At 62.6% G+C, this 56,273-nt stretch carries 53 protein-coding genes and 1 riboswitch (1 of these 54 running past the window's edge); of the genes, 27 read left to right on the top strand and 26 right to left on the bottom strand.

What is annotated here, in order from left to right; translation table 11 throughout:
- From tssI to G3N59_RS24890, 6 genes are all read left to right on the top strand, one after another.
- Nucleotides 1-1,209, top strand: the 3' end of a protein-coding gene (tssI, locus tag G3N59_RS24915; RefSeq protein ID WP_205985476.1) for a type VI secretion system Vgr family protein. The gene continues 1,554 nt to the left of window position 1, outside the view; only the last 1,209 of its 2,763 coding nucleotides appear in the window; its start codon lies beyond the left edge, outside the window; it ends in the stop codon at nt 1,207-1,209.
- A gap of 5 nt (nt 1,210-1,214) precedes the next feature.
- Complete coding sequence (locus G3N59_RS24910; protein ID WP_205985475.1) at nt 1,215-2,132, top strand: DUF4123 domain-containing protein; 918 nt, start codon at nt 1,215-1,217, stop codon at nt 2,130-2,132.
- Nucleotides 2,129-2,494, top strand: coding sequence for a DUF805 domain-containing protein (locus tag G3N59_RS24905; protein WP_205985474.1), 366 nt, complete (start codon nt 2,129-2,131; stop codon nt 2,492-2,494). The genes G3N59_RS24910 and G3N59_RS24905 overlap by 4 nt, the downstream gene beginning before the upstream one ends.
- The gene (locus G3N59_RS24900) at nt 2,448-2,984 is read left to right on the top strand and encodes a hypothetical protein (RefSeq protein WP_241024027.1); all 537 of its coding nucleotides are present in this window, start codon (nt 2,448-2,450) and stop codon (nt 2,982-2,984) included. Before G3N59_RS24905 ends, G3N59_RS24900 begins: the two co-directional genes overlap by 47 nt.
- Nucleotides 2,985-2,989: 5 nt before the next feature.
- Nucleotides 2,990-5,101 (top strand): DUF2235 domain-containing protein, encoded by a 2,112-nt coding sequence (locus G3N59_RS24895; protein WP_205985473.1) that lies wholly within the window; start codon nt 2,990-2,992, stop codon nt 5,099-5,101.
- Between the two features lie 297 nt (nt 5,102-5,398).
- Nucleotides 5,399-6,238 carry a hypothetical protein gene (locus tag G3N59_RS24890; protein ID WP_205985472.1) on the top strand — a complete coding sequence of 280 codons (840 nt, stop codon included), beginning with the start codon at nt 5,399-5,401 and terminating at the stop codon, nt 6,236-6,238.
- 86 nt (nt 6,239-6,324) lie between these two features.
- On the opposite strand, the gene G3N59_RS24885 is transcribed toward G3N59_RS24890, so the two are convergent.
- From G3N59_RS24885 to G3N59_RS24870, 4 genes are all read right to left on the bottom strand, one after another.
- Entirely contained in the window at nt 6,325-6,591 is a 267-nt protein-coding gene (locus G3N59_RS24885) for a DUF4148 domain-containing protein (protein ID WP_205985471.1), read from the bottom strand.
- A gap of 282 nt (nt 6,592-6,873) precedes the next feature.
- Nucleotides 6,874-7,392, bottom strand: coding sequence for a hypothetical protein (locus tag G3N59_RS24880; RefSeq protein WP_205985470.1), 519 nt, complete (start codon nt 7,390-7,392; stop codon nt 6,874-6,876).
- A 42-nt stretch (nt 7,393-7,434) separates the two neighbouring features.
- The gene (locus G3N59_RS24875) at nt 7,435-8,496 is read right to left on the bottom strand and encodes a poly(3-hydroxybutyrate) depolymerase (protein WP_205985469.1); all 1,062 of its coding nucleotides are present in this window, start codon (nt 8,494-8,496) and stop codon (nt 7,435-7,437) included.
- A gap of 301 nt (nt 8,497-8,797) precedes the next feature.
- A complete protein-coding gene (locus G3N59_RS24870; protein WP_241024019.1) occupies nt 8,798-9,673 on the bottom strand; it encodes a LysR family transcriptional regulator in 876 nt (291 codons plus the stop codon).
- Nucleotides 9,674-9,805: 132 nt separating this feature from the next.
- Between G3N59_RS24870 and G3N59_RS24865 the strand changes: the two genes are divergently transcribed.
- From G3N59_RS24865 to G3N59_RS24830, 8 genes are all read left to right on the top strand, one after another.
- A complete protein-coding gene (locus G3N59_RS24865; protein WP_205985467.1) occupies nt 9,806-9,991 on the top strand; it encodes a 4-oxalocrotonate tautomerase in 186 nt (61 codons plus the stop codon).
- A gap of 453 nt (nt 9,992-10,444) precedes the next feature.
- Nucleotides 10,445-10,597, top strand: a riboswitch (guanidine-I (ykkC/yxkD leader).
- A 56-nt stretch (nt 10,598-10,653) separates the two neighbouring features.
- Nucleotides 10,654-11,421 (top strand): urea amidolyase associated protein UAAP1, encoded by a 768-nt coding sequence (locus G3N59_RS24860; RefSeq protein ID WP_205985466.1) that lies wholly within the window; start codon nt 10,654-10,656, stop codon nt 11,419-11,421.
- Nucleotides 11,422-11,430: 9 nt separating this feature from the next.
- The gene (locus tag G3N59_RS24855; protein WP_205985465.1) at nt 11,431-12,084 is read left to right on the top strand and encodes an urea amidolyase associated protein UAAP2; all 654 of its coding nucleotides are present in this window, start codon (nt 11,431-11,433) and stop codon (nt 12,082-12,084) included.
- A complete protein-coding gene (locus tag G3N59_RS24850; RefSeq protein WP_205985464.1) occupies nt 12,084-15,686 on the top strand; it encodes a 5-oxoprolinase/urea amidolyase family protein in 3,603 nt (1,200 codons plus the stop codon). The genes G3N59_RS24855 and G3N59_RS24850 overlap by 1 nt, the downstream gene beginning before the upstream one ends.
- Entirely contained in the window at nt 15,683-17,497 is a 1,815-nt protein-coding gene (gene atzF / locus G3N59_RS24845; protein WP_205985463.1) for an allophanate hydrolase, read from the top strand. Before G3N59_RS24850 ends, atzF begins: the two co-directional genes overlap by 4 nt.
- A 101-nt stretch (nt 17,498-17,598) precedes the next feature.
- Nucleotides 17,599-18,594, top strand: a complete 996-nt coding sequence (locus tag G3N59_RS24840) for an ABC transporter substrate-binding protein (protein WP_205985528.1) — start codon at nt 17,599-17,601, stop codon at nt 18,592-18,594.
- Between the two features lie 48 nt (nt 18,595-18,642).
- A complete protein-coding gene (locus G3N59_RS24835; RefSeq protein WP_205985462.1) occupies nt 18,643-19,620 on the top strand; it encodes an ABC transporter permease in 978 nt (325 codons plus the stop codon).
- Between the two features lie 61 nt (nt 19,621-19,681).
- Complete coding sequence (locus tag G3N59_RS24830) at nt 19,682-20,596, top strand: ABC transporter ATP-binding protein (RefSeq protein ID WP_205985461.1); 915 nt, start codon at nt 19,682-19,684, stop codon at nt 20,594-20,596.
- A gap of 25 nt (nt 20,597-20,621) precedes the next feature.
- Here the strand turns inward: G3N59_RS24830 and G3N59_RS24825 are convergent, their stop codons facing one another.
- The gene (locus G3N59_RS24825; RefSeq protein WP_205985460.1) at nt 20,622-21,122 is read right to left on the bottom strand and encodes a hypothetical protein; all 501 of its coding nucleotides are present in this window, start codon (nt 21,120-21,122) and stop codon (nt 20,622-20,624) included.
- Nucleotides 21,123-21,336: 214 nt separating this feature from the next.
- On the opposite strand from G3N59_RS24825, the gene G3N59_RS24820 reads away from it, so the two are divergent.
- Complete coding sequence (locus G3N59_RS24820) at nt 21,337-21,636, top strand: hypothetical protein (RefSeq protein ID WP_205985459.1); 300 nt, start codon at nt 21,337-21,339, stop codon at nt 21,634-21,636.
- 15 nt (nt 21,637-21,651) lie between these two features.
- Here the strand turns inward: G3N59_RS24820 and flhC are convergent, their stop codons facing one another.
- Nucleotides 21,652-22,251, bottom strand: a complete 600-nt coding sequence (gene flhC / locus G3N59_RS24815; RefSeq protein WP_205985458.1) for a flagellar transcriptional regulator FlhC — start codon at nt 22,249-22,251, stop codon at nt 21,652-21,654.
- Between the two features lie 454 nt (nt 22,252-22,705).
- Between flhC and G3N59_RS24810 the strand changes: the two genes are divergently transcribed.
- On the top strand, nt 22,706-23,647 hold the full coding sequence (locus G3N59_RS24810) for a tyrosine-protein phosphatase (protein ID WP_205985457.1): 942 nt from the start codon (nt 22,706-22,708) through the stop codon (nt 23,645-23,647).
- A 50-nt stretch (nt 23,648-23,697) separates the two neighbouring features.
- Here G3N59_RS24810 and G3N59_RS24805 read toward each other — a convergent pair whose 3' ends face one another.
- From G3N59_RS24805 to G3N59_RS24795, 3 genes are all read right to left on the bottom strand, one after another.
- Nucleotides 23,698-24,963, bottom strand: coding sequence for an ATP-binding protein (locus G3N59_RS24805; protein WP_205985456.1), 1,266 nt, complete (start codon nt 24,961-24,963; stop codon nt 23,698-23,700).
- Nucleotides 24,960-25,709, bottom strand: a complete 750-nt coding sequence (locus tag G3N59_RS24800) for a response regulator (RefSeq protein ID WP_205985455.1) — start codon at nt 25,707-25,709, stop codon at nt 24,960-24,962. Before G3N59_RS24800 ends, G3N59_RS24805 begins: the two co-directional genes overlap by 4 nt.
- Before the next feature lie 89 nt (nt 25,710-25,798).
- Entirely contained in the window at nt 25,799-26,608 is an 810-nt protein-coding gene (locus G3N59_RS24795) for a hypothetical protein (protein ID WP_205985454.1), read from the bottom strand.
- A gap of 436 nt (nt 26,609-27,044) precedes the next feature.
- On the opposite strand from G3N59_RS24795, the gene G3N59_RS24790 reads away from it, so the two are divergent.
- Together G3N59_RS24790 and G3N59_RS24785 are read left to right on the top strand one after the other, a co-directional pair.
- Entirely contained in the window at nt 27,045-27,617 is a 573-nt protein-coding gene (locus tag G3N59_RS24790; RefSeq protein ID WP_205985453.1) for a hypothetical protein, read from the top strand.
- A 116-nt stretch (nt 27,618-27,733) separates the two neighbouring features.
- Nucleotides 27,734-28,525 carry a response regulator gene (locus G3N59_RS24785; protein WP_205985452.1) on the top strand — a complete coding sequence of 264 codons (792 nt, stop codon included), beginning with the start codon at nt 27,734-27,736 and terminating at the stop codon, nt 28,523-28,525.
- 85 nt (nt 28,526-28,610) lie between these two features.
- On the opposite strand, the gene G3N59_RS24780 is transcribed toward G3N59_RS24785, so the two are convergent.
- The 4 genes from G3N59_RS24780 to G3N59_RS24765 are packed head-to-tail and all read right to left on the bottom strand — an operon-like array spanning nt 28,611 to nt 30,717.
- Nucleotides 28,611-29,387 carry a flagellar basal body L-ring protein FlgH gene (locus tag G3N59_RS24780; protein WP_241024017.1) on the bottom strand — a complete coding sequence of 259 codons (777 nt, stop codon included), beginning with the start codon at nt 29,385-29,387 and terminating at the stop codon, nt 28,611-28,613.
- Nucleotides 29,388-29,442: 55 nt separating this feature from the next.
- Nucleotides 29,443-30,279 (bottom strand): hypothetical protein, encoded by an 837-nt coding sequence (locus G3N59_RS24775; RefSeq protein WP_205985451.1) that lies wholly within the window; start codon nt 30,277-30,279, stop codon nt 29,443-29,445.
- A 13-nt stretch (nt 30,280-30,292) separates the two neighbouring features.
- Complete coding sequence (locus G3N59_RS24770) at nt 30,293-30,481, bottom strand: DUF6726 family protein (RefSeq protein ID WP_205985450.1); 189 nt, start codon at nt 30,479-30,481, stop codon at nt 30,293-30,295.
- A 53-nt stretch (nt 30,482-30,534) separates the two neighbouring features.
- On the bottom strand, nt 30,535-30,717 hold the full coding sequence (locus G3N59_RS24765) for a hypothetical protein (protein ID WP_205985449.1): 183 nt from the start codon (nt 30,715-30,717) through the stop codon (nt 30,535-30,537).
- Nucleotides 30,718-31,106: 389 nt separating this feature from the next.
- Between G3N59_RS24765 and aldA the strand changes: the two genes are divergently transcribed.
- The 4 genes from aldA to G3N59_RS24745 all read left to right on the top strand — a co-directional run bounded on the left by aldA (nt 31,107) and on the right by G3N59_RS24745 (nt 36,937).
- On the top strand, nt 31,107-32,528 hold the full coding sequence (aldA, locus tag G3N59_RS24760; protein WP_205985448.1) for an aldehyde dehydrogenase: 1,422 nt from the start codon (nt 31,107-31,109) through the stop codon (nt 32,526-32,528).
- A gap of 220 nt (nt 32,529-32,748) precedes the next feature.
- On the top strand, nt 32,749-34,005 hold the full coding sequence (locus tag G3N59_RS24755; RefSeq protein ID WP_241024054.1) for an MFS transporter: 1,257 nt from the start codon (nt 32,749-32,751) through the stop codon (nt 34,003-34,005).
- A gap of 13 nt (nt 34,006-34,018) precedes the next feature.
- Nucleotides 34,019-35,236: a mandelate racemase/muconate lactonizing enzyme family protein gene (locus G3N59_RS24750; protein ID WP_205985446.1), complete on the top strand. Its 1,218-nt coding sequence runs from the start codon at nt 34,019-34,021 to the stop codon at nt 35,234-35,236.
- Between the two features lie 18 nt (nt 35,237-35,254).
- Entirely contained in the window at nt 35,255-36,937 is a 1,683-nt protein-coding gene (locus G3N59_RS24745) for a GMC family oxidoreductase N-terminal domain-containing protein (protein WP_205985445.1), read from the top strand.
- On the opposite strand, the gene G3N59_RS24740 is transcribed toward G3N59_RS24745, so the two are convergent.
- The 5 genes from G3N59_RS24740 to G3N59_RS24720 all read right to left on the bottom strand — a co-directional run bounded on the left by G3N59_RS24740 (nt 36,910) and on the right by G3N59_RS24720 (nt 42,037).
- Nucleotides 36,910-37,788, bottom strand: coding sequence for a LysR substrate-binding domain-containing protein (locus tag G3N59_RS24740; protein ID WP_205985526.1), 879 nt, complete (start codon nt 37,786-37,788; stop codon nt 36,910-36,912). The two genes, G3N59_RS24745 and G3N59_RS24740, sit on opposite strands and share 28 nt — an antisense overlap.
- Nucleotides 37,789-37,932: 144 nt before the next feature.
- Entirely contained in the window at nt 37,933-39,099 is a 1,167-nt protein-coding gene (locus G3N59_RS24735; protein ID WP_205985444.1) for an MFS transporter, read from the bottom strand.
- A gap of 7 nt (nt 39,100-39,106) precedes the next feature.
- Nucleotides 39,107-39,931 carry a betaine/proline/choline family ABC transporter ATP-binding protein gene (locus G3N59_RS24730; protein WP_205985443.1) on the bottom strand — a complete coding sequence of 275 codons (825 nt, stop codon included), beginning with the start codon at nt 39,929-39,931 and terminating at the stop codon, nt 39,107-39,109.
- Nucleotides 39,932-39,976: 45 nt separating this feature from the next.
- Nucleotides 39,977-40,942, bottom strand: coding sequence for a proline/glycine betaine ABC transporter permease (locus G3N59_RS24725; protein ID WP_205985442.1), 966 nt, complete (start codon nt 40,940-40,942; stop codon nt 39,977-39,979).
- Nucleotides 40,943-40,987: 45 nt separating this feature from the next.
- Nucleotides 40,988-42,037 carry an ABC transporter substrate-binding protein gene (locus G3N59_RS24720; protein ID WP_205985441.1) on the bottom strand — a complete coding sequence of 350 codons (1,050 nt, stop codon included), beginning with the start codon at nt 42,035-42,037 and terminating at the stop codon, nt 40,988-40,990.
- A gap of 302 nt (nt 42,038-42,339) precedes the next feature.
- On the opposite strand from G3N59_RS24720, the gene fae reads away from it, so the two are divergent.
- Genes fae through G3N59_RS24705 form a run of 3 tightly spaced genes read left to right on the top strand, consistent with a single transcriptional unit; the run spans nt 42,340 to nt 45,360 of the window.
- Complete coding sequence (fae, locus tag G3N59_RS24715) at nt 42,340-42,861, top strand: formaldehyde-activating enzyme (protein WP_205985440.1); 522 nt, start codon at nt 42,340-42,342, stop codon at nt 42,859-42,861.
- Nucleotides 42,862-42,889: 28 nt separating this feature from the next.
- Complete coding sequence (locus G3N59_RS24710) at nt 42,890-43,909, top strand: aldo/keto reductase (protein WP_205985439.1); 1,020 nt, start codon at nt 42,890-42,892, stop codon at nt 43,907-43,909.
- On the top strand, nt 43,906-45,360 hold the full coding sequence (locus tag G3N59_RS24705) for an NAD-dependent succinate-semialdehyde dehydrogenase (RefSeq protein ID WP_205985438.1): 1,455 nt from the start codon (nt 43,906-43,908) through the stop codon (nt 45,358-45,360). Before G3N59_RS24710 ends, G3N59_RS24705 begins: the two co-directional genes overlap by 4 nt.
- A gap of 153 nt (nt 45,361-45,513) precedes the next feature.
- Here the strand turns inward: G3N59_RS24705 and G3N59_RS24700 are convergent, their stop codons facing one another.
- From G3N59_RS24700 to G3N59_RS24675, 6 genes are all read right to left on the bottom strand, one after another.
- The gene (locus G3N59_RS24700) at nt 45,514-45,873 is read right to left on the bottom strand and encodes a hypothetical protein (protein WP_205985437.1); all 360 of its coding nucleotides are present in this window, start codon (nt 45,871-45,873) and stop codon (nt 45,514-45,516) included.
- On the bottom strand, nt 45,870-46,799 hold the full coding sequence (locus G3N59_RS24695; RefSeq protein WP_205985436.1) for a DUF6402 family protein: 930 nt from the start codon (nt 46,797-46,799) through the stop codon (nt 45,870-45,872). The genes G3N59_RS24700 and G3N59_RS24695 overlap by 4 nt, the downstream gene beginning before the upstream one ends.
- Nucleotides 46,800-46,908: 109 nt before the next feature.
- Nucleotides 46,909-47,817: a LysR substrate-binding domain-containing protein gene (locus G3N59_RS24690; protein ID WP_205985435.1), complete on the bottom strand. Its 909-nt coding sequence runs from the start codon at nt 47,815-47,817 to the stop codon at nt 46,909-46,911.
- Between the two features lie 80 nt (nt 47,818-47,897).
- Nucleotides 47,898-49,034, bottom strand: coding sequence for a porin (locus G3N59_RS24685; protein ID WP_205985434.1), 1,137 nt, complete (start codon nt 49,032-49,034; stop codon nt 47,898-47,900).
- Between the two features lie 87 nt (nt 49,035-49,121).
- Nucleotides 49,122-50,174: an ABC transporter substrate-binding protein gene (locus tag G3N59_RS24680; RefSeq protein WP_205985433.1), complete on the bottom strand. Its 1,053-nt coding sequence runs from the start codon at nt 50,172-50,174 to the stop codon at nt 49,122-49,124.
- A gap of 130 nt (nt 50,175-50,304) precedes the next feature.
- Entirely contained in the window at nt 50,305-51,435 is a 1,131-nt protein-coding gene (locus tag G3N59_RS24675; RefSeq protein ID WP_205985432.1) for a mandelate racemase/muconate lactonizing enzyme family protein, read from the bottom strand.
- 217 nt (nt 51,436-51,652) lie between these two features.
- Here G3N59_RS24675 and G3N59_RS24670 point away from each other — a divergent pair, with 217 nt between their 5' ends.
- Together G3N59_RS24670 and G3N59_RS24665 are read left to right on the top strand one after the other, a co-directional pair.
- Entirely contained in the window at nt 51,653-53,110 is a 1,458-nt protein-coding gene (locus G3N59_RS24670) for a PLP-dependent aminotransferase family protein (RefSeq protein ID WP_205985431.1), read from the top strand.
- Between the two features lie 211 nt (nt 53,111-53,321).
- Complete coding sequence (locus G3N59_RS24665) at nt 53,322-53,663, top strand: carboxymuconolactone decarboxylase family protein (RefSeq protein ID WP_241024052.1); 342 nt, start codon at nt 53,322-53,324, stop codon at nt 53,661-53,663.
- A 58-nt stretch (nt 53,664-53,721) separates the two neighbouring features.
- On the opposite strand, the gene alr is transcribed toward G3N59_RS24665, so the two are convergent.
- The gene (alr, locus tag G3N59_RS24660; protein ID WP_205985429.1) at nt 53,722-54,834 is read right to left on the bottom strand and encodes an alanine racemase; all 1,113 of its coding nucleotides are present in this window, start codon (nt 54,832-54,834) and stop codon (nt 53,722-53,724) included.
- Nucleotides 54,835-54,980: 146 nt separating this feature from the next.
- The gene (locus tag G3N59_RS24655) at nt 54,981-55,994 is read right to left on the bottom strand and encodes a LysR family transcriptional regulator (protein ID WP_205985428.1); all 1,014 of its coding nucleotides are present in this window, start codon (nt 55,992-55,994) and stop codon (nt 54,981-54,983) included.
- Nucleotides 55,995-56,273: the final 279 nt, after the last annotated feature.

Raw genomic sequence — 56,273 nt, 5'->3', positions numbered from 1 at the left:
GCGGTGGCTGCGCTCTACAACGGCGCAGGCAACGCCCACGCCCAGCACAATGCGCAGGCGGGCGGTCCGGGCAGCAGCACGGGCAATGCATCCGCATGGTTCGCGGGCAACGATCACGCAGCGGTGCTCAGCGGCTTCAAGACACAGGATATGAGCGTGAGCCAGAACGGCACCGGCGGTTATCGTCAATTCATGCTCGACGATACGGCGGCCCAGTCCAGCGCGCGCCTTTACACCACGGATCACGCGAGCGGCCTCACGCTCGGTCATATCAAGCAGGTCGAGGACAACCAGCGTCGCGCCGATCGCGGCTACGGCGTGGAGCTTTCGACCCAGGCTGCGGGCGCTCTGCGCGGCGGAGCGGGCTTGCTGATCAGCACGGCGGCCGGCGCAAACCAGATGGACGCCAGCGCTGCGCGCGAGGTGCTGGCACAGCATCAGCAGATGCTGCAGAGTCTCGCCGATGCCGCGCGCAAGCAGGGCGCGGAGCCCGGGGCCGCTGTGAGCGATGCCGCCGCAAGCGCGGCGAGCGCGTCGCTGCTCCCGGCGATCGAGAGTTTGCGTGACAGCCAGACATCGATCGGTGCAGACAAGGAGCGTAGCGATTCGAGCAATGCATCAGGAGGCGGCGCGGGACGCGCATGTGCGTGGCAAGAGCCGCATCTGGTCGCGCACGCAGCCGCCGGCATGGCAGCGATGAGCGCGCAAAGCCATATCTGGGCGTCCGGCACGGCGACCGTATTGAGCGCCGGACAGGACGTTCAACTGACGGCGCAGGGCAAGGCGAGCATCGTCGCGAAAGAGGGCATCGCGCTTCATACGCTCGGCGCCTCGGGCGCGCAACGGCCGGTTGGCGCGCAGGGAATTGCATTGCATGCGGCCACGGGTGCGCTCACGCTGCAGGCGCAGAATGCCGGCACACTCGAAGCCAGCGCACGCAAGACGCTTACCGTGTCGAGCGCCCAGGCGAGCGTGGCCGTGCAGACGCCCAAACGCGTGCTGTTGAGCGCTGCCGGTGCCTATCTGAAGATGGAGGGCAAAGACATCGTGATCGGTGCGCCGGGCAAGGCGACTTTCCACGCCGCGCAGCACACGCTCACGGGGCCGCGTTCAGCGAACGTGCAGTTGCCCTCGCTGAACAAACCAGCATGCGTTGGCTGCATGCGCGATCTCGCACTGCGTCACGAAGCCATTGCTACGCGCGGGTGACGACGATGACTTCTTTGTTGCAGTCCTGGGAGCGCGCGGCGGCGCACGAGCATGCGAGTTTTGCGGGCACGTATCGTTATTTGCTGAGCGACGCTTCGCAATTGCCGATCAATGCCGCGCCGTGGCAGCGGCTCGTGCAGGGCGGCGGTGTCGTGAATCTGCTTGCTGGGCAGCCGGAATCGACCAACCCGGAAGTGTGCGCGCTGCTTTGCGAGTATCACGCGCCGCATGTCGGGGCATTGCTCGAGCGGCATCTGGAACGCCGGCCGTTTGCGTTTATCGCGCTGGTGAGCGCGTATCCGCTTGCAGATCTGGCGCCACGGCTGGGTGTGCGAACGCGTGTGGCCTTGCCGGACCATCGCGATGGTCTGCTGCGCTTTTACGACGCGGCGGTGTTTCAGACGCTGGCGAGCGCATTGTCTGCGGCGCGCTGGCAAGCCCTGCTTTCGCCATGCGTGTCGTGGACCTACGTGCGCCGCGATGGCGCGATTGGCGTCGAACAGCATCCGCGACGGCGCGAGCGCATTTTTTATCCGCGGGTCGAGCGGTGCGAACTCAGAGCCTTGCAGCGTGGCAATCGTGTCGATGCGGTGCTCGGCGAATTGCGGCGTCATGGCCGCATCGCGGTCGATGCCGATCCGTTCGTGATTTATCGTGAGATGGTCGCGCTGTTTGCGCTGCTCGATGAGCAGATGCAGAGCGACCACACAACGCACGAGCAACTGGCTTATCGGCTGGGCGCGCTGATGTCGATGTATCCGGGCACGTCGCTGGAAGACCCTGCAATCGCCGGTTTCATCGTCGACGCGATCGGCTGTTATCGCAACGATTTCGACGCGCTATGCGAGCTTGTACACGATGGCATTGCCGGTCGCCACGCGCAGCCAGCCGTTCACGCTGCTGAAGCGGAGATTCGGAGATGAACCCACGCGTGCTGTTTTCGTTCAATGGACGCTCGGGACGCCTGCAATGGTGGGGCGTGACAGTATCGCTACTGATCGTTGCGACGATGATCGATGCGCTGATGGATCTGCCGGCCACCGAGGTTTTCGCGGCAATCGTCGGCATTCCGTTTATCGTCCTGATGTTCTGGCTGTTGACGGCGGTGTCGGTGCGGCGCTGGCATGACCTGGGCAAGTCGGGATGGTGGGTCTGCATTCATGCGGTTCCGGTTGTCGGGCCATTCATTGCGATCGGCGCGAATGGTTTTGTCGGCGGCGAGCCGGAACAGAATCGGTATGGGCCGCCATTGCAGAAAGCGCCAGGCGATGCGCAACAGGTTTGAGAGGGTATTGATGAAATTCAGTAAGTCGATGGTCGTAGTGGCGCTGTTCGCCACGACCCCGCTGGCCGCATGTGGCAAGCACAGCGATGAATTGCTGTCGCACAAGCATACGGTGTGCGTGACGGGCTACAACGAGTACGAACGCAAATTGAACCGGTTCTGGCTGGACGAAGCGCATCAGTCCGGTTGTTTCGGCAATCCTTCGGGGCGCAGCGATGGGCAGGATTTTGGCGGCGGAGGCGGTTTTGCGTGCGGCTGCACCGTGACACCTGGGCAGACGGTCAAGCTGTACTGGAAGTTCGCGCAAAGCAAGACGGAAAGGGATAACGGCGTGCCGCAGGAAAGCAGGACCCTCGACGTCACGATCCCGCAGCCTCCGTCGGAAAATGCGCAGTATCTGCGTGTCTATTTTAGAAAGAATGGCACGGCCGATCTTCAATGGGTCGACGATATGGGCGCGCCGACTTTGCCACCTACGCCGGGTAAATAGACCTCATGGCCGAGATCAATCTGAAGAAAGACGCCGCCTCCGCCGAGATTTACCGCACGAAGGCCGAAGCCGAGCAGATCTGCCCGGCGTGCGAACACGTCTTGTGGGCCAGCTTCTTTTTTGACGGCTTCGGCTTCAGCGATCGATACGGACCTCGAACGAATATCAGCAAATTGTTCGACGCGCTGAATGACGATTCGGGCAAGAACATGCGCAAGTTCTACTATCCCGGTCTGGGAGCGGATTACGACCCGGAAGACAGTCCGCTGAAGGCGGTGCTGCTGGACAGGGCAACGGACACGCTGGAAGACAAGGCCGAGGAAAAGCGCGACGCGCTAACGACCGACAAGCTGAAAGATGCACTCAAGGAAGAGTGGAGCAAGAGCGGTAAGGTCAAGGATGCGTCGCTGGGCGGCCGTGTCAGTTCGACGATCGACGGCGTGTACGACCGGCTGAAGGGCGGCGCGAGCAAGGCCGCGAAAGAGATCGAGCGTACGACGACCAAGCCAGCTTCGCAGGGCCGGCGTGCAATGCGGTACGTGCGCAAGGAGTGGAAACAGTTTTACCGCGATGCGCTGCGATATCCCTATCGTTTGCCGAAGCAACTGGCCAAGGAACTCGGCAAGGAGACGGCTGGCGCATTTGCGGAATCGTTCCAGCTCTTGCGCGACACGAAGCTGGGCGCCGCGCTTTTCAACACCGGTGTCGACACGCGATTGAAATCCGCCGAGGCGCAATTCAAGGCCGCAGTCGCGGCGGCGAAAAAGACTTCGACGCTCAACTCGATTCACGTTGCGCTGTTTGGCTACGACATGGGCGGCGGTCTCGCATTGGCCTTTGCAAAGCAATTGCTCGAAGAGGTCTGCAAGGGCGGGAAATACGACGGCGTATCGGTCAAGATCAAGTTCGTCGGCTTATTCGACTGCGTTACCAATCGTTTCGACGACAACCTGCTGACCGGCTATATACCGATGAGCAATGAGGTCTCGTCGGATCTGATTGTTTCGCCGGAGATCGAAAAGTGCGTGCATTACGCGGCGGCGCATGAACTGCGCTTTTACAAGCCGCTTACCATGCTGGGTGTCGACCCTGCGGACATGCGCGGGCCGCGCCAGGAGCGCCTGTTTCCAGGGGCGCAAGTGGATGTGGGCGGCGGCGCGGTCGAAGGCGAGGAGGGCCTGTCCGACAAGCTGGCGCGTGTGCCGCTGGAGATGATGTACTACCGCGCCTATGGCGCGGGGATTCCCATGCCGAAACTGGAGGATCTCGCGGCTATCGATATCGACCTTCAGGAAGAAATTCTCGCGCCGCGCGAAATCGAGGATTTCCAGTTGACGTACCGCCAGACCGTGAAAAAACTCGTGGCGGTCACCCGCGAGATTCCCAATCTTTCGAGCCTGGGTCCTGGCGGTCCAATGGGTTTGCCGTTCGCAGCGAAACCCGCTACGGGAGCGCTCGATTTCCTGAATCCGAAGACGCCCGCGCCCAATATGCTGGACGGCTGCCATCCATCCGATACTGCTGCGCCACCACGTCCTGTCGTGATCACCGATCTGCCCAAAAGCATTCAGGGCGAGCTCAAGGGGCATATGGTCGTGTATATCCAGTGGTTGCGCATGTGGTACGACCAGCCGCAGAACCGTGCGGCCGCCGAACAGCGTAATAGCGGCGTGTTTGGCGGCGTCGCGAATCCGCTGGCCCACGGTCGCTACGAGAAACTCACGCGCGAAATTGCTTATCTCAAGCAGCATGGTACGAAGACGCTGCCGTCGTTCGATCAGGCGCAGGCCATGAAGCAGATCGACGGGAAGGTCCCTGCCTCGATGTTCAACACGGACCCGGAGGCGCAGGCATTATTCTGGCTCTGGAACACTCCTGGTGAGCGCCAGCCCGCAGTCGAAACGATGTATCCGATGTTCGCAAAGCACGTGCACGACAGTATGGCGGAAAGCGAAATCGAAGATGCATGGAGCCGATTTGTCGCTATCAAAAACTATATGAATACGCGGTGGATGCAGAAGATCGGCTCTGAACCGGATAAATCCTATCTGGAACGTGTCACCGACTTTTATAAATCGTTGCTCTTTCCGGAAAAGCCGGAGTCGCCAGCCAAATAGTATGCCGTTTCAATCCCTGCGTTCCGCACGTTTTTCACCACCATGCTGCGGTAAGAATCGGTAAAACGGCACATGAAGCACCGAATCGACGGTGCCGTAAAATCGGTCAGCTTCATTGACCTTTTTCCGAAGATGCTCCGTCTGATCGAATCGTATGCATGCCGCGGTGCGCGCGGGTTGACGCTTGCAATGGCATTGCTTGCGAGTTGTTGCGGCTCGACCTTGGCGCACGCCGATTGCCGTCCAACCGCCGAGCCGGCTGCCGTCGTCCTGCCGCTTGCGCCCGTGCAGATTACCGTGCCGCTCAACGCGCCGGTGGGAACGCGGGTTGGCTCGACGCATGCCACTATCGTCAGCGACATTCCGTTCACGTGTAATGGCCCGAAGAACATGCGTGAATTGCGTATATCGGCACCCGCGGATGTGAGCGCAGGACTGGGCAAGGTCTATACGACGAATCTCCCTGGAATCGGCTTTCGGATAACGACTCGCGGCGGCAACTTTGCAGGTATCGACGATGGGCCGCGTGATGCGGCATATTCCGTTCCGTTACCCGCGCATGCGAACCGGCTGACGGGTTTTGCGGTCGATATCGATTTCGTGACGACCGGCGCGGCACATGGCGGCGTGCTTGCGCCGGGCAAACTGGCCAGCCTGGTTATCGGCGGGACGACGTTTGTCGATGTGATCGTGCCGGAGAGCGGCATTGTCTTCGTCGCGGCGCAATGCGCGCCGGTGGCGGTGAGCGGTCAGATGTCGATGGGTGTGGGGACGATGGGCTCGTTCACGCAGGAGGCCGCGGTGATCAGCACCGGTTGCGGCGCCGTTGGCGCGAGCCTGGTGGTGGGTGTGGAGCAGGGATACGTTTATGGCGCGCATCCCCCGGTGAACGTAGACGCCACGCACAGGCAGCCGGCGCATAACGCCAGTGGGCTGGGAGCGTTCGATACGGCTCTTCGTTCGAGTGCTACAGGCACGAGCCTGCGGCGCAATCGCAACAGCGCGAGCGATCTCCTGCTGGACGACAGCCAGTCCAGTTCCAGCGATGCGGTGGCCACGATGCAAGGCTCGTCGTTCAGCGGTAGCGGGTCAAGCGTCAGAATGGGTTCGGGCGGCGGGATGGGCGGGCACCGATAGTTCGGCTGCCGGAGCGGGAATGGCTGAAATAGCCCATTGCGCAAAAAGGGCATACATCGCATAGGCCCACCCGCGCCCGTGCACCATCACGAATGCGCAAACACCACCGAATCCAGATAAGCCAGCTGGCCGTCGTTTTCGGCCTGGATCAGTTCCTGATAGACCTGCGCGCGGGTTTTCTGCGCGACGGGCTGGCCATAAGGCGGCACCCACGTGTTGTCGGCGGTTTGGATCTGGGTTGCGGTTTGCGCTGCGATGCCAGCCTGATGCGAGGCTTGCGGTGCCGATTGCGCGTGAGCGAGAGCCGAAACGAGCAGCGTGGCGGCGATACCGAATTGAATAGCGATCTTCATGACGTTCCTTTAAATATCAGAGGAGGGCGAAGCGCCCACGGAACGCACGATAGCGGAGGCTTTGCTACAAAACCCCAGCAACAACATGAAGAGAAATTCATCCAGGCCGGTGCCCCGCGCCAGCGGGATGCGCGCGAAGATGAAAATAAATTCACAATCGGCAATATCGGATCAAATCTCGCGAACGCGTTTAAAGAAAGAGAGCGCAATAGAAAACGCCGTCGGCATAGGAGGTTGCCGGCGGCGTTGTATTCAGTTTTCTGCGAGGGTGTGTCGCCAGCCTCAAACCGCCTGCGCCTGCCCCGACCATGCAGCGGCCGCCACGCGGCTCGTGGATGCGCCGCCAAGCTTCTGGCTCAGCCAGAACCCATAAGCGATTTCCACGTTCTCCTGCAGCGCCATAAGATTGGTGAGCTGATCCGTAAAGATCTGGCCGATCCGGCCAACCAGATTCATCTCCTGTTCCATCAGCTTCGTCATGGTATTCGCGCCGCGCAATTGCGCACGCTGATGGCCCCATTCGACCCAGTCTTCGAGCGTTGCGCCCTGTTGCTTGATAAAGCGTTCATAGGTCGCGCGCTGCATGTCGAGCAACTCGCCCGCGAATACGAACAGCATGCCCGAGGCCAACAGTTTGGTCGTATCCGCGCCATTGATAGCGGCGCGTTGCGCCCAGCCCTGCAACAGCACATGCGCGCGCGCGAAATCGCTGATCGTGGCCGCATGCGCGGCGGGAGCAGTCTGCGCGAGGTCGAGCGCTGCCGGCAAGAACGCGGCCGGTTCGGTGATCATCTGATTCATGGAAGGCTCACATCGAAAGAAGTGGAATGACCGGCGCCGCGCTCAACCGCCGAGCTGGGTCAGCATGCGATGGATCGCACGAATCTGGATCGCGTCGCGAGAGTAGTAATCGGGCGCTTGCGGATCAGGGCTCGTATAGCCCCACCAGTCCCAGCAACCGTCGGGGTTTTGCACCGTGCCGTCCGAACCCGTGGCTTGCGGATAGAGCACGATGATGTCGTTGCTATCGGCGATTTCGTTGTAGCCCGTGGTGGTGATATAGCGATTGCCATAGCTCACCTGATTGAGCACGTCTTCGCGCCCATTGACGAAATTCACGAAGCCATAACCCTGCTTGCAGCCATGCAACACGATATGTACGCGCGCGGGTTTGCCTTCGAGTTCCACGGCGCGCGGAATGTAGGCGTAACCGAAATCGCTCATGCTCGCACGCGCTTCGTTATCGAAGAACTCGCGCTGGTCGAAACGCACGATACGTCCGGTCGGGCGATCGGTCGGCGGAGCGAGATCGTCGTAGAGATAGTGCAGGATTTCATGCGAGAGCATGCCGTCGCCGCGATTGATATAAGGCGGCTGATTCAGCTTCAGCAGCGAGTCTTCGGGATTGTTGGTGACGATGCAATGGCCGGCGGGTACGGTGCCGTCGAACGTGAGCGTCTTGACGCCCAGTTGCCGGTAAAACAACTCCGTGCATTTCACCACGGTCGAATGCACGACCGAATCTTCCGTACCCGAAAAGAGAAAGACGCGATCGTCCTGCAGATTGGCGATCGCATCGATTTTGCCGGCATCCGCGGTGCTGCGCGCGAGATTGGCGAGGCGGCTGGCATCGGGCCCGGTAGCGGCCGTGAGCGGGCTCATGCAGATGTATTCCGCGCTCTGCACGTAGGCGTCTTCGGCGAGCGGCGCTGCGCCGCGAAACGATTCGGCGCAACGGAAAGGACCGCCTGCAATCACGCCCACGCCGCTGAAACTTGCTGAATGCGCGAGATGCAGTTGCACCGTCATGAATGCACCGGACGATAATCCGGAAATGGAACTCTTGCCTTTTTGAACCGCATAACGGCCCAATTTCTCGACCTTGGGCGAAATACCGAGTTGCATGATGCTGACTCCCCCGTTTCAATGGCATTCCGGCATCGGTGGCCGGCTTGCCTGCTGGCTGCAATGAGGCATCGTGCGGTGCAATGAGGTCCATTCGACTGGCTGCGCGAGCCGTCGCCCCGCCGACGCCCTAGTGGTATAGGCGAGCTTGTGCAACGCAGCAAGGGGAAAATGCGAGAGCCGCGTGGCAGCGGCTTCCCGTCAATCAGCGTGCATAGTGAGTCTGTGAAATAGCGATGTCTTTTATGCGAAGCGAGATAAATGAAAATGGCAAAACCATTTCGCATCGCTATATAAATTGCTATTCACCGGCGAAGCGTTTGACCAGGAAATCGATAGCGGTGCGCAGCATCGCAGTCGGTCGCACATCGCGCGAATGCACGAGATGCATCGGCGTAGGCACATGACTCCATTCGGGCAGCACGGCAACGAGGCGGCCTTCAGCCAGATCGTTTTCCAGCAGCATTTCCGGTTGCAGCACGATGCCGGTGCCGCGCAGCGCCGCGGCGCGTAATGCACGGCCGTCGTTCGCGCTTAAACGACCATCGACAGGCACATGGCACATCTGCTGCTGCGGCCCCGTCAGGGTCCAGAAGAATTCCTTCTTTTTCCAGTACGACAGGCCAAGGCAGGCGTGCTCGCGCAATTGCTCCGGCGTTGGCGGATGACCATGCTGTTCGAGGTACGAGGGCGCCGCCGCCAGAACGCGCCGATAAGCGTGTAACGGATGCGCGACCAGATCCGCGCTATCGATTTCGCCGACATGAATGGCGAGGTGATAACCCTCGCGCATCAGGTCGACTGGCGCATTATCGAGTGTCAGGTCGACGCTGACTTCGGGATGACGTTCGAGATAATCGGCCAGAACCGGCGCCAGTTTTTCGCTGCCGAAGCTGACCGGCGCGACGATTTTCAGTCTGCCGCGCGGGCTGCTGCGCAATTCGGCGGCACTGGCTTCAGCCTGTTCGAATTCATACAGTGCGCGTTTGCAGCGCTCGTAGTAAAGCGCGCCGATTTCAGTGAGCTGGTGCTGACGGGTAGTGCGATGAAGCAGTCGTGCGCCAAGCCGCTCTTCGATTTCGCGCACGTGCTTTGCAGCCATCGTGGCGGTCACGTTACTCAGTGCGGCGGCGGCTGCAAAACTCCCGGATTCGACCACGCGGACAAACATTTGCATGCCCGCTAACTTATCCGCCATTCGATACCCCGCGGTTCGGGGTGTCCCAACTCAATGCCCGTTTATCCATGCTGCGCGCTTCCCCATAATGACTGCGTCCGCGTCGATGGGACGCGGTGAAACGGAGTCATTATGCCTATCTTGCGAATCGAAATGCACCCGGGGAAGACGCTCGAACAAAAGCGTGAACTGGCGCGGGGAATCACGAACGTGTTCGTGGAAACCTTGGCGTGTCCGCCGGAGGTCGTCGAAATCGTGTTTACGGAGATCGCGAAAGACGCTTGGGCAACCGGCGGAAAACTGAAATCCGATAGCTGATGTAGCGCCCGGTGATAGACCCGGCGATCAAGGTATCGGCAAGCTGCTTTGTCAGGCGCGCTTGCTCATATCGCTTTTCGCCGGGCTAGCACCATGACGTTGCAATTCGATGAATCGCGCAGAAAAAATCGAATAAAGGAATTGGCGCAGGCGGTGAGTAGCGGACATGGGCGATCTCGAAGCGGATTCAGAACGATCGCACTGAACGCAACAGCCGTGCCATCGACATTGGCGACGTCGCGCCCTGAAAACACTAAAAATTACGCCCACAAATAGTGCCGTGCGGTTCATCTGCAGCGCATGAATCACCAACATAGGGCGTATGCGAACCGAAAGCGAGCAGGGCACATTGCCCGCAAAACCCTTTCGTCACAAGGCATGGCGAGTCTCGTTCGCTCACTGGCACAAATCTCGCTAAATGACCTGGCGAGAGGTGCGAAGTAATTTGCATCATCTTAGGATCGCTAGGGTTCCGGTCGCTGCGCAGGACGATGCTGGTTTCAGTTCTGTGCCCGATGCCTGGTCCGAGAGCAATCCGGTCTCGTCTCCCACCTTCGTTTCGAGGGCGGTGCCGAGGCTCCACGGAGGGATAAAAGCCCGGGAGGTCGCGATGTCGTCTGATCGCCCTCTCACGCTTATTCCCTTCGCCATCAGGAGCCTCCATGCCGTCCAGCCTCCACGCTGAAGTCGCGCCGACTCAATTACCCGCTCAGGAACCGCTCTGGGAAGCCGTGATCCCTGCGGGCACACATTGGTCCGGCATTTTGCGCCGCGGTCTCACGCTGAGTATCGTCGATATCGAAGGCGGTGCGAATCTCGCCGCTGTGTTTCATCGTCAGGAAGATCCGCTCGAACGCTACAACATGGCGGATACGCTCAAGGCGCAGCACACTGCCCATCTCACGCGCGGCCACGCATTGCATACCGATATGGGTCGCGTCATTGCGTCCATCACGGGCGATACGCTGGGCTGGCACGATCCGCTCGGCGGCGTTGGCGAAGCGGCGTTTTTCGCGCGCAAATACGGCGAAAAACGCTATCAGGATCATCGCAATGCCATGATTCGCAACGGCCGTGACAGCCTCATTCTCGAACTCGCGAAATATGGTTTGAGTGCGCGCGATCTCGTCGCCAATGTGAATTTCTTCAGCAAGGTCGCGGTGGGCGACGATGGCGCGCTCGAATACATTCCGCACCATTCGCATGCTGGCGCGGCCATCGATCTGCGTTTCGAAATGAATACGCTCGCGGCGTTTTCTACGGCGCCGCATCCGCTCGATCCGCAAGGCGACTATGCGCCGAAGCCGGTGAAACTCATTGCATGGCGCGCATATGACGCCGATGCCTGCGCGCCCGCCGACGACTTTTGCCGCACGTCCAGTGCCGAAAACGGCCGCGCATTCGTCAACACCGACCGCCTGTTCGCCTGAGGAGCCGCCATGCCGATTATCGAAAGCGCGCTCGACGAGCGCCACGCCCATCACGATGTCACGTTGCCTGCCGGCGAGCCGTGGCTGTATGACCTCAAGCGCGGCCAGACGCTGCGTATTATCGATCTCGAAGGCAATCAGGCTGTCGATACGCTGTTCTATCGCAGCGATGATCCCGCCGAACGCTATAGCGCGCAGGACACCATTCGCGCGCAGCGCAATCTTTATCTGAGCGCGGGCAGCGTGCTGATGTCGAATCTCGGTCGTCCCATGTTGACGATTGTCGCGGATACCTGCGGGCGTCATGACACGCTCGGTGGCGCCTGTGCGGCCGAAAGCAACACGGTGCGTTATGCGCTCGACAAGCGTCATATGCATAGCTGCCGCGATAGTTATCTCAACGCACTCGCGCATTGCACCTGTGGCGCAGCCGCGCTGCTAGGCAAGCGCGATCTCGTCAGCAATATCAACTTCTTTATGAACGTGCCGGTGACGCCGCTAGGGAAACTCACGTTCGAAGATGGTATTTCCGCGCCGGGGAAATATGTCGAAGTACGCGCGGAAGAAGATGTCACCGTGCTGATCTCGAACTGTCCGCAATTGAACAATCCCTGCAACGGCTATAACCCCACGCCGGTGCGCCTGCTTGTGTGGGAGGCGTAATGGCGTTCGACAAGATTCTTATTGCCAATCGCGGCGAAATCGCGTGCCGCGTGATCCGCACGCTCAAGCGTTTGGGTATTGCGTCGGTGGCGGTCTATTCGGAAGCCGATCGTCACGCAATGCACGTCATGCTCGCCGATGAAGCCGTCTGCATCGGACCCGCGCCCGTTGCGCAAAGCTACTTGAATGCCGCGGCAATTCTCGATGCCGCGCGCCGCACTGGCGCACAAGCGGTGCATCCGGGCTACGGCTTTCTTTCCGAAAACGCCGCGTTTGCGCGTGCCTGCGAAGAGGCCGGGATTGCCTTTATCGGTCCGCGAGCCGATCAGATAACGGCATTCGGACTCAAGCACACGGCGCGCGAAATTGCGCAGGCGAACGGTGTTGCGCTATTGCCGGGAACGGGCTTGCTGGCCGATGTGCAGGCAGCGCTCGAAGCGGCATCGTCGCTTGGTTATCCCGTGATGCTCAAGAGTACGGCGGGCGGAGGTGGTATCGGCATGTCGTTGTGCCGCGACGCTGTGCAACTTGAATCGGCTTTCGCGTCGGTTGCGCGGCTTGGGCAAAGTAATTTCGCTAACGCGGGTGTTTACCTCGAGAAATTTGTCGAGCATGCGCGCCATATCGAGGTGCAGATTTTCGGCGATGGCGCGGGCGATGTGATTGCGTTAGGCGAGCGCGATTGCTCGGTTCAACGGCGTAATCAGAAGGTGATCGAAGAAACGCCCGCGCCGGGCTTGAACGCAGCAGAGCGTCAAACGCTGCACGAAACCGCAATCCGTCTTGCGCGTGCGGTGAATTACGCCAATGCGGGCACAGTGGAGTTCGTGTTCGATGCTCGCGCGCGTGCGTTCTATTTCCTTGAGGTCAACACGCGGCTTCAGGTCGAGCATGGCGTAACCGAACAGGTCTACGGCGTCGATCTCGTCGAGTGGATGATCCGGCAGGCCGAGGGCACGCTTGCGCCGCTCGATTCACTCGTGACCGAACCGCAAGGCGCGAGCATTCAGGTGCGCGTCTACGCTGAAGATCCTAACCGGCAGTTTCAGCCGAGTTCCGGTCTGCTCACGCATGTCGATTTCCCTGACGATGTGCGCGTGGATACGTGGGTCGATGCGGGCACCGAAGTAAGCGCTTTCTACGACCCTCTGGTCGCCAAGATCATCGCCACCGATAGCACGCGCGAAGCGGCGCTGGCGAAACTCGCGAGCGCTCTCGAACGCACGCAACTCTATGGCATCGAAACGAATCTCGACTATCTGCGCGCGGTGGTGGGTTCGTCCACCTTCGCGGCCGGCGAGCAGACGACGGGCTTTCTGGGCCGCTTCCTGTTCGCGCCGCACACCATCGACGTCATGGACGGTGGTGTGCAGACCACGGTGCAACAGACGCCTGGGCGACTTGGCTATTGGGATGTGGGCGTGCCGCCTTCGGGCCCGATGGATGATCTTTCATTCAGTCTTACTAATGAATTGATCGGCAATCCAGCAGACGCAGCCGGGCTGGAATTCACGATGGTCGGCGCAACGCTGCGCTTTAACTGCGAGACACTATTCGTTTTGGGCGGTGCGCCGCTCGCCGCCACGCTCGATGGCCAGACCGTACCATTCTGGCAGGTCACCCGCGCGACCGCGGGCAGTGTGCTGAAGCTCGGCGGCGTGACGGGCGCTGGCGTACGTGCCTGTCTCGCGGTCAAGGGCGGCTTGCAGGTGCCGGATTATCTGGGCAGCAAGGCCACCTTTACGCTCGGGCAATTCGGCGGTCATGCGGGCCGTGCGCTGCGTAAGGGCGATGTGCTGCATCTCGCGCCAGGCGCGGCCAAGGGCGATGCAGGCGCGACGCTGCCGGCGGCGCGTATTCCGGCGCTGACGCACGCATGGGAACTCGCCGTACTCGACGGGCCGCACGGCGCGCCTGATTTCCTCACGCGCGACGATATCGCCATGCTGTACGAAGCGCGCTGGACCGTCCACTACAACTCCAGCCGTACGGGAGTGCGCTTGATTGGCCCGAAGCCGCAATGGGCGCGCACGGACGGCGGCGAGGCGGGTTTGCATCCGTCGAATATTCACGACAATGCCTATGCAATCGGCGCGGTCGATTTCACGGGCGATATGCCGGTGATACTCGGCCCGGATGGCCCGAGTCTCGGTGGCTTCGTGTGCCCGGTCACGGTAGTGGGCGAGGAACTTTGGAAACTCGGTCAATTACGTCCGGGCGACACCGTCCGTTTCGTGCCCGCGCGCAACGATGCGCAAGCCAATTCCCACGAATGCGTACTTTATCGCAGCGAGCCTGAAAATGAAGGCGTGGCCGTGGTCTATCGCCGCTCGGGCGATCGCAATCTGCTGATCGAATACGGTCCGCCGGTACTCGATCTGAAACTGCGTTTTCGCGTCCATGCGTTGATGAACTGGCTCGCGGATCATCGCGTGCCGGGCATTGTGGATTTGACGCCAGGCATTCGCTCTTTGCAGGTGCATTTCGATCCGGCATTGCTCTCGCCTGAAAAACTGATCGACCATCTGAAAGGCGCGGAAGCGCAATTGCCCGCCATCGATGCCATGCGTGTGCCGAATCGCATCGTGCATCTGCCGTTGTCCTGGGACGATCCTTCGACGCGTATCGCGATCGAACGCTATATGCAGAGCGTGCGGCCGGATGCGCCCTGGTGCCCAAGCAATATCGAGTTCATTCGCCGCATCAACGGGCTCGATAGTATCGACGACGTGAAGCGCATCGTATTCGACGCGCGTTATCTGGTGCTGGGTCTCGGCGATGTCTATCTGGGCGCGCCGGTTGCCACGCCGGTCGATCCGCGTCATCGGCTGGTGACGACGAAGTACAACCCGGCGCGCACCTGGACGCCTGAAAACGCCGTGGGCATTGGCGGCGCCTATATGTGCGTCTATGGCATGGAAGGCCCCGGCGGTTACCAGTTCGTCGGCCGCACGGTGCAGATGTGGAATCGCTATCGCTCGACGGCGGAGTTCGCGCCGGGACAGCCATGGTTGCTGCGCTTCTTCGACGAAATCCGCTTTTTCGAAGTGAGCGAAGCCGAACTCGCGGAATGGCGCAGTGAATTTATCGCAGGGCGGCGCGCATTGCGAATCGAGGAATCGGTATTCGATCTTGGCGAATACCAGCGCTTTCTGCACGATGAATCCGCTTCGATTGCGGCGTTTAAATCGACGCAACAAGCCGCGTTCGATGCGGAGCGCGAACGCTGGCGCGTTGCGGGCCAGGCGGAATACGTGGGCGAAGCAGGTGCGCAGGATGCGAACCATGCGGACGCAGACGACACGCTCGCAGAAGATTGCCGTGCGATTGGCGCCGATGTCTCGGGCAGCGTGTGGAAATTGCTGGTCGCGGCTGGCGATCGCGTGGAGGAGGGCCAGGACGTTGCCATTCTCGAATCGATGAAGATGGAAGTGACCGTGTCGGCATTGATCGGCGGCGTGGTCGAGTCGCTTGCTTGCGCCGAAGGCGATGCCGTCACCGCAGGCCAGCGTCTGATGGTGATTCGTGTCGACGCCGATGAAACCATCGCGTGCGTTTCCTCAACCGAAGATGTCGGCGGCGAGGAGGCCGCGTGTCAATGAATGCGCTCACAACGATGTCCGATATGACGATTGCCGCCTTACGTGCGCGCTATCTCGACGGCAGCCTGACGCCTGCACAACTCGTCGCGCAGATTGCGCAACGCACTGCAGGTGACGATCCGCATCACATCTGGATTCGTGCGCTGACGCATGAGGAAATGATGCGTTATGCCGATGCGCTCGCGGGCCGCGATCCGGCCACGTTGCCGCTTTACGGCATTCCCTTTGCGATCAAGGACAACATCGATCTCGCAGGCGTGCCGACCACAGCCGCATGCCCCGAGTACGCATACACGCCGGAAACAAGCGCGCCGGTGGTGGCGCGTTTGATCGCGGCTGGCGCGATTCCCATCGGCAAGACCAATCTCGATCAGTTCGCCACGGGGCTATCCGGGCAGCGTTCGCCCTATGGCGCGTGCAGAAACGCGCTCGACCCGGACTATGCTTCGGGCGGATCGAGTTCGGGCTCGTCGGTCTCTGTCGCGATGGGACTGGCCGCATTCGCGCTAGGCACCGATACAGCAGGCTCAGGACGCGTTCCCGCGGCCTTCCACGGCCTCGTAGGACTCAAGCCGACCAAAGGCGTGCTGAGCACGCAAAGCGTCGTGCCTGCGTGCCGCTCGCTCGATTGCGTATCGATCTTCGCGCACACGGCGAACGACGCGCAGACGGTATTCGAATCTGCGCGTGGCGTGACGCAAGGCGATCCCTACGCCCGCACGTGGGAAGGCGTGCCCGTGCAAGCCGTTTCACTGCGCGGCCTGCGCCTGGGCGTGCCGCGCGCGGCACAGCTCGAATTTTATGGCGACGCGTCTTACGCGCATGCTTTCGAGGCCACGCTCGACAAGTTGCGTGCGCAAGGAGCGCAGATCGTCGAAGTGGATTTCGAGCCCTTTCTGGACACCGCGCGCCTGCTCTATGAAGGGCCATTCGTGGCGGAGCGCCTGGCCGCAATCCGCCCGTTTTACGAATCGAATCCCGATGCCTTGCATCCGGTCACGCGCGCAATCATCGGCGGCGCGACACGCTGGAGCGCCGCCGATACTTTCGCGGCATTCGACCGTCTGGCCACGCTGAAGATGGCGTCCGAGCGTGTCTGGCCGCATATCGATGCGCTGCTCACGCCCACTTCGCCGACGACCTCGACCGTGGCGGAACTGGAGGCCGATCCTATCGGTGTGAATGCGAAGTTTGGCTATTACACGAACTTCGTGAACCTGCTCGATCTCTCGGCGCTTGCCGTGCCTGCGGGCCTGTGCGAGACCGGAAAGCACGAGGGAAAACCATTCGGGATCACGTTCGTTGCCCGCGCCCACGAGGATGCAAAACTGCTCGCCATTGCCCGCGCATGGCTGGACGAAATTGCGCCGGATGTGCCGTGCGAAACGAGTGAAAACGTATGCGTTGCCGTCGTGGGCGCGCATTTGAGCGGCCAACCGCTCAACGGCCAACTGACATCGCGTGGCGCGCGCCTTGTCGAAACGACGCAAACCGCGCCGGCCTATCGGCTCTACGCGCTGCCCGAAAGCGCAAAGCCCGGTCTCGTGCGCGTGGCAGAGGGCGGCACGGCGATCGAAGTCGAACTATGGGAGATGCCTGCAACGCAGTTCGGCTCGTTCGTCGCGCTGATTCCCGCGCCGCTCGGCATCGGCACGTTGCTGCTCGACGATGGCCGCAGCGTGCACGGCTTTCTCTGCGAAAGCGTTGCCTTGCAGGGCGCGACCGATATCAGCGCGTTCTGCGGTTGGCGCAAGTGGTTGCAGCGCGATTCAGCTACGAACGAGACGTTGATGAAAAAGCAGGAATCCTGATGAAGCATTCCATAAGACCGGATTTGAAACCCACCGCTGCACGATTCAATACCTGGAGATCTGCCATGAAGACCACGCACTTCACGCTCGCTCAGGGCGCTATGCCCAAGCGCCGTTGGGCCGCTCGTATCGTCGCGGGCGCTGCGCTCGCCGCCGGTCTGTTCACGTCGCTGAGCCAGGCCGCGAACGCCGCGCCGCTGCGTATCGGCTATAGCGACTGGCCGGGCTGGGTGGCCTGGCAGGTCGCCATCGACAAGGGCTGGCTCAAGGAAGCTGGTCTCGACGTGAAGTTCGACTGGTTCGACTACGCGGCCTCGATGGACGCATTCTCCGCCAACAAGCTCGACGCCGTACTCGTGACAAACGGCGACGCGCTGACGATGGGCGCGAATGGCGCGAAGAACGTGATGGCGCTGATCACGGACTATTCGAACGGCAACGACATGGTGATTGCCAAGCCGCCCGCGCGCAAGATTCAGGACTTGAAGGGCAAGAAGATCGGCGTGGAATTCGGCGTGGTCGATCACCTGTTGCTACTCGACGCGCTGCAGCGCGCGGGCATGAAAGAGGGCGACGTGACGCTCGTGAACGCCAAGACGACGGAAACGCCGCAAGTGCTGGCGTCTTCGGATGTGGCGGCGATCGCGGCGTGGCAGCCGAATGCGGGCGAAGCGCAGCGCGCGGTGCCGGGCGCGCGGCCGGTGTTCACCTCGGCCGACGAACCGGGCCTGATTTACGACGTGCTCGCGGTCAACCCGGTGAGTCTCGCCGCGCATAAGGCCGATTACGAAAAGCTCGCGAAAGTCTGGTATCGCGTGGTGCATTACATCGAAGATCCGGCTACGCAGGGCGATGCGGTGAAGATCATGTCGGCGCGCGTGGGACTGACGCCCGCGCAATATCTGCCGCTGCTCAAAGGCACGAAGCTGCTCACGCTGCCGGAAGCGCAGCAGGCGTATGTGAAGGCCGATGGCTTTAAATCGCTTTATGGTTCGAGCCGTACCGCCGACGCCTTCAACGTGAAGTATCAGGTCTACAAGACGCCGCAGGATATCAGTGCCTATGTGGACCCGTCGCTTACGGGCGCCCTGAAATAAAGCGGACGAAGCGCAGTAAAAGAGAGCGCAGTAAAAGAGGAGAGCACCATGGCCGAAATCAGCCAGACCGGTATGTTTGCAGTACGCCGCGAGCTTACGCCGCGCGGCAAATGGATGTTGGGACTCGGCTCGTTTCTGGTGCCGCTCCTCATATGGTGCGTGGTGAGTTATGTGCCCTTCGTCTGGCACTCGCAGATGTTGATCACGCAGCCCGGCAGTGTCGATTATTTTCAGCCGGGCATGCGGATCGACAAAGCCATTTTCGCCGATGAACTGGCGCATGCACGCGAGACGCACGCCGCACTGCCCGCAGGCATGCCCGCGAACCCCGTGTATCTGCCCGCGCCGCATGAAGTGCTGCGCGCGTTCTATACGGCGTTCACGACGCCGCCTGCGTCGGCTGACGGCGTGTGGCTGCATCAAAGCCTCTGGCACAGCATCCAGATCATTTTCTGGGGCTTTCTGGTTTCGTCGTTATTTGGCGTGCCGCTGGGCATTGTGTGCGGCACCTATAGCGCGCTGGCGCGGCTGCAGGAGCCGTTTTTCGAGTTCTTCCGCTATTTGCCCGCACCTGCATTCGGCGCGCTGATGGTGGCCGTGCTCGGCATTTACGATGCGCCGAAGATTGCGATTATCGTGATCGGCACGCTGTTCCAGCAGGTATTGATTATCGCGAACACCACGCGCAAGCTGGAATTCGGCTTGCTGGAGGCGGCCATGACGCTGGGCACTACGCGCCTGAAACTGCTAGCGCATGTGGTGGTGCCCGGCATTTTGCCCGATCTCTATCGCGATCAGCGCATTCTGCTCGGCTGGGCGTGGACCTATCTGATCGTCGCCGAACTGGTGGGCACGAGTTCGGGCATCACCTGGTACATCACGCAGCAGGCGCGTTATCAGCATTTCGATAACGTGTATGCCGCGATCATGATGATCGGCATCATCGGGCTGGGTACGGATATCGTGCTGGCATTTTTCGGGCGCAAGCTCTTCCCGTGGGATCGCACGTTGGCCGCTGGCCGTTGAAGGCGTGATTGCGCTTCACGCGTTTCGCCTGCATCACGCTTTTATTTTCAAGGACGCCATCATGTTCAATCCGCAGCCGGTCCCCGACTATCTTCTGCAGTCCGATGCCGTGCGCGAACGCTTCGCGCGGCTCAAGGCGCGTGCGCCCCTGCTCGAAGTGCGTAACCTCACGAAGCGTTTTTCCTCGCCGCAAGGCGAACATACGGCGCTCTCCAATGTCAGCTTCACCACGCATCGGCGCGAGTTTGTCTGCGTGATCGGTCCTTCCGGTTGCGGTAAATCCACCTTGATCCGCATTCTCGCGGGGCTGGAAACGCAAACATCGGGCGAAGTACGCGTGAACGGCAAGGCAGTGCGCGGGCCTGGCGTCGATCGCGGCATGGTGTTTCAGGGCTACACGCTGTTTCCGTGGCTGACCGTGAAAAAGAACGTGATGTTCGGACTCCGTATGAGCGGGCAAGGCGCTGCCGAAGCCGAGCGCGAAGCGCTGCAATGGCTCGATCTGGTGGGGCTGGAGAAGTTTGCCAATGCGTATCCGCATCAGCTATCGGGTGGCATGAAGCAGCGCGTGGCGATTGCGCGCGCACTGGCGAACCGGCCCGGCATTCTGCTGATGGACGAACCGTTCGGCGCGCTCGACGCGCAGTCGCGCGCGAAGATGCAGCGTCATCTGCTCGATATCTGGCGTAATGTCGATATCACGATCTTCTTCATTACGCACGATCTCGACGAAGCGATCTTTCTGGCCGACCGTATTCTGGTGCTCAAGGCCAATCCCGGCGAAGTGCAGGAATTGATCGAAGTGCCGGTGCCGCGACCGCGCAGTTATGCGCAGTTCAATTCACCGGAATTTCTGGCCACGCGCGCGCGGCTGGACGCACTCATTCATCCGCCCACGCCAAATGACGCCGACGAAGAGTCGAGCGCGCAGCCGCATATGATCCGGCTAACCGATATTCACGACTCGGTCGAATAAACTCGCGCGCGCACCGTGGCGTGCTTCAGATAAACAGCGAAATCAGCCCGCCGATGGTGATGCCGGCAGCCAGCCATCGGCCCAGCGTGTAGGCGTGGTTCGAATCGGGCGGCAGGTCGGGCCGTCCGAGTCCAAGTGCGCCATACACCACGGATTGCAGCGGTTTTGCATCGGCATCGCTGCTGCTTTCGGTCACGCCGGTGTCGTTCTGCGCGTCGCTTACCGTTGCGCTCGAAGGCGTGGTGGCGTCGTCGGTCGAGGCATCGTCGGAGCTATCCGCCGATGTGTCGTCCGACGACGCCGTCGCTGTTGCCGCCTTTGCCGTAGCAGCCGGCGCCGTCTTCGATGCAGCGGCATAGCCCAGCGGCGAAATCTGCACCGCTTCGTCCTGCGAAGCCGGCGTAGCGCTATCGCCCGTATTCTTGCTGGTGGTTGCGTTATTGTCCGTGGCCGTGACGTCCGCCTGACTCTTGCGGGCGTACGCGGCGCCGTCGCCCGCCGTCGTCGCCAAACTGCCGATATCCATATTCCCCTCGTTAAACTTTATCGCGACGGTGGCATGTTCCCACGTCGGCGTGTCAATCCTCTTATCGAATAGCGCGGAGAAATGCGCGATATTCCGGGACCCGTTCGCGCGCGCGTAGCGGCAGAATGTCGGTATGAATGGTTACGCCGCTACGCCCAATGTCGAATAAGCCCTTACGCATCCGCAAGCCGGTGCAACAGAAAGAGAGCTGGGTGTGAAACGGCCTTCGCGCCGTAAGGTTTTCGAGGCGCTGTATCGCGCGGCGTATGTGCAGGGTCATGCACGTCTGCCCGAAGCGCTCGAGCGCGACCTCAATAACGAATACGCCCAAAGCGGCCCGCAGATTGCATGGGAAATCTGGCAGGCGGCGCACACGCACGCGCTGGAAATGGCCGCACAGATTTGCGAGCAGCGCCAGGCCGCGCATTTTAATCAGGAAAGCAAAGCAGCGTGCCGGCTTTGCGCCGGCGATATTCGCGCCATGCTCGAAGAGGCCGAAAGCGACGACGCATAAGGCGTCGCTGCGCTTTCAGGCTGCGAAGGGTGCGGGGACAACGTTTGCGCCTGCGGCAAAACGCGACAGGGCATTATTTTCCTGGTTACGGCTTTCCAGTACGGCGCGCGTGACACCGGCGCGCGAGGGCGGCGCACAGACACAGCAGGTATAGGGTTTATTGGCGTCGCGAATCGGGCGCACGAAGCGGCCCGTGCAGGTGCCGCAACGCGTCAGCGTCAGCAGACCGCCTTCGAAAAAGCGCAGCAGCGTCCAGGCGCGTGTGAAGCTGAGCACGCGCTCGATTTCGGCGCAATCGCAATGTTCGATATAGAGCCGGTAAGCGCGTGTCAGCGCATCGAGCCGGCTGCACTTCGCTTCGTCCTTGAGATACAGAAAGACGTTGTAGAACAGCGAAGCGTGGATATTCGGCAGCCACGTGAAGTACCAGTCCGCGGAGAACGGCAGCATGCCCTTGGGGGGCGAGGCGTCCTTCAGTTCGCGATAAAGCCGGATCAGGCGGTTTCTCGAGAGATTCAGTTCTTTCTCCAGCACGGGCATACGTGCGCCGAGCTGGATCAGTTCGATTGCGCGCATGACCTCGCGCGCCTCTTCGGTGACACTGCCTTTGTACATGACGTTGCACTCCCATGAGCATCAGACAGCGTGGCGTCCATGCCTGAATTCACGGGCGATTATAGAAGCGGGAGATTGAGCGTCAAGAATAATATTTTGGAAGTAATTGGAAGTTTCGTTAATGAAATCAAGGGCTTTTCGCCGCGCCCCGCGCTGGCAAAGGCGCGATGAAAAATGGGGTTTCATACGATCTTTCCAGCTATGTTGAATTGGAAAGATAAGGAAAGATTTGTGGCGGAAAACGTCCGTGACGTGGCGTTTTCGGCGGGGCATGATGGCGTCGCCATCCCGTGTCATGCAATACCAGGTAATACAGATTATTACTGAGTCTTGCGACGTAACCCATTTCTGGCGATCTGCCGGTAAACTTCAACTTTCCATTTTTTACGCGCGCGGCATCAATTCGCCGCCGCGGGCTCGCCGGAACGCGAGCACCATTACTCGCTTTCTATCGATGATTCTTCCTTTCTCCGCCTGTTCTTCTTCGTTCAGGCAAGTGCGCAAGCGTTTGCCGGGTGCCGTATCCGGCGGTGTCGCCCATGCGGCGCGCGGCGCGAGCGCGGGGCTTGCCAGCCCGCCGCGGCGTGCGCTGCTAAAGGGCACGATGAGTGTGCTGGCACTCGGCGGTTGCGCGAGCACCTTGTTGAGCGCCTGTGGCGGGGAGTATTCGGACGGCACCGGCCCGCAGTTCGCGCCTTCGCCGGTCGTGAATTCGGTGACCAACTTCCGCGATGTCGGCGGCGCGGCGCCGGGTTATTCGACCAGCGACGGCGCCCACGTGCGACGTGCGCTGTTATACCGCAGCGACGCGCTCACGCCCAACACGGTGGATGCGGTCACGCTGGAGCGCATGGCCTTCGCGTGCGTCTACGACCTGCGTACGCCCGCCGAAAACGACATGACGCCCGATACGGTGCTGACGAGCGCCAACCGCGTGTCGCTCAACGTGCTCGGCACGCCGGGACCGCGCTCGTTCGCGGGTTACACGGCTGGCGATCTGGATGCGGCGATGCAGGCGCAGTGGCGCGAATTCGTGACTGGCCGCATGCAGTGCATCGCCTATGGCGCGCTACTCGAACATATCGCCGAGGCGCCGGGGCCGCAATTGATCGTGGGAAGTAGTGCGGTGGATGTGGCGGGCTGGGCTTCGGCGCTGCTGCTGCTGATCGCCAATGTGCCGCTCGAAATCGTCGTGCAGGATTTTTTGCTGACGAACGCGTGGCGCTCGACCACAATCGACGCGGACAATCTCACGCCACCCGTACAGGCCAGCTATCTGCAGGCCGCCTGCGACGCTTTGCAGCGCTCCTATGGCGATATCAACCGTTACCTGGAGAGTGGCCTGGGTCTGGCCTCGGTAACGGTCGATCGCCTGCGTGCGCGTCTCGTGGTGTAAATCGGCGCGCGTCAAATTGACGCGGCAATTGAGTCTCGGCTAATTGAGCCTTAAATAACGGGCAGCGCGATCTGGATGCGCAGCCCGCCTTCGGGATGGTTGGACAGGGTGCACTGGCCACCCTGATTGCGCACGAGGCGCGTGACGATCGCCAGTCCCAGTCCGCAATGACCTTCGCCGCCGCGCGCTTCGTCGAGCCGCACAAAGGGCTTGATCGCCGCGGCCACGCGATCGGCGGGAATGCCCTGGCCGTGATCGCGCACTTCGATCAGCCATTGCGTGCCTTCGCGGCGCGTGGCGATCTCTACAGGCGGCTCGCCATGTTCGAGCGCGTTGTCGACGATATTCGACATCAGCCGGTCCAGCAGCGTGCGCGGCAGCTTGAATGCCGGGCCAGCGCCCAGATCGAGCCTGAAAAGCGTGTCTTCTTCGCTGCCGGTGTCCGAGAAATATTGCTCGCGCAGCAGCGCATCCACTTCCACTTCCGGGCCGGATTCGGGCTTCTGGCGCGCGAATTCCAGAAACTGCTGGACGATGTCGTTGAGCGAATCGACTTCGCGATAAAGCTGCTGGCGCTCGCGGTCCGAGCCCAGCATCGAGGCGCGTAATTTGAGGCGCGTCAGCGGCGATTTCAGATCGTGCGCCACGCCTGCGAGCATGACGGCCTGATCGTCGTCGGCTTCGTTGAGCTGCTTCATCATGCGATTGAACGAGCCGATCAGGTCGCGCAGTTCGCGCGGGCCGCGTTCCTTGACGGGCGCGGGCCGATGGCCGCTGCCGAATGCACGGGCGGCCTGCGAGATGATGGAGAGCGGGCGTTGCATCTGCCACATCGCCAGCAGCGCGACGAGCAGCGACATGGCGAGCAGGCCGGCGGCCTGCGGCAGCAGATTGGGCGGCGGCGGCAGATCGATGGGCGCGACGATCCACGTGGGGTGGTCTGCGAAGCGCACCCAGAGCGCGGCGCGCCGCAGATGCTGATCGGCGAGAATTTCAGTGCCTGCGGGCAGATCGCGCAGCAACTGCTTGCGCAGATCGGCGAGCGGTTCGTGCGTGGGCACGGCCAGCTTCACATCGGCCGGCATGTTCCAGGTCGGCACCAGATGCACGCGCAGCGCGGGCGCCAGTTCGACTTCGTTGGGCATCGAGCCGTTGGCCGCGTGCAGCATCAGCAGCAGACCGCGCTCGAAGCCCTCGACTTCATGGCGGCGCGGCTGCGGCGCGAAAATGACGAACCAGCACGCCTGCACCACGAAGAGCACGAGCGCCGACATCAAGGCCATGCGGCCAAACAGCGTGTTCAGCGGATTGTTCATGAACCGGCGTCGGCATCGGCGGCGGCAGTGCCATCGATTTCGTCTTCGCGCAGCGGCACGAAAACATAGCCCTTGCCTCGCACGGTCTGCACGAAGCGCGGTTGGGCCGGGTCGTCTTCGATCACGCGGCGCAGACGCCAGATCGGCACGTCCAGGCTGCGGTCGTTGAACGGCTCGCCGTCTTCGCGCAGCAGATCATGAATCAATACGCGCGAAAGCACGCGGTAGGGGTGTCGCGCGAAGATCTTCAGGAGCGCGAATATGCTGTCGCGCAGCGGCACGCGCTCGCCTTCGCGCAGCAGCGAACGCGTGGCGAAGTCGAGCTCGAACGGTCCGAACTGGCAGCGCTCGCGCGCTTCGGGCGCGCTGGGCGGCACGGCGCCATGACGGCGCAACACAGTCTGGATACGCAGCAGCAGTTCCTGCGGGTCGAACGGCTTCGCGACATAATCGTCCGCGCCGAGCGTGAGCCCGGCGATGCGGTCGGTCACCGCGCCACGCGCGGATGCGAAGATGACCGGGATGTCGTCGCCCTGCGCACGCAATGCAGCCAGCGTGCGCAAGCCGTCGGTACCCGGCATCATGACGTCGAGCACGATGACCGAGGGTCGCTCGCGCTCGAGCCGACGCGCGAGGTGCGTGCCCTCGTGCAATACGGATGTCTGGAAGCCGTGGGTCCGCAGGAAGCGGGAAAGAAGATCGCGCACGACCGGATCGTCGTCGACGATGAGAACGTGTGGACTCATCGTGAAATTTTATTTGATGTCGACGTTTCGATGAATAGCCCCGGTGTGACTAATTCTTACCTTTACTTACAAGCGGGGTTCAACCCGGCTTACTTGACGGCGACAGCCGCTTCCTGAACCGCCGTCTGCGCGGTCTTCGCATTCGTCTGATCAGAAGCCTTCGCTGCGGCCGGCTTGGCCGGCTGCTTCGCGGCCTTGGCGATCACGTCGTCGATCGAAGCGATGCTCGCGGCGTTCGCCACGGCCTTGCCCGAATCCGCGTTCGCTTCGGCTTTCGAAGCCGGTGCGGCAGCGGGGATGTGCTTGGCCATCGCATCGCCGAGGCGCTTGGAGCGTGCATCGGCAACCACGCCGCTCGGCATCTTGCGCAGACGCAGCGATTCGGCGCTGGCCTGTGCGTCGTCGTGCTTCGTGTCCGTGCTCTTGACCGGCGCCTGTTCGATACCCTTCATCTGCAGCACGGCGTCCTGAGCGGTCGGGGCCAGATGCTGGTCGACGACACCGTCCTTCACGCGTTGCGCGGTGGCCTGCTGGCCGTGGCGGTAGTCGCCTTCGAGCTCGGCGATACGGCGGTTGTACCAGTCCGTCACGCAAGCCTTGTCTTTACAGTTGTGCTGGCGCCACTGCCACTGGTGCACGCGGTCGGCTTCGAGCGCGGTGGCGTCGGGCGTCGCGTCGACGGCGCTGCGATAGAGCGCGGCCAGCTTGTCGTCGAGCGCGGACAGCGCCGGGTCGGTGCAGACGATGCGTTCCGACGCCGAGGCGTTGTGCGGGCAATGGAAGCTCGCCGCCTGCGCTGTCGTCGAAACGGCGAGCGTAGCGAAGAGCGCGAGCGCGGCGGCGCCAAGGCCGCGATGCAGGGTGAAGTCAGCGCGGCGGGTTTTCGTTTCTCGGTTCATGTCAGGCACGATGATGTTGAATTGACAGGGACGACAGGCGGCTCGTCCCGCGTCGCCACGGCATATTTCGCCGCAAGGAAACGATAGCGCAGCGTCCTGTGCGCAAAGCCTCGCTCAACGGGGCGATTGCCAGGCCGCTTACAAAACATTTCAAATGGAGCGCGCGAGGTAAGAGATTGATTGCGCGCACGACGCATCTGCGGCCATCCGGCGCAGGTGCTGCATAAAAGTGCTTACCGGCAGGGAGATTTGCGAAGGACTGGAAAGCCACTTTCAACATTGGCCGATGTCCGCGCCATCGCACAGCGCGCTTTGCCGCGATGATGCATGTCGAGTCCTGCCGTCCGTGCAATCCGGCCCAGCCGGTTGCGCGCGGCGCGCAGCCTGCCGCGATGTTCGCGGTGCAGCCTATCGACGCGTTCTGTCCTTCGCTTCCATGCCCAACGTTATCCGCTCCTTATTTTGCGCGGCGGCGCTCGCTGCGCCGCTCGCACTCAACGGCTGCGCGTGGACGCTGATCACGGCCGCCGACGCCACCGGTTCCGTGATTCAGGCCGGTTATGCCGTTGCGTCGAATTACTCGTCGCCGAAATTCGTGACGGGCCGGCCTGTGAATCTGAGCGACGTCTGCATCGAAATCAATCCGATGGTCACGGCGGCCGATTTCGTGCCGTCGCTGCAATACGCGCTGTCGCGGCGCGGCGTGCGCTCAGATCTCTATAGCCCGGGCACGGAGCCGTCCAATTGCGAGGGCCGGCTGGTCTATAACGCGTCGATCGAATTCGGCCGTCCGACTTTCAGCGACGACAGCAAGGCTTATCTGTCGACCATCAATATGACGATCTTCATGCACAACCGTATTGCGGTCACGGCGCGCTACGAAGTGCATGGCCTGAGCACCGACCGCTATTCCAGCGCCGCGGTGAAACTGCAGGGTCTGATCGACAGCATGGTGGTCGATCAGACGCGCCTCGCCAGCACGTTCGACTCGGCATCGGCCGGGCAGTAATCGTCCATCATTTCTCCACAATCTTTCGTGTCACGTATTTCCGGAAAGAGTTTCGGAAAGGATTGGGAAGGTAAGGGGCCTTTCCCGCGCGTGGCAGTGTCCCTTACGATCTGCGCATGACCAATAACGTTTTTCTCGTCGACGACGATCCCGTCGTGCGCGACGTCACGGCCGAATATCTCCAGATGCGCGGCTTTACCGTCACCGCGCTGCCGTCGGCGCGCGCCCTGCAGCAGAAGCTGCGTACCGAACGGCCTCAGGTTGTCGTGCTCGACATCATGATGCCGGAGGTCGATGGCATCAGCGCCTTGCGCGAACTGCGCGCGAGCGGCGACGATCTGCCGGTGATCATGCTGACGGCGCGCAACGAGGTGATCGATCGCGTGCTCGGCCTGGAGTTCGGCGCCGACGATTACGTGGGCAAACCGTTCGATCCGGGCGAGCTGGCCGCGCGCATCCGCACGGTCATGCGCCGCCGCAGCGTGGCGAGCGCAACGGGCGCGCCGGAAAGCCGCGCGTCATTCAGCTTCGGGCCGTTCGAACTGGACTTCCGCTCGCGCGAGTTGTTCCGCGACGAAGAGCGTATTCCGCTGCGTTCGAGCGAGTTCGCGTTTCTGAAGCTGTTCGTCAATCACGCGATGACGATTCTTTCGCGCGAGCAGATCATCGAAATCGTCTACGGCGAAGCGGGGCGTTATCGCAATCGCAGCCTGGACGTGGCGATCTGGCGTTTGCGCCGGCTGATCGAAACCGATCCTTCCGAGCCGCGTTATCTGCAGACGGTCTGGGGCCACGGCTATGTATTCGTGCCCGACGGCGAAGTGGGCGTGGCCGAGCGCTACAGCGAATATAAAGGCGAGCACAAGAAAGGCGAATATGCCGCCGATCTCGAAGGCGACGCCGAGTAAATAGAAAGGGCGGTGCGTTTTAATCGACGCACCGCCCTTTTTCCATCTGTCTTGCCAGCAGCCTTCAACGCGCCCAGCGTTCGCCTTAGAACGTCAGCACGCTCAGGAACATGCGCTGCAGCCAGCCCACGGTGGTCGCATCGTTGAGCATGCCGTGGCCGACCTGCTCGATACGCGCATTGGCGATCTTGCTCGAATCCACGAAATTGTCCGCTTCGACATCGTTCGGATTGACGATGCCGGACAGACGCAGGCGCTGGTGTTCGCCGCTCATCGCGATGATCTTTTCGCCGGACACCACCAGATTGCCAGTCGGCGTCTTGCTGATGATGGTGACGGCCAGCGTGCCGGTCATGCCGCTCGAAAGCGTGTGATTGCCGCTGCCGTTGAAGGTCGTCGATGCCGAACCGATGTTGAACAGACGCGCGAGACGTGCGGCCGTGCCGGTCGATTGATCGGCGGCCGTGGCCGTGATGTCGCTCGAACGTTTGGCGGCGGCGGTGGCGGTGTCGTTGCCGCTATACGTTTCGGACAGGCGGATCGTCAGCACTTCGCCAATGCGCTGCGCGCGCGGCGTTTCGTAAAGCGCGAGCGACGTGCCGGCCTGATAGATCGAGCCGCTCGTGTTGACGTTGAGCGGCGCTTCGGCGAGCGGCGGCGTCATCGGCGTTTCGACGATCGAATCGTTGGTGGCGCAACCGGCGAGCGGCAGGACGATCGCCGCGCAGGCGAGCAGGCCGCCGAGGCCGGGCCACGAAAGGCCGGGCCGCGAAAGGCTGAATGCTTTCCAGTTCTTCCCAGAAAGTAAGGATTCCGATTTAATCGGAAGGTGTTGAGGGCGGTAAGGTTTCATCATATTCATCGGGATACGCGTAGTGGCGGGCTCGCTGGAGTGGCTATCCTGGTGGCCTGGCAGATCAGCCTTCGTCGAACTGGCTGACCTTCAACGCGCGCTCGAAGCCCTTGGGGCGCGGCATGGGTGGTTTCAACAGATAAGTCAGCGTGGCACGTCCGCCATCCGGCAGCATGCAGATCGTGATCGTGCTGGAGGCGTTGTCCCATTCGAGTAGCGGCACATTGGCGTTGCCATGCATGTGCGGCTTGCCATAACGTGCAGCGAGCAGGTCGCGCAGGTCGAAAGCCGTCATGCTGTCCACCACGAAAGACATCTCATAGAGCCGCAGCGGCTCGCCTGGCGCGTCGTGCGCGAAACGCAGCACGTGATCCACGGCGGGCGCGCCGGCCACGACGGCGAGCGAGGGCTCCCAGCCGTTCGAGGTGCGATGCGCCCAGCGGCAGGCCACATTGGCACTGGCATAGCTCTTGAGCATCATGCCGATATCGCCGCCTGCCACGTCAGTTTCGCAAAGCAGCGTGCTCTCGTGCGGCGTGGCGCGGATCATGTTCGCTTCGCGCAGCGCGGTGAGCGTAATGCCCAGCGAGATGCCGCGAAACGAGAACGGCGTATCGTCCTGCACGGCGGCGCGGGCGCGTGCCCGCACGACAGGCGCGCGGCGTTGCGGCGCATGGGGGGCGGCGGCTACCGTGGACGGCGTGGCCGCTTTCGGCAGGACGGGCTCGAGGTCGACTTTAGGCGCGTTTTGCGTAGCCGCCGGTCTGGCGACGATCACCGTACCGGACACGACTGTCGAAGTCTTGCCCGGCGCTTCGGCGCAAACCGGCATGGCGGTCAAGCCGGCGCAGAGTGCGCCGATGGCACCAGCCGCATAGACGAACCTCGACGCCCGTTTCATGGTGCAACTCCGTTTAGTCGACTGCCGCTGCGCACGCGTCGAACGGGATCGCCGCGGGATGACCGACGACGGGCACGATCTTCAGCGTTGCCGAAGCCACACGGCAAGGAAATGCCACCACTGCGCAACCGTCGAGCGGAAGCACAAGGCCGGCGAGCACGAGCGCTGACGCGATACGCGCGAAACCACTGGAAATACGCATTGCAATCAGCCTGAACAATACTTTGGAGTACGACACAGCAGTCGACACGAGGGTCATGCAGTGGTGTTGATGTTGTGGCCGAGCGGGCCGACCGGCGCGGTGGGTTGCGCGACCGCCGGCTGGCCCAGATTGCCTGCCGGTTGTTGCAGCACGCTGGGTTTCGAGTTGCGGTTGTTGGCCAGTGGCGCAAGCGCCGCGTTCTGGCTGAGGTTACTGGAGCCGATAGAGCTGGTCATGTGGGGCCTCCTTGGCACAATGAAACGAAGAGGAGGGCGCGCGCCGCCGCAGCGGCCGCCCCAGGCGTCGCGCCACGGGCAAGCAGGTTCCGTGGCGGCGAGGGAATCTTCGCGGCAAGCGCCCTGGCATGAAGCAACAATCAAAGCAGCGAATTCCTGAAGCCTTACGAGTCCTTCCACGTGTATACAAATGCCCCCGTCAAACCCGCATGGCGACGTGGGAAATGTTGCGCATCCTTGCGGCCGGTAAGGGCAAATCCTTGCTGGACGGGCGTTTGGGAAGCATGCGTTTTACGCATGCTTCCCTCGACAATTAATCGTTTTTCGCCGATTCGCGACGGCGTGATACTGCGCCCACCTCAGACGTGGCGACGATCAGGCATCACATCATGCGAGCAGATTACAATTTCATTAACGGGACATTTCTCGAAACGGACGCGCAGCGCATCGCCGTTCATAACCCCGCAACGGCTGAACTGATCGGCCATGTGAGCGCCGCGAGCGCCGCCGACGCGGCCCGCGCCGTCGAAGCCGCCGCCGCCGCGCAACGCAGCTGGCGCCGCGTCCCGGCCGCCGAGCGCGGCGCGATCCTGACCCGTTTTGCCGATGTCATCGACGCGCGTTCGCCGGTGATCGGCGCGGTGCTGGCCGCCGAATCGGGCAAGAGCGTCGCCGACGCCACCGCCGAAGCGCATTACGCCGCCGAAATCCTGCGCTACCACGCGCAATGGGCGCGCCGTATCGAAGGCGAAGTGATCCAGAGCGACAGCGCCAACGAAAACCTCATCCTCATGCGCGAGCCGATCGGCGTCGCCGCGTGCCTGATTCCTTTCAATTTCCCGATCTACACGCTGCTGCGCAAGATCGCTCCGGCGCTCATCACCGGCAATGCGGTGGTGGTGCGTCCGAGCAACAACACGCCGTGCTCGGCGTTCGAAGTGGCGCGCGCCGCCCAGGAAGCGCAACTGCCGCCGGGCCTGTTCAACGTGCTGGCGATGGATCACGACACGGCTGCGGTGCTCTGCACGCATCGTGAAGTCGGCATGATCACGCTCACGGGCAGCGTGACGGCCGGCCGCAAGGTGCTGGACTACTGCAAGGAAAACATCGCGAAGCCGTCGCTCGAACTGGGCGGCAAGACGCCGGCCATCGTCGAAGCCGACGCCGATCTCGAAGCCGCCGCCGCGGCCATCGTGCGCTCCAAGACCACGCACTGCGGCCAGCTTTGCACCGCCATCGAGCGCGTCTATGTTCAGGCTTCCGTGCACGCACGCTTTGTCGAACTGCTGCGCGAAAAGATGCAGGCGGTGAGTTTCGGCGACCGCGCCGAGGACGCCGCACGCATGGGGCCGCTGGTGAGCGCCCAGGCGCGCGCCGCGATCCATGCGATGGTCGAGCGCGCCGTCGCCGATGGCGCCGTGATCGAAACGGGCGGTTTCCTGCCCGAAGGCCCGGGCCATTTCTATCCGCCCACGCTGCTGAGCGCCTGCCGCCAGGACATGGAGATCGTGCAGGACGAGATTTTCGGGCCGGTGCTGCCGGTGCTGTCGTACGAGACGCTCGACGACGCGCTGCGCATGGCCAACGACCATCAGTTCGGCCTGTCGTCCGTGCTCTATACGGAGCGTTATCGCTCGGCGATGCGCGTGGCCAACGAAATCGAATCGGGCGAGCTTTACGTCAACCGCACGCCGGCCGATCCGTATCAGGGCTATCACGCAGGCTGGAAGCGTTCGGGTCTGGGCGGCGACGACGGCAAACACGGCATGCTCGAATTCACGCAGACGCGCCTCGTCGTCATGCCGTTCTAGGTTATCGGATTTATTCGTTCGGATCACTGAACGAATCGTGTGAAGGGTATCCGCTGCAACGGATGCCCGCTTGAAGAAACGCTGGCCGCTGCATCGATGCAAGCGAGCCGGCGGTATGGAGACAATCTTGCAGAAGTCCATCGCCAAACCGGTCGCACCCGTTGCGCCGGCCGCCTCGCCGCGCGCCGACGCCTCGTCCATCAATACTGCCTCGGGCAAGATGCAGCGCTACGGCCAGCTGTTTCTGCTCGTGCTGGCTGCGGGCGCCATCTACCCGATTCTCTATCTGCGCCAGGTCTACCAGACCACCATGCTCGATGTGTTTCACATCGACAATGCGCAACTGGGCTACCTGTATTCGGTGCTCGGCATCATTTTCTTTCTGTCCTATCTGCCGAGCGGCTGGCTGGCCGATCGCGTCGCGCCGCGTCTGCTGATCTGCTTTTCGCTGATCGCCACGGGCGCGCTGGGGCTGTGGTATTCGACCGCGCCGTCGTTTCACGCGCTGCTGGTGATCTTCTGCTGCTGGGGCCTGACGACCGGGCTGACGTTCTGGGCATCGGTGCTCAAGCGCGTGCGCATGATCGCGGGGGCGAATGAACAGGGCCGCTTCTTTGGTCTGCTCGATGGCGGACGCGGCCTGATTGAAGCGCTGCTCGCGACCGCCGCGCTCGCGCTCTTCGCCGCCGCGACCAACTCGGGACGCGGCGAAGCCGCGGGCCTGCGCCACGTGATCTATATGTATTCGTTCACGTGTATCGGCATTGGCGCGGTCATGAGTTTCTTCAAGGACGCGAAAGCCGAAGCAGCCAGCGCCAGCGCTGAAAAGCAGGGCGATACACGCGGCGCGCTGTGGCGCGATCTGATGACGCTCGCCTCGATTCCGCAACTCTGGCTCGTGGCCGCCGTCGTGTTCTGCGGCTATCAGATCTTCTGGGCGACCTATAGCTTCTCCGCGTATCTGCAGCAGGGCGAGATGCATATGACGGTCGTGGCGGCCGGCATGGTCACCACGCTCAAGCTCTGGATGCGTCCGCTGGGCGGCATCGGCGGCGGTTATCTGGGCGACCGCTTTTCGAATCTGCGCGTGCTGATCTGGGCGCTGTTCCTGGCGGTTGCCGGTCTGCTCGGCCTGATCTTCCTGCCTGCGCTGCGCAATATGGCGGTGCTCGGCGCGGTCGTGCTCTTTATCGGCCTGATGACTTACGCGATTCGCGGCCTCTACTGGACGCTGCTCGATTACTGCGCGATTCCCATGCGCATTACGGGCCTCGCCATCGGCCTGGTTTCGCTGATCGGTTATTCGTCGGACATTTTCCTGCCGCTCCTGAACGGTTATTTCACGGAGCATTACGCAGGCATGCTCGGCTATCAGTTCTATTTCGCCTACGTTGCCGCGATCGGCACGCTCGGCGGTGTCGCGGCGCTCGCGCTCAAGCGCATGTCGTATCGCCAGTCCCCTTCACAAACTGCCTGAATACGCTCGAACCATGAAAGTCGTTGCAATGCAAACGCACGTCGTTGCGGTGCCTCCTCCGCACCTCGGCGGTATGTACTGGATCTTCGTCACGCTGGAAACCGATTGCGGCATCCAGGGTGTGGGTGAAATCTACGCGGCCACCTTCCATCCCGATGTGATGGTGCCGGCGATCGAAGACGCGTTCTCGCGCTATCTGCTCGATCGCGATCCGCATCATGTCGAGCGTCTGTGGCGCGAAGCGTATTCGAGCGGCTTCACGCAGCGCCCCGATCTCACGATGATGGGTATCGTCAGCGGTCTGGAAATGGCCTGCTGGGACATCATCGGCAAGGCGGCGAACAAGCCCGTGTACGAACTGCTCGGCGGCATGGTGAACGAGCGGCTTCGTTCGTACACCTACCTGTACCCGAAGAACGCGAAGGGCGAGTACGACTACGACGATCCCGATCTCGCCGCCGAATGCGCAGCGCAGATGGTCGAGATGGGCTTCAGCGCGGTGAAGTTCGATCCGGCGGGTCCGTACACGGCGTATTCGGGCCATCAGCTTTCGCTCGAAGTGCTCGATCGTTGCGAAACGTTTTGCCGCAAGGTGCGCGAAGCCGTGGGCAACAAGGCCGATATTCTGTTCGGCACGCACGGGCAGATGGTGCCGTCGTCGGCCATTCGCCTGGCAAAGCGCCTCGAAAAATACGACCCGCTGTGGTTCGAAGAGCCGGTGCCGCCGGGCCAGCCGGACGCCATGGCCGAAGTCGCGAAGCACACCAGCATTCCGATTTCGGCTGGCGAGCGCCTGACCACGAAATACGAATTCCACAAGCTGCTGGAAGCGGGCGCGGCCTCGATCATCCAGTTGAACGTGGCGCGCGTGGGCGGTCTGCTCGAAGCCAAGAAAGTGGCGACGCTCGCGGAAGTCTATTACGCGCAGATCGCGCCGCATCTCTACAACGGTCCGATTGGCGCAGCGGCGAGCATCCAGCTTGCGGCCTGCACGCCGAACTTCCTGATTCAGGAAAGCATCGGCACGTGGGGCGGTTTCCACGCGGAAGTGCTCAAGCAGCCGATCCAGTGGGAAGACGGCTACATCATTCCGTCGAAGGCGCCGGGTCTGGGCGTCGAACTGAATATGGACGTCGTGCGCGCGCATTCGCCTTACATGGGCAAGCGCCTGCATCTGCAGATGGCGAGCCAGCCGGCCGATGTGCGCGACACCGCACCGGCGCGTGGATAAATACGCGGGAGCATTGCGATGAATTACGACTACATCATCGTCGGGGCAGGATCGGCGGGCTGCATTCTCGCTGAACGCCTTTCGGCTTCGGGACGCCATTCGGTGCTGCTGCTCGAAGCGGGCGGCCCGGACAATTCGTTCTGGTTCAAGATTCCGATTGGCTTTGCCAAGCTGTACTACAACAAGCAGCACAACTGGATGTATTACAGCGAGCCGGAAGCCGAACTCGCGGGCCGCCAGATCTACGCGCCGCGCGGCAAAGTGCAGGGCGGTTCGGGCTCGATCAACGCGATGATTTACGTGCGCGGCGCCGCGCGCGATTTCGACGACTGGGCGGCGGCCGGCAATCCGGGCTGGTCGTACCAGGATGTGCTGCCGTATTTCCGCAAGCTCGAATCGCATCCGCTGGGCGACACGGCATGGCACGGCGCGAATGGCCCCGTGCGCATTTCGCCGATGAAGGACGGCGCGCATCCGATCTGCCAGACCTTCCTCGAAGGTTGCGAGCAGTTGGGTTATGCGCGTAACGACGACTTCAACGGCGCGAAGCTCGAAGGCGTGGGTATTTACGATGTGAATACGCGCGACGGGCAACGTGCGTCGAGCAGCTTCGCGTATCTGCATCGCGCCGGGGCACGTGCGAATCTCAAGATCGAGCACCATGCGCAGGCGATGCGCGTGCTGTTCGATACGAGCGGCGCAACACCGCGCGCGAATGGCGTGGAATTCATGCAGCAGGGCGCGAAGCGCACCGTGCATGCGAACCGCGAAGTGATCGTGGCGGCGGGCGCGGTGGATTCGCCCAAGCTGCTGCAACTCTCGGGTGTTGGCGCGGCGCCGTTGCTCAAGCAGCACGGCATCGGCATGGTCCATGAATTGCCGGCGGTCGGGCAGAATCTGCAGGACCACCTGTGCGTGAGTTTCTACTATCGTTCGCGCGTGAAAACGCTCAACGACGCGTTCAGTAGCTGGGCCAGCAAGCTCAAGTTCGGCATGCAGTATCTGTTCCAGCGCAAGGGGCCGTTCTCGATGAGCGTGAATCAGTCGGGCGGCTTCTTCCGCACGTCTGCCGATGAAGCGCATCCCGATATGCAGGTGTATTTCAATCCGCTTTCGTATCGGATTCCTAAATCCAGTCGTGCGCAGTTGACGCCGGAACCGTACTCGGGTTTTCTCGTCTGCTTCAATCCGTGCCGTCCGACCAGCCGTGGCTCGATCGAGATCGCTTCGAACGATGTGGCCGATGCGCCGAAAATTCGCGGCAATTATCTGTCGACGCAGAAAGACCGCGACGAAGCGATCAAGGGCAGCCGTCTGGTGCGCAAGCTGATGCAGGCGAAAGCGCTCAAGGACATCACTGTGGAAGAAGTCACGCCCGCAGGCGAAGTCACCGACGACGCCAGCATGCTCAAGTTCTTCCGCGAGCAGAGCGGCTCGATCTATCACCTGTGCGGCACCTGCGCGATGGGCCCGGACCCGCGCACCTCGGTGGTGGATGCGCGCCTGCGCGTGCATGGGATCGACGGCTTGCGGGTGGTCGATGCGTCGATCTTCCCGAACATCACGTCCGGCAATACCAATGCGCCGACCATGATGGTGGCGGAAAAGGGCGCGGATCTGATTCTGGAAGACGCGGACCGCACGATCGCCGCGCGCGGTCTCGCAGATAACGTTCAGCGTGCTGCCGCGATCTCTTCCTGAAGCCACTGCCTGAAAAGCTGGAGCGGCCTGGACGCTTTCTGTTCGGGCCGCACCACGAACCAGTAGGATTGCCGCCCATCCACGTGGATGTCGCGCACCGGCGCGAGCAGGCCATCGGCCAGTTCGCGCCCGATCATGTTGCGATCGGCCATCGTCACGCCCAGCCCTTCGATGGCGGCGCGAATCGCATGGTCGAGCAGATCGAATTCATAGCCGCCCGAGGTGTCCACATCCTCGATCCGCGCGGCGTCCAGCCAGTGCCGCCAGGTCAGATAGCGCTGGTTTTCCGCAGCCAGCACATGGAGCAGCGTTTGCTGCGTCAGATCGACCGGACCGTTCGCGAGCAGCGCGGGCGAGCACACGGCGATATGCGACTCGTGCATCAGCAGCGAGCTTTCCAGCCCATCCCATTCGCCATCGCCGAAACGGATCGCACAGTCGAGCGCCGTCGAATCGGCGAGACTGTCCTGTAGCTGCGTGGTCAGGCTCAATTCGAGCGAGGGATGGCGCGCGTGCAGGCGCGTGAGACGCGGCACCAGCCAGCGGCTCGCAAAGGTAGGCGGCGCGTTCACGCGCAGGCGGTTCAGATCGCTCTTCTGCTGGATCGTGCGCACCGTCAGCTCGATGCGGTCGAACGATTGCTGGAGCGTGCGCAGCAGCGCGCGCCCGGCCTCGGTCAGTTCGAGCCGATGATGGTGGCGTTCCAGCAGCGTTTCGCCGAGCTGTTCTTCGAGCTGGCGCACCTGGCGGCTGACCGCGCTCTGCGTCACGTTCAGCTGCTCGGCGGCGCGGGTGAAGCTGCCGCTCGTGCCTGCCGCCTCGAACGCCTTCAGGGCGTTGAGCGCCGGCATCTTTCGCTTCAAGGTTGTCTCCTCGCGATCGGCGCCATCTTGAAAAGACGCGGCGCCAAAACGACGGAGTATACCGGGCGGGTTGGGCCTGGGCGCGCTTTTGCTGCGTTGGCCGCGTTGGCCATTCTGGCGATGCCGGCCCATCTAGCGGCGCGCCCGCGACAGCGCCGCCAGCCCGAGCGCGATGGCCAGCGCGAACACATAAAGGCCGCCCGGCCCCAGCAGACGCATGAAAAGCGAAGCGAGCGTCGGCCCGGCCGCGCCGCCCAGCGAAAACACCAGCAGCAATGTGGCGCTGGTCTGCACGCGGCGGGTTTGATCGACGTGATCGTTGACGTCCGAGACGATCACGCCGTAAAGCGTGAAGGTGAGCGCAACGTAAAGAAACAGCAGCGTGTCCACGAGCCACGGCACGCGCACGACGATCAGCGCGGCCGCCGCGACGGCCGCGGCCAGCGAAATCGCGCCCAGCGTCGCGCGCCGCCCGAGCCGGTCCGAAAGCCGGCCCACCGGCCACTGCGAGAGCAGTGCGCCGATCAGCACGATGCCCATGGCGTGCGAAATATCGCTGGCCGGAAAGCCGATGCGCGCGAGATAGACCGGCGTGAGCGCATAGAACGCGCTGGACAGCAGCCCCGCGCCGATGCACGCCGGCACGCTGCGCGGCGCGACGCGCGCGAGTTCGCGCAGACCGTCGAGCAGCAGCGTCGGGCGCTTGGGCGTGGCGAGCGGCGAAGCGCGCGCGGCGGCTTCGGTCACGGGCGGCGGCACGCTCTGCTGCCAGTCGCCGATCAGCGCGACGGGAATCAGCGCGGCCACGTAAAGACCGTTGACGAGCGCGTGCTCGACATTGCTGCCCGGCGCGGCCACGCCCAGCAGGAACTGTCCGGCGCTCACGCCCAGATAGGTGAGCACGAGATAGAGCGCGAAGGCGCGCCCGCGCTGCGCATTGGCGACCGCGCCGTTCACGCCGCTTTCGATCGACGTGAAGATGCCGACCATGCTGAAGCCCGTGACGAGCCGCAGCGCGGCCCAGACATCGGGCGAATCGAAGGAGAGATAGCCGAGCGCGGCCAGCGCCGTGAGCGCGCCAAAGCCGATAAAGGCGCGCTGCGGCCCGATGCGCCCGACCAGCGGCCCGAGCCCCAGCGCGCCCACGATAAAGCCGACGTAATAGCACGACTGCACGAGGCCGACACCGAGCGCACCATGCGCCGCCTCGAGCATGCGCAACGAGATCAGCGTGGTGAGCAGGCTGTTGCCGCAGACGAGTACCGTGTAGCCGCCCAGCAGGCCGTAGAGCGCCCGCATGCGTGGCTTAGTGGGTCGTGCCGCTGCGGCGCTCGACGAAGCGGCGTACGTAGTCGTCGGCGGGACGATCGAGGATGTCGTCGGGCGTGCCGCACTGGATCAGACGGCCGTCGCGCAGGATCGCAATCTGGTTGCCGATGCGCAGCGCCTCGTCCAGATCGTGCGTGATGAACACAATCGTCTTCTTCAGCGTCTTTTGCAGTTCGAGCAACTGGTCCTGCATTTCGGTGCGGATCAGCGGATCGAGTGCGGAAAACGCTTCGTCCATCAGCAGGACGTCGGTATCGGCGGCGAGCGCGCGGGCCAGACCCACACGCTGGCGCATGCCGCCCGAGAGTTCGTCGGGATAGTGATCGCAGTAATTGCCGAGTCCCACCTTGCCGAGCCATTCGCGTGCGCTCTCCAGCGCGGCGGCTTTTTTCTCGCCGCGCGTGACGAGCGCGTAGGCCGCGTTATTGAGCACGGTCTGATGCGGCAGAAGCCCGAAGCTCTGGAACACCATGCTCACGCCGTAGCGGCGCAGCTCGCGCAGACCGTTATCGGACAGCTTGAGCACGTCCTTGCCGTCGATCAGGATTTCGCCGACGGTCGGCTCGATCAGGCGATTGAAGTGGCGCACCAGCGTGGATTTGCCGGAACCCGACAGCCCCATGATGACGAAGATCTGCCCCGAGCCGATCGACAGGCTTACGTCGTTCAGGCCCACATTGCAGCGGGTCTTTTCCAGCACTTCGGTTTTGTCCGCGCCGCTGCGCAGCATTGCCAGCGCGCGCTCGCTCGCGTCGCGCGCGCCAAAGATCTTGTACACGTGTTTGACTTCGATGCCGCTCATATTCGTTACCTCTGTGCGAATTCGGGTGTGCTGGGCGCAAGCGCCTTACTTGGCCGGCTGGCCGCTCAGGTCGCTGGCTTTGGCCGCCTCGGCGTTGCTGTCGGCCTGATTGCGGGCGCGGCGAAACGGAATGCGCGACGGCTGCTTGCCCTGGCGCGCGAGGCCGCGCGTGCGGCGTCCCTGGCCGTAGCCCTGGCTGATGCGGTCGATCACGATCGCGAGAATCACGATCGCGATGCCGGCCTGCGTGCCCTTGCCCACGTCGAGCGTCTGGATACCGGCGAGCACGTCTTCGCCGAGACCGCGCGAACCGATCATCGAAGCGATCACCACCATCGACAGCGCCATCATCGTGGTCTGGTTGATACCGGCCATGATGCTCGGACGTGCGAGCGGCAACTGCACGCCGAACAGCAGTTGCGCGCGCGTGGTGCCGAAGGCGCGCGCCGCTTCGACGATCTCGCCATCGACGTGACGGATGCCCAGATCGGTCAGACGAATCAGCGGCGGCAGCGCGTACACCACGGTGGCGAGAATCGCCGGCACCTTGCCGAGGCCGAACAGCATCAGCACCGGAATCAGGTAGACGAAGCTCGGCAAGGTCTGCATCACGTCGAGCACGGGCAGCAGAATGCGGCGCAGCGTGGCGCTACCGGCGGCGAGAATGCCCAGCGGCACGCCCAGCGCCACGGAGATCACGGTGGCGACGACCATCAGCGCGAAGGTCTGCATGAGCTTGTCCCACAGCCCGAAGCAGCCGATCAGCCAGAGCAGCCCGACGAACAGCAGCGCCACGCCCACGCGGCGCGACGCATGCCAGCTTAGCAAGCCGACGAGCGCGAGCACGAGCAGCGGCGGCATCGCGCGCAACAGGCCTTCGAGCGGCACGAGCACGTCGCGCAGCATCAGCACGCTGAAGTTGTGGAACGCGTCGCCGTATTGCTGCACGAACGCGGTGACCTGATCGTTGACCCAATCGGCGATCGACAGGTGAAGAAAGGGTGATCCCATGGTGAGCCTCATTCTGCGTGTGACATGTGTTGCGCCAGGTGCCGATCAGGTCTTCAGACCCGCCTGCACGCGCGCCGCGACATCCGGCGTGAGCCATTGTTTCCAGATTTCCGGGTGCTGCTCGAAGAAGCTGCGCGCGACGGTCGAGGCGTCGAGCTTCTTGTCGTGCATCTGTTGCACCAGTTGTTCGTCGAGCGTGAGCGGCAGGCTCACTTTTTCGAAGAAGGACAGGGCGCCAGGTTCGGCGTCGAAGAAGGGCGTGGAGAGCGCGACCTTCAGATGCGAAACCTTGAACGCGGAAGCGCACGGCGTGCCTTTCGGATCGGCGATGGTGTTCCAGCAGGCGTCCGAATACGGCGCGCCCGCAAGCTGCACGAAGTGGTACTTCGCCATCAGCCCGGCCGGTTGCCAGTAGTAGAACAGGATGGGCTTGCCGCGCTCGTAGGCCGAGGCGATCGCTGCGTCGAGCGCGCCGCCGGTGCCGGGGCGGAAGTTGGTGTAATCGTCGCCGAGCTTGTAGGCGGACATCAGACGATTATTGAAGCGCTCGCAATCCCAGCCGGCCGGGCAGTTGTAGAAGCGGCCCTTGCCGGGTTCTTCGTCGTCGCTGAAAAGATCCTTGTATTGCGGCAGTTGCGCGATCGAGCGCAGTTGCGGCGCGAGCGGCTTGATGCCGCGTTTGGCGTCGCCGTTGATGACGTAGTCGGGCACGTACCAGCCTTCCTTGTCGCCGCCGGGAATCAGTTCGCCCACCAGTTTGACGCTGCCGTCTTTCAGGCCGCGCGCGATGATGGGGCTGCGGCCGGTCCAGTGTTCGGCCCAGATCTGCAGGTCGTTATTGGTGAGCGCGGTTTCCGTGGCGGCGGTGGCGCCCGGCACGACTTCGGTTTTGCAGCCGTAGCCTTTTTCCAGCACGGTGCGGACCATTTCGGTCATCAGCGCGCCGCTTTCCCAGGTGATCTGGGCGAGCTTCACGGTCTTGCCTGACTGGCACCAGCTGGCGCTTGAATTGCCTGCTGCAAAGCTGCTGGTCGCAGCGCAGGTGAGCGCCAGTGCGGCGGCAAGGCGTACGCCTGCCAGCTTCCATCCTTTCATGTCTCCTCCGTTCGCGTATGTCGTATCGGGGTCGCCCGGTTTCCCTCTGCATGGCAGGGGACTTTTGATTTGGCGCGAACAGAGTCTAACGGCAGCATTTTGGGTTGCGAAGCAACGAAAAGTCATCGAAGCATTACCTGATCTCATGCCGATGATCCGGCGTCATGCCCCCATGAGATTTCATAGCTTTCTGCCGTGCGTGGCGTGTGCTGGAATTCGTCTCGACGCGCAGCCTGCATCGATAAAAGCAGCACGCTGCGGCGCACCAATCAAACACCGGAACTCGAGGAGACGGAGTCAATATGAAAGCCATGGAAGTCTATATCGGCGAGGGTTTTGCTGGACCAGGCGTAAACGCTGCACATATCAACATCATGATCGGCCCGCGCAGCGGCCCGGTGGGGCAGGCGTTCACGAACAGCCTGTCGTCGCCGTCGCAAGGTCATGTGCCGTTCATGGTGGTGGCGCAACCCAACGTGCCGGTCAAGCCCGCCACGCTCTATGTGAACAAGGCCGATATTCGCGGCGATCTGCACGGCAACGCCACGTGGGGCGCCTCGCAGGCCGCCATCGCGAAGGCCGTGACGGAAGCGATGCTCGACGGCACGCTGCCGCCCGAAGCGGAAAACGAATGGTGCGTCGTCACCGCGAATTGGGTGAACTGGTCGTGCGACGATCTGGACGCGGTCTACGAGAACAACTACGTCGCCTGCAAGACGGCGATTCGCGCGGCGATGAACGGCCTGCCCAAGCTCGACGACATTGCGAAGATCAAGGATCAGATCAGCAATCCGTTCTACACGCCCAAGGCCAAAGCGGCCTGAATCGCGACACATCAATCAGGTGACTACGATGCAATACGTGCAACTCGGCCGCTCGGGCCTGAAAGTGTCGCGCCTGTGCCTCGGCACGATGAACATGGGCACGCCCGACTGGAAACCGTGGATCTATAACGAAGAGCAGAGCGAACCGATCGTGCGCCACGCGCTCGAAGCGGGCGTGAACTTTATCGATCTCGCGGATTTTTATTCGACGGGTGTAGGCGAAGAAGTGGTGGGCCGCATCGTCAAGCGCATTGCGAAGCGCGACGAACTCGTGTTGACCACCAAGGTGGGTTATCCGATTGGCGGCGGCGTGAATAATCAGGGTCATTCGCGCAAGCACATCATGGACGGCATCGACGGTTCGCTGCGCCGTTTGCAGACCGATTACGTCGATGTCTACATGCTGCATTACTTCGATGTGAATACGCCGGTCGAAGAAACCATGGATGCGCTCAACGATATCGTGCGCTCGGGCAAGGCACGTTATATCGGCGTATCGACGATGTTCACGTGGCAGTTCGCGAAGATTCTGCAGGCCTGCGAGCGCTATAACTTCGCGCGGCCGATCAATATGCAACTGCAATTGAACTGCGCGTATCGCGAAGAAGAGCGCGAAATGGTGCCGTTCTGCCAGGACCAGGGCGTGGGCGTGTCGGTGTTCAGCCCGCTGGCGCGCGGCTTGCTTTCGGGCGACGCGAAGTCGGTGCGCAATCAGACCGACTTCTTCACCACGCAGATGTACGACGATCAGGTTTCGCGTGACGTGGCGATTTCGGTCGCCGAAGTGGCGCAGGCGCGCGGCGTGTCGTGCGCGCAGATTGCGCAGGCTTGGGTGCTCAATCGTCCGGGCATTACGTCGATGCTGGTGGGCGCGGATACGGTCGCGCAATTCGACAGCGCGCTTGCTGCGCTCGACACGAAGCTCGACGCCGACGAACTCTATGAACTCGATCGCAATTACACGCCCTGCGATGTGATCAACGATTATGTGTCGTCGCGTATTCCGCGCGTGCCGCGCGCTTCGCGACGTCTGGAGATCGCAGCATGATCGACGGACTCAAGGAAGCGCGGTTGTGGCGCACGTCGAGTTTCATCGACGGCGAATGGGTGGACGGTGACAGCACGTTTTCGGTGATCGATCCGGCCACGGGCAAGCCGCTTGCCGAAGTCGCGCGTGCAGGGGCGCGCGAAACGCTGCAGGCGGTGGCTGCGGCCTCGCACGCGTTCCCCGCATGGCGCGACGCCACGGCGGCGGAGCGCGGCGCGAAGGTGCGCCGCTGGGGCGAGCTGATGCTCGCGCATCGCGAAGACCTCGCGCGCATCATGGTGGCGGAGCAGGGCAAACCGCTGGCGGAAGCGCTCGGCGAAGTGGCGTATGCGGCGAGCTTTCTCACGTGGTTCGCGGAAGAAGCGCGGCGTGCTTACGGCGACGTGATTCCCGCGCCGAAGAAGGGCGCGCGCATCGTCGTGACGAAGGAAGCCGTGGGCGTGGTCGGCGCGATTACGCCGTGGAATTTCCCGCTCGCGATGGTCACGCGCAAGGCCGGTCCGGCACTGGCGGCGGGCTGCACGATGGTGCTCAAGCCGTCCGAGGAAACGCCGTTGAGCGCTTTCGCGCTCGCCGTGCTGGCGGAGGAAGCGGGCATTCCGCGCGGCGTGTTCAACGTGGTGACGGGCGACGCGCCTGCGATCGGCGACACGATGATGGCGTCGAAGGCCGTGCGCAAGATCTCGTTCACGGGATCGACGCGCGTGGGCAAACTGCTGATGCGTGCGGCTGCGGACAGCGTCAAGAAAGTCTCGCTCGAACTGGGCGGCAACGCGCCGTTCATCGTATTCGACGATGCCGATCTGGACGCGGCCGTGGAAGGCGCGATGGCATCCAAGTTCCGCAATACCGGGCAGACCTGCGTGTGCGTGAATCGCTTTTACGTGCAGGCGGGCGTGCATGACGCTTTCGTCGCAAAGCTCACGGCTGCGGTGCGTGCGCTGCGCGTGTCGAACGGCATGGAGGCAGGCGCGACGCAAGGACCGCTTATCAACGCGGCGGCGCTGCGCAAGGTGGAAGCGCACGTGAGCGATGCGCGCGAGAAGGGCGGTGAAATCGTGTGCGGCGGCAAGGCGCATGTGCTGGGCGGCACGTTTTACGAGCCGACCATCATCACCGGCGCGCACGGCGGCATGATGCTCGCGCATGAGGAAACCTTCGGGCCGGTGGCGGCGGTGTTCCGCTTCGAGACCGAAGAGGAAGCCATCCAGGCGGCCAACGATACGGAGTTCGGTCTTTCCGCCTACTTCTATGCGCGCGATATCGGCCGTGTCTGGCGGGTGGCGGGCGCGCTGGAAAGCGGGATGGTGGGCATCAACGAAGGGATTATCTCTACCGAAGTGGCGCCGTTTGGTGGCGTGAAGGAATCCGGCCTCGGGCGCGAAGGGTCGAAGTACGGTCTCGATGAGTATCTGGAGACGAAGTACATGATGATGGGTGGGTTGGGGTGAGGTGACCTGGGTTGAGCGTTCTCCACGCATTGGCCTTCGGGTCGTCCTGGGCGAAGCCGCCATGTGAAAACGTGGCGGTTTTTTTTGGCGGGGCAGGATGCGACGGTTTTGTAAAACGGGACCCTCGTCTGTGTGCGCTTTGCGTGACGCTTCTTATCGAACGGACTGATGTAGTACTGCACTGAAGCGCTCAAAGAACGAAGGCGGCAGGCGTACCAGATTCTCGTCTTCTCCCCCTCTTTCGAACAACATGGCGTCCTGCCCCCACATGATTTGTGGAACAGAGGTGTGAAGTATTCGTTGTGCGAGCAACGTACCGGTTTTCGCGTCGTAAAGTTTGCCCGAATACTTGGGGTTGTCACCGTGATTCCATTCAAGCAGGCATTCTTCGGCGACATAGCGAGCGTCGGGTGAGGTACTGCGTACACAATCGCTTGGCTCAGGGCGGTGGCCTGCCATGAAGTACAGACTGGCGCAAGCCAGAAAAGCCAGCAGGAAGATACCTTTTTTCATAACTCGATCACTAACGATTTTTTCAGTGAAACATTCATCAGGTCGGAGAACACAATAAAATCACCCCCTCTCTGATGCTTGATTGCCCACTGACGGAAGTCCTTGTTATGTACCGGGTAATAGACGTTGCCCTTTACGCGCATGTTTCCTCTCGCGACCGGGTACTGCAGGTACAGACCTGGCACATTCATTTCAGCTGCAAGCCCGCTATAGGGAACCACAATCACGCCCTTGCTGCTCCAGTGGCCGAGATACTGCGAGATATCGCCGGGCTTGTCGGTAAAGTCGTAACTGTCTTTCACGTATACATATACGCTCTTAATCTCGGCGCTGCGCCCGTCCGCGGAAAACATCACAACATTGGGGGCTGCGTATATGCCGAATGCTCCCAGAGCTCCGGTTAGATCGTCCGGTATGCCATTGTTGTTAATCTCGGATTCGATGAATTCCCCGATTTTTTGTGTAATTGTGCTTCCCACACTCACGCGTTGAAATTGAAAATCACGGTGTAATGCAGAGACATTCTGCTTGCTTAATGTCCACGTATTGATCCGGCTGTACCGATCCTTATACGGCCGCAAGATAGCTTGTAGCGCAATATTTTTTTCGCTCTTCAGGTCTTCGCTCGTTGGCGCATAGTTCAATTCGCCGGCAAACCATCGCTGCATGAGCTTTGCTGCTATAGGCATGTACATCAACCGCATTGCATCGGGTATCTCCTGAATATCGAATGGCGGAATTTCTACGATATTCGGGGCAGTACGGTCTTTCGCCGCGTCAGCTAGTGCAGGCGGGGGCTTGTCCATCGACAGGACGGGCGCAGACACGCGCCGGGTGTCTACGAGCTTGCACCCGCCGCAGGGTTTCCATTTATCGGCCCAGAAAGCTGGTTTGTATGACGGTATTTCTTCGTCGAATAAATACATGGTTGTGCCCCATACAATCGGTCGAAAGCGATCGAAGTCGATGCTATACGCGCTTGATGGTGGCCCGTCTCGAAAATCGCGACGTTGAATTTCTTCTCATACCTCGAATCTAACGCTTCCCCCCATGCCGCTCGATCAACCACCCACTAAAATTCTTCACCCGCACGGTTTCCTGCACTTCCGGCCGCACATCGAGCCAATACCCCGAAGGCCCATCCACTTCGATCTCGCTTAACTGCACCAGTGTGCCGTTCGTCAGTTCCTGCTCGATCATGTGCCGGTCTGCCACCGCGATACCCAGCCCCGCCACCGCCGCATGAATCACCTGATCGAGCGTGCTGAATTCCAGTTCGCCGCGCGGTGCCATTGCCACATCGAGCGCGGCGGCTTCGAGCCAGGCTTCCCACACCAGCAAACGCCGGTCGATATCGAGGATATACAGCCACGGATGCTGCGCCAGAACCTCGCGCAATGCGTCCGTGCTTCCCGGCGCATGTGAGAACTCGCGCGCCGATCCCACCAGCACATGACGCTCGCGCATCAGCAACGTGCTTTGGCCGCCGGGCAGCGGCTCCATGCCAAAGCGGATCTGGCAATCCTCGTTGCGCTCGCTGCCATGCAGCGGCCCGTATTCGTTCGTGATGGAAATACGCAGATCGGGGTGGCGCGTCTGAAAATCGCGCAGACGCGGTGTGAGCCAGCGCGTGGCCAGCGTCGGCGCGGCATTCAGACTCAGCAGACTATTCGAAGGATCGGCGCGAATCGTATCGAGCGTATGCGCGATGCTGTCGAACGCAGCCTGCAGCGTTGGCAGCAGGCGCTTGCCCGCCGCCGTAATTTCCAGCCGATGATGATGCCGCATGAACAGCGGCGTCCCCAGATAATCTTCGAGCAGGCGGATCTGGCGGCTGATCGCGCCTTGTGTGACGTGCAGATTCTGCGCCGCCTTGGTGAAGCTGAGAGTCCGGCTGGCCTCTTCGAATGAACGCAGTGCCGAAAGGGAAGGAAGGCGGCGCATGCTGCAACCTCTTGAAGCAAAACGATACGGATAGCTAAATGGAAAACGCCGGCTTGCGCCGGCGTTTCAGACAGCGTGCGTCAGAAGGAGTGGGTGATACCCACGCGGCTGACCACCTGGTTTTGCGTGCTCGACGGATTGAAGCCCGTGATCTGCGCGTTTTCCGCGCTGCCTGCTGCGTGCTGGTACGAGCCCATCGCGTAGACCGAGGTGCGCTTGGACAGCGCATATTGCGCGATCAGGTTGACCTGATGGTATTTCGGATCGCCGTCGGTGGCATGATCCTGGCCCATCGTGAAGGTGTAGCCCGCGCCCACCGAGAAGGCCGGCGTGACCGCATACGTGCCCGAAAGCTCGTAGTTCTGGAAGTGCAGATCGTGGCTGCCGTTACCCGAGGAGAAGTCCACGTTCGAGTAGTTCGCCATCAGCTTGAGGCTGCCCAGCACATACGATGCGCCCGCCGAAAGAATGCCTTGATAGCGTGCATTCGCCAGCGCGTTGCCGTAGATCGTGTTCACGTAGCCGCCGCCGCTGCCATATCCCGCCACGGCCGAAATCGGATCGTTGATGCGCAGGTAGCCGACGCCCGCGCTGAACGATCCCAGCGTATACGCCGCTGCCGCGCTATACGATGCGTTGTTCGAGAACTGGCCGGCCTGGCCGCCGAACGAGTAGTGGCCTTCGAACTGGAAGCCTGCGATTACCGGGCTGATGTACTTGATCGCGTTGTTGACCGGGAACCCGTTGTCGAGGTTGTCCATGTCGTTCGGGTGCGCGAAGTACCAGCCGCCATAGTTGCCGTTCAGCGAGTACGGCTCGATCAGATCGACGGTGGCGTCCCACTGTTTGCCCAGCGTCACCTGACCGTATTGTTCCGATTTCAGGCCGACATAAGCGTTACGCGAAAACGCCAGGCCGCCGCCCGCCGCGCCCGTCGCGGCGTTGAAGCCGCTTTCGAGGCGGAAGATCGCCGAATAGCCGCTGCCCAGGTCTTCCGAACCGCGCAGGCCCCAGCGGCTGCCTGCCGGCACGCCGCTTTGCATCTGCACCAGATGGCCGCCGCTGCCCGGCACGAGGTTGCCGTTCGCGCCGTTGACGACGTTATTGGCGTAGTCCACGCCCAGATCGATGATGCCGTACAGCGTGACGCTGCTTTGCGCATGAGCGCCCGCTGCGGCGAGCGCGAGCGGCAGCGCCGCGAGAAGTTTCTTCTTCACTCCGAGTCTCCTTGGTTGAGCGCCGCAGCCTTTGAGGCGCCCATTTCTGGTTAGCTACTTACCTGGTAATACGAATTAAATGACGATTCAAGCGCCCAGCGACTTCTGCACCTTGGTCGCGACATCGGCGGGCACCCACGTCTTCCACATTTCCGGATGCGTCTTGAGGAACTTGAGCGCTTCGGCCTGGGCATCGACCTTATGCTCGGTCATGTCGAGAATCGTGTTGTTCAGGAAGTCGATCGGGAAATTCACTTTCTGGAAGAACGCCATCACGTCCGGTTCGGCCTGATAAAAAGGCGTCGATACGCCGATCTTCAGTTGCGAAACCAGATACGACGACGCGCACGGCTGCGTGCTGCCGGCATCGCGCAGCGTCTTCCAGCAGGCTTCGTTGAACGGCGGCATCTTGAGTTGCACGAACTTGTACTTCGCCATCAGCGCGGCCGGTTCCCAGTAGTAAGTGAGGATCGGCTTGCCGCGAGCATAGGCCGATGAAATCGCCGCATCGAGCGCCGCGCCCGTGCCGGGGCGGAAGTTCGTATAGCTGTCGTCGAGCTTGAGCAGTTTCAGCAGGCGCGTGTTCACGCGCTCGCAATCCCAGCCCGACGGGCAGTTCAGGAAGCGGCCGTGATCCGGTTCTTCGTCGTCGGTGAAGAGGTCTTTGTACTTGGGCAGATCGCTCACGGATTGCAGGCCCGGCGCGCTCGGCTTGATGCCGCGCTTGGGGTCGCCGTGAATCACGTAGTCGGGCACGTACCAGCCTTCCTTCGTGCCGCCCGGCAGCGTGTCGCCCACGAGCTTCACCGAACCGGCCTTCACGGCGCCCGCGATGATTTCCGAGCGGCCCGTCCATTGTTCCGACCACACCTGCAGGTCGTTACGCGAGAGCGCCGTTTCCGTGGCGGCCGTGCTGCCAGGCACCGTATCGGTCTGGCAGCCGTAGCCGTTCTTGACGATGTAGCGCAGCACTTCGCTGGTGAAGTTGCCGCTTTCCCACGTGACGCCCGCGAAGTGCACCGGCTTGCCCTGGCTGCACCAGTTGCCGGCCGCGTGCGCGGGCATCGTGGCAATGGCGAGCGGCGCGGCGAGCAGGGCCGCCCGGAGGGCGGCAATCAGCGGTCGGGTAAGTTTTTTCATGACGTGTCTCCTTCTATTGGAATTGTTTCGGAATGCTTCAGGTTTAGTCCGGTCGTTCGCGTTTTTTGGGCGCACCCGGAGCGGGGCGCTTGCGCGTTGGCCCGCTTTATTCAGATGTTTTGTCGACGATTCAGTCGTAGCGGCTGTCGCTGGCAAGCGTGCTAGCCAGCACCGCTTCGTCCAGTTCGATACCGAGACCCGGCGCGTCGCCCAGGTCGATCCAGCCTTGCGCATCGGGCTCGATTGCGCGCGTGAGCGGATAGTCGCGCCGCGCGGGCGTCCATTCGGGCGGGTCGTAGGGGAATTCGACGAAGGGCGCGTTGCCCGCGCCCGCCACCACATGCAGATTCGCTGCGAGGCCAATGCCGTTGCCCCACGTGTGCGGCGTGAAGATCTTGCCGCTGGCTTCGATCTGCGCGGCGAGGTGGCGCGCGCCTTCCATGCCGAGCGAGCAGACCACATCGGGTTGATAGACGTCGAGGCAATCGTGCGCGAGCAGCGCCGCGAATTCGTGCGCCTCGCGCGTCATCTCGCCGCCGGCAATGCGCACTTCGGTCAACTGGCGCAGACGCGCATGACCCGCGTAATCGCCGCGATGCAGCGGCTCTTCCACCCAATAAGGCCGATAACGCTCGATCTCGCGAATCACCGCGAGCGCTTCTTCCACGCGCCACGGCGCCTGCGTGTCCCAGGGCATGCGCCAGCCCTGATTGCAGTCGACCATGATCTCGATGGTGTCGCCCGCGGCTTCGCGCACGGCGGCCAGCGCGGCGATATCGTCGGCGAGACGCTCGCGGCCGAAGCGCACCTTGAGCGCCGGAAAGCCGCGCTCGACGGCGTGTTCGGCCCAGCGCGCCATCCCATCGAGCGGACGATGCACGCCCGAGGACGCGTAAGCGCGCACCCGGCGCGAGCGTGCGCCGGCCATCTGCCAGCACGGCTCGCCCAGAATCTTGCCGGCCAGATCCCACAGCGCGACGTCGAGCGGCCAGAGCCGGCCGGCGTGGAAGCTGAGATTGTCGAGGATGGCACTGTGGCGGGCCAGATCGAGCGGATCGGCGCCGATGAAGAGTTCGCGGTAATCGTCGAAGCCGTACATGGCGTCGCCCGAGCCGATGCCGACACGTCCTTCGCTGTCCTCCACACGCACGATGGTCGCGGGGAAGGCGCGGCGCGGGCGGCTGTCCCAGGACGCCGGAAACGGCGGATCGAGCGGCAGACGATGCTGGCTGATCGTGATGCGGGCGATGCGATTGGTCATGGCGCGTGTCGCGCCGCCTGCTGCGCGCGAAACGCGGTGCGGGCGGCGATTGTCTCCTTGGCCTCTTCAGGCGTTACGGCATCCTAGAGGGTCAATTTGTGGCACTCAATGAAGTCAATTGAAGTAAATGACAGCCTTCAATTCCGCGAATTGGGCGCGATAATGACGCAGCCGCCGTGCGGGAGCGCGGCGCGCTTCGACCTTCGGGAAAACACCCATGAACGGCTGGTTGCCCACGCTGCCCGCGCTACCGCGCGGCGAACCGAAATACCGCGCGATTGCCTACGCTTACGCACAGGCAATCAACGGGGGCCAGATGTTGCCCGGCGAGAAATTGCCCGCGCATCGGCTGCTGGCAAAGAAATTGAATGTGACGACCGGCACGGTCAGCCGCGCCTATACCGAGCTTGAGCGTTGCGGCATGGTGGTGGCGCGCGTCGGCGACGGCACCTATGTGGCCGAACCCGATGCCGATGGCGCACGTCTGCCCGCGCGCACGCGTCAGGCGCCGGAGCACAGCGAGGCGGCGGCGAGCACGCCGTTGGGCAGCGCGCCGCCTGCGCCCGCGCCGGGGCGTCCGGTCGATCTCGGCCAGAACGTGCCGATGCCGACGGACGAAGCGCTGCTGCTCACCCAGACGCTGCGCGAACTCGCCGCCGACGAACGCCTTGCCGGCGAATTGCTGCTGTATCAGCCCGAAGGCGGCCGGCGCTCGCATCGCGAAGCCGGCGCGCGCTGGCTTGCGCGCATGGGCTGCACGGTGCCCGCCGAACGCGTGCTTGTGACCCAAGGCGCGCAACATGGACTTGCCTGTGTGCTGCGCGCGGTGCTGCGTCCCGGCGACACGATTTTCGCGGAGGCGCTGAGCTATCCGGGCATCGTCGCGCTGGCGCGGCAACTGCGGCTGAACCTGGTCGGCATCGAAATCGATGAAGAGGGCATCGTGCCCGCCGCGCTCGAACGTGCCTGCGCGCTGCTCGCGCCGCGCGCGCTGTTCTGCGTGCCGACGCTGCACAACCCGACCACGGCGACGCTCTCCGAAGCGCGCCGCGCGGCCATCGCCGAGATCGCCGTGCGTCACCATCTGGTGGTGATCGAAGACCTGGTTCCGGCGGCGCTGCTCGATGCGCCGCCTGCGCCGTTGACGGCGCGCTTGCCCGAGCACGGCATCGTGATCAGCAGTCTGTCGAAGGCGGTTGCGCCGGGTTTGCGCGTGGGTTACGTGCAGGCGCCGCAGGATTGGGTCGGCAAGATTCTCGCGGTGATCCGCAGCGACTGCTGGATGACTTCGCCTTTGAGCGCGGAAATCGCGGCGCGCTGGATCGTCAATGGCGAAATCGACCGCCTGGTCGCGCAGCAGCGCGCCTGCGTGGATGTGCGTCAGGCGATTGCCGCCGAAGTGCTGTCGGGCTGGACATATCGGACCGATCCGGCCAGCCCGCACTTGTGGTTGCCGCTCGCGGAACCGTGGCGCGCAGCGGAGTTCGCGGCGGCGTTGCGCCAGGCGGGCGTGCTGGCGAAGACGGCGGATAGCTTCGTGATCGGGCGCGGGTCGGCGCCGCATGCTGTGCGTTTGAGCCTGGGCGGAGCGCGCTCGCACGAGACCTTGCGCGATGCGCTGGAAGTGCTTGCGCGCACGCTGCGTAATGGGCCGGAGGGGCTTTATTCGGCGTGAGGGTGCGTGACTGTGGACACGGCGGCGACACGATAGGCACCGTCATTCTGGCGCGCTAGCCTATGACGTCATTCAACCGTCAGCGAGCGCGATCATGAGCGATGCAAAGGAATCGAAGAAGAAATCCTCGAAAGGCAGCAAGGTCAAAGCGCCCAAAGCATCCAAAGCACAAACCGGAGCCGAGGCCGGCAAGGCCAGGCGCACCCAGGTGATGGGCGAAGCCTTCGTGGCGCGCGCGATGGGATCGATGGACGGCTTCACGCGCCCACTCCAGGAATGGCTCAACGAACACGCATGGGGCAGCACGTGGCTGCGCGACGGACTCGATCTCAAGACGCGCAGTCTATGCACGTGCTCGATGCTCGCAGCGCTCGGTCGTAGCACCGAACTCAAAGGCCACGTGCGCGGCGCGATCAACAACGGCGCAAGTGTCGTGGAAATTCGCGAAGTGCTGCTGCACAGCGCGATCTATGCGGGCGCGCCCGCGGCGAGCGAAGCGTTTCGGGCTGCGAAGGAAGTGCTGGCGGAGATGGGCGTCGAATTGCCCGAGTGACTTTTATTCAGTGCGCGACGCTCGAAGCGTCGCGCACTGTCTGCGCTGAATGCGCGCTTCAGGCCGTCACGCCTTCTTCGGCTGCGCTGCTTACCGTCGCGAGATCGTCGACTACGACCGGCACGCGTCGCGCCACCGCGCACATCAACTCATAGCCGATCGTGCCCGCCGGTTCCGCCACTTCATCGACCTTCACGTTTTCGCCCCACAGCTCGACGTGCGAGCCGATGCCCGCGTTCGGACAAGGCGTGAGATCGACCGTCAGCATATCCATCGACACGCGGCCGACCGTGCGCGTGCGCACGCCATCGACGACGATCGGCGTGCCCGTCGGCGCATGACGCGGATAGCCATCCGCATAACCGCACGCCACCACGCCGATGCGCATCGGCTGCTCGACCGCATAGGTGCGCCCATAGCCGATGGTTTCCTGCGGCGCGAGCGTCTGCACGCCGATGATCTGGCTCGACAGCGTCATGCCCGCACGCAGGCCGACGCCTTCGATATGCCGCGCCGCGCCCGTGGGCGACGCGCCGTAGAGGATCGTGCCGGGACGCACCCAGTCGCGGTGCGCGTGCGGATGCCAGAGCACCGCGGCCGAATTCGACAGCGTGCGCTCGCCCGGAATGCCGGCGGTTGCGGCATCGAAGCGATCGAGCTGCCAGTCGATGGAGCCATCGTCGGCGTTGGCGAAGTGGGTCATCAGCGTGATCGCGCCGATCGTCGGAATCGCGCGGGCGCGTTCCCAGGCCGCGCGATAGGCGTCGGGCCGGTAACCCAGCCGGTTCATGCCCGAGTTCATCTTCAGTTGGATGTCGATCGGCTGCGTGGTGCGCGCGGCCGCGAGCAGCGCCAGTTGCTCGTCGCAATGCACGGCGACGCTCAGGCGATGCGCGACCACGGTGGCAACGTCGGCGGCATCGAACACGCCTTCGAGCAGCAGGATCGGCTTGGTCCAGCCGAGTTCGCGCACGCGCACCGCTTCGTCGAGATCGAGCAGGGCGATGCCGTCCGCGTCCGCGAGCGCCGCATAAATGCGCTCGATGCCGTGACCGTAAGCATTGGCCTTGACGACGGCCCACACGCGCGCGCCCGCGGCGCTGCGCGCGGCGAGCTGGAGATTGTGGCGGATGGCTTCGGGATGGATGCGGACGGAAATGGGGCGCGGCATAGGCGATCCTGCGGACGAAGGTTGGCTGGCTTGACCAGTAATTTGTGCAATCGTATTGATTTTCGTCCAGTTATTTTTAATGAATTTTTCTGGGAATTTGGGTTTATCGACTGCGTTTATGCGATCTGGCGGTCCCGGGGCCCGCTTTATGCCGATGACTGCTGCTCGCGCGCCGCGTGGCGCAAGGCTTCCAGCACGGTGGCGACGGCCGCGCTGCGCGGCTCGTGACTCAACGCGCCGACGGCGGGCGCAATCGTCGTGAGTTTGAGCGGCAGCGTGCGCAATTCGCGCATGGCGTCGCTGCGGGCCGCGCGCGTGGCCGAGGTCACGAACAGGCAGGGCATGCGCTGCGCCACGGCGCGATTGGTGTGATGCGAGGCCGATTCCATGAGGATTTGCGGCATGGCGTGGCCCGCGCGCGCGAATTCGGCTTCCAGAGCGGTGCGCATCGGCGAGCCCAGCGGCGGCGCGATCCACGGGAACGCGGTCGTATCGGCCCAGCTGATGCGCGTGCGCCGGTGCAGCGGATGCCGATGACCCGCCACGACCACCACCTCGTCGCGTAGCAGTTCGTCCGCGCGCAGGCCCGAGGCCAGCGCGGTCGCTTCCAGGCGGCACACCAGCAGATCGAGTTCGCGGCGCTGCGCGTGCGGTAGCAGGCGATCGAGCGTATCGACGCGCACGTTGAGCTGGATCGGCGTGTCGTGCTCGCGCAGCCACGCGAGCACGCTGGGCAGGAACTGCTCGTCCATATTCGGCAGCAGGCCGATGGTGAGCGGCTGGCCCAGACCGTGGCGCAGTGCTTCGAAAGCGGGTTCGATCTCGCGCAGATCGTTGAGGATGCGTGCGATGCAGTCGAGCATCGCCTCGCCGTAAAGCGTGGGTTCGACGCGCCGCGAGGTGCGCTCGAACAGCTTGAGGCCGAGCGATTCTTCGAGCTCGCGCAGCCATTTGGACAACGCGGGCTGCGAGATCGACGCGGTTTCGGCCGTGCGCGCGAAGCTGCGAAAGCGGCCCAGCCATTCGAGCGTTTCGAGGTCGCGCAGACGCAAACGGCGCAGTGCAACCGGCAAGGCGGCCAGGCGCGCGGCGTCATGCGCGGCGCGTGGACTGGCAGCGGGCTTGGTCGCAGTATTGGCAGCAGCTTTTGCAGCACTCATGACAGGGCGATTCCATTCATATATCCACGGTTATGGATTATGCGGAATCTTTCATCGAATCTCACGCCGATCCGCGAATAATAAAAGGCCCGCGAACAAGGGCGTGCGCGCAACGACGACACGCCCACCATGAAGGAGACAGCCGATGAAGGACCGTACCAACGACGGACGCCGCAACTTTCTCAAGGCCGCCGGCGCGGCAGTGGCGACAGCGGGCGTGAGCGCCGCCGCGCCAGCGGTCGCTACGGCGGCCGAGCCGCCGCGCACTGCGGGCACGCC

The organism is Paraburkholderia sp. Ac-20340 (assembly GCF_017104965.1).
GTDB lineage: Bacteria > Pseudomonadota > Gammaproteobacteria > Burkholderiales > Burkholderiaceae > Paraburkholderia.
Note: the sequence above shows the minus strand (reverse complement) of the source record. Positions and strands in the feature narration are given on the sequence as shown.

What these genes read in the sequence shown, in the direction of transcription:
- G3N59_RS24755 (WP_241024054.1), top strand. Translation starts at nt 32,749, where the DNA reads ATGCAGCGCTACGGCCAGCTGTTTCTGCTCGTGCTGGCTGCGGGCGCC.
- G3N59_RS24910 (WP_205985475.1), top strand. Translation starts at nt 1,215, where the DNA reads ATGACTTCTTTGTTGCAGTCCTGGGAGCGCGCGGCGGCGCACGAGCAT.
- G3N59_RS24695 (WP_205985436.1), bottom strand. Translation starts at nt 46,799, where the DNA reads ATGTATTTATTCGACGAAGAAATACCGTCATACAAACCAGCTTTCTGG.
- G3N59_RS24810 (WP_205985457.1), top strand. Translation starts at nt 22,706, where the DNA reads ATGATTCTTCCTTTCTCCGCCTGTTCTTCTTCGTTCAGGCAAGTGCGC.
- G3N59_RS24900 (WP_241024027.1), top strand. Translation starts at nt 2,448, where the DNA reads ATGGGCCGCCATTGCAGAAAGCGCCAGGCGATGCGCAACAGGTTTGAG.
- G3N59_RS24770 (WP_205985450.1), bottom strand. Translation starts at nt 30,481, where the DNA reads ATGCGTATTTCCAGTGGTTTCGCGCGTATCGCGTCAGCGCTCGTGCTC.
- G3N59_RS24825 (WP_205985460.1), bottom strand. Translation starts at nt 21,122, where the DNA reads ATGGATATCGGCAGTTTGGCGACGACGGCGGGCGACGGCGCCGCGTAC.
- G3N59_RS24875 (WP_205985469.1), bottom strand. Translation starts at nt 8,496, where the DNA reads ATGCAACTCGGTATTTCGCCCAAGGTCGAGAAATTGGGCCGTTATGCG.
- G3N59_RS24835 (WP_205985462.1), top strand. Translation starts at nt 18,643, where the DNA reads ATGGCCGAAATCAGCCAGACCGGTATGTTTGCAGTACGCCGCGAGCTT.
- G3N59_RS24730 (WP_205985443.1), bottom strand. Translation starts at nt 39,931, where the DNA reads ATGAGCGGCATCGAAGTCAAACACGTGTACAAGATCTTTGGCGCGCGC.
- G3N59_RS24655 (WP_205985428.1), bottom strand. Translation starts at nt 55,994, where the DNA reads ATGAGTGCTGCAAAAGCTGCTGCCAATACTGCGACCAAGCCCGCTGCC.
- G3N59_RS24680 (WP_205985433.1), bottom strand. Translation starts at nt 50,174, where the DNA reads ATGAAAAAACTTACCCGACCGCTGATTGCCGCCCTCCGGGCGGCCCTG.
- G3N59_RS24805 (WP_205985456.1), bottom strand. Translation starts at nt 24,963, where the DNA reads ATGAACAATCCGCTGAACACGCTGTTTGGCCGCATGGCCTTGATGTCG.
- G3N59_RS24750 (WP_205985446.1), top strand. Translation starts at nt 34,019, where the DNA reads ATGAAAGTCGTTGCAATGCAAACGCACGTCGTTGCGGTGCCTCCTCCG.
- G3N59_RS24710 (WP_205985439.1), top strand. Translation starts at nt 42,890, where the DNA reads ATGCAATACGTGCAACTCGGCCGCTCGGGCCTGAAAGTGTCGCGCCTG.
- G3N59_RS24870 (WP_241024019.1), bottom strand. Translation starts at nt 9,673, where the DNA reads ATGCAAATGTTTGTCCGCGTGGTCGAATCCGGGAGTTTTGCAGCCGCC.
- G3N59_RS24735 (WP_205985444.1), bottom strand. Translation starts at nt 39,099, where the DNA reads ATGCGGGCGCTCTACGGCCTGCTGGGCGGCTACACGGTACTCGTCTGC.
- atzF (WP_205985463.1), top strand. Translation starts at nt 15,683, where the DNA reads ATGAATGCGCTCACAACGATGTCCGATATGACGATTGCCGCCTTACGT.
- G3N59_RS24700 (WP_205985437.1), bottom strand. Translation starts at nt 45,873, where the DNA reads ATGAAAAAAGGTATCTTCCTGCTGGCTTTTCTGGCTTGCGCCAGTCTG.
- G3N59_RS24765 (WP_205985449.1), bottom strand. Translation starts at nt 30,717, where the DNA reads ATGACCAGCTCTATCGGCTCCAGTAACCTCAGCCAGAACGCGGCGCTT.
- G3N59_RS24905 (WP_205985474.1), top strand. Translation starts at nt 2,129, where the DNA reads ATGAACCCACGCGTGCTGTTTTCGTTCAATGGACGCTCGGGACGCCTG.
- G3N59_RS24855 (WP_205985465.1), top strand. Translation starts at nt 11,431, where the DNA reads ATGCCGATTATCGAAAGCGCGCTCGACGAGCGCCACGCCCATCACGAT.
- G3N59_RS24720 (WP_205985441.1), bottom strand. Translation starts at nt 42,037, where the DNA reads ATGAAAGGATGGAAGCTGGCAGGCGTACGCCTTGCCGCCGCACTGGCG.
- G3N59_RS24830 (WP_205985461.1), top strand. Translation starts at nt 19,682, where the DNA reads ATGTTCAATCCGCAGCCGGTCCCCGACTATCTTCTGCAGTCCGATGCC.
- G3N59_RS24705 (WP_205985438.1), top strand. Translation starts at nt 43,906, where the DNA reads ATGATCGACGGACTCAAGGAAGCGCGGTTGTGGCGCACGTCGAGTTTC.
- G3N59_RS24780 (WP_241024017.1), bottom strand. Translation starts at nt 29,387, where the DNA reads ATGAATATGATGAAACCTTACCGCCCTCAACACCTTCCGATTAAATCG.
- G3N59_RS24840 (WP_205985528.1), top strand. Translation starts at nt 17,599, where the DNA reads ATGCCCAAGCGCCGTTGGGCCGCTCGTATCGTCGCGGGCGCTGCGCTC.
- G3N59_RS24865 (WP_205985467.1), top strand. Translation starts at nt 9,806, where the DNA reads ATGCCTATCTTGCGAATCGAAATGCACCCGGGGAAGACGCTCGAACAA.
- alr (WP_205985429.1), bottom strand. Translation starts at nt 54,834, where the DNA reads ATGCCGCGCCCCATTTCCGTCCGCATCCATCCCGAAGCCATCCGCCAC.
- G3N59_RS24885 (WP_205985471.1), bottom strand. Translation starts at nt 6,591, where the DNA reads ATGAAGATCGCTATTCAATTCGGTATCGCCGCCACGCTGCTCGTTTCG.
- G3N59_RS24860 (WP_205985466.1), top strand. Translation starts at nt 10,654, where the DNA reads ATGCCGTCCAGCCTCCACGCTGAAGTCGCGCCGACTCAATTACCCGCT.
- G3N59_RS24800 (WP_205985455.1), bottom strand. Translation starts at nt 25,709, where the DNA reads ATGAGTCCACACGTTCTCATCGTCGACGACGATCCGGTCGTGCGCGAT.
- G3N59_RS24670 (WP_205985431.1), top strand. Translation starts at nt 51,653, where the DNA reads ATGAACGGCTGGTTGCCCACGCTGCCCGCGCTACCGCGCGGCGAACCG.
- aldA (WP_205985448.1), top strand. Translation starts at nt 31,107, where the DNA reads ATGCGAGCAGATTACAATTTCATTAACGGGACATTTCTCGAAACGGAC.
- G3N59_RS24740 (WP_205985526.1), bottom strand. Translation starts at nt 37,788, where the DNA reads ATGCCGGCGCTCAACGCCCTGAAGGCGTTCGAGGCGGCAGGCACGAGC.
- G3N59_RS24880 (WP_205985470.1), bottom strand. Translation starts at nt 7,392, where the DNA reads ATGAATCAGATGATCACCGAACCGGCCGCGTTCTTGCCGGCAGCGCTC.
- G3N59_RS24785 (WP_205985452.1), top strand. Translation starts at nt 27,734, where the DNA reads ATGACCAATAACGTTTTTCTCGTCGACGACGATCCCGTCGTGCGCGAC.
- G3N59_RS24690 (WP_205985435.1), bottom strand. Translation starts at nt 47,817, where the DNA reads ATGCGCCGCCTTCCTTCCCTTTCGGCACTGCGTTCATTCGAAGAGGCC.
- G3N59_RS24665 (WP_241024052.1), top strand. Translation starts at nt 53,322, where the DNA reads ATGGGCGAAGCCTTCGTGGCGCGCGCGATGGGATCGATGGACGGCTTC.
- G3N59_RS24725 (WP_205985442.1), bottom strand. Translation starts at nt 40,942, where the DNA reads ATGGGATCACCCTTTCTTCACCTGTCGATCGCCGATTGGGTCAACGAT.
- G3N59_RS24795 (WP_205985454.1), bottom strand. Translation starts at nt 26,608, where the DNA reads ATGAACCGAGAAACGAAAACCCGCCGCGCTGACTTCACCCTGCATCGC.
- G3N59_RS24790 (WP_205985453.1), top strand. Translation starts at nt 27,045, where the DNA reads ATGCCCAACGTTATCCGCTCCTTATTTTGCGCGGCGGCGCTCGCTGCG.
- fae (WP_205985440.1), top strand. Translation starts at nt 42,340, where the DNA reads ATGAAAGCCATGGAAGTCTATATCGGCGAGGGTTTTGCTGGACCAGGC.
- G3N59_RS24675 (WP_205985432.1), bottom strand. Translation starts at nt 51,435, where the DNA reads ATGACCAATCGCATCGCCCGCATCACGATCAGCCAGCATCGTCTGCCG.
- flhC (WP_205985458.1), bottom strand. Translation starts at nt 22,251, where the DNA reads ATGTACAAAGGCAGTGTCACCGAAGAGGCGCGCGAGGTCATGCGCGCA.
- G3N59_RS24745 (WP_205985445.1), top strand. Translation starts at nt 35,255, where the DNA reads ATGAATTACGACTACATCATCGTCGGGGCAGGATCGGCGGGCTGCATT.
- G3N59_RS24895 (WP_205985473.1), top strand. Translation starts at nt 2,990, where the DNA reads ATGGCCGAGATCAATCTGAAGAAAGACGCCGCCTCCGCCGAGATTTAC.
- G3N59_RS24775 (WP_205985451.1), bottom strand. Translation starts at nt 30,279, where the DNA reads ATGAAACGGGCGTCGAGGTTCGTCTATGCGGCTGGTGCCATCGGCGCA.
- G3N59_RS24850 (WP_205985464.1), top strand. Translation starts at nt 12,084, where the DNA reads ATGGCGTTCGACAAGATTCTTATTGCCAATCGCGGCGAAATCGCGTGC.